Below are 57,671 nucleotides of genomic sequence, written 5' to 3'. Positions count from 1 at the left end.
TGTTGGAGGATTGCTAAAGCCAGTTAAGCTGGTATTAAAGGTACATTGAGTTACTAAGTCACGAGCTGAATTTCCCGAGCCATGAGTCAAGGCGTTGGCAAACTGATAGTTAATCGGCTCGCCATTCAGAGTTATCGTGCCTACACCAGGCTCAATGGCTAGATAAGCAATGGTTTCATTGGCTAATGTATTGAAATTACTAGGCTGACAGCGCCGGCTTGTGCCTTTTCCAGTGTAGACTTCTGACGTATCCATATTAAGCGAAATACCGTTAACGCTTGGCTGCGACACGCTAGTCAACCAACAATTATTATTGCGGGTTTGTAATTGGTTTAACCGTACGCTCAAACCTGAGTCGAGCGTTTGATTGACCCAGGCTGACGATGGCATGTTCAAAGCACTGTTAGTCACCACAGTACCCGCCGTCAACCGCTTACCATCGGATAGAGCATAACTGCCTGGCGTCACAGCTATCCAGTGTACTTCGGGCATAGTGATCGCCGCAGTGCTACTTGGAGGTTGCCGCTGAGTCCAGCTAAAACCAGTCGCTGATACGCTACTGATAAACGCCGACGAGGGACCATAGCCACTTGGGTTTGACGACAAAATCGTCGGCATTAAAAATACTAATGGAGTAACACCAGATGGAAACACATGATCGAAGGTAACCGAGGTTGACGTTGCTTTACCAAATTGGAGATTGAAAGCACTCGCACCACACATACCATTAAAATCAGCATTATTAATAGTATTTTGATCGAATGTCACATTACTATTGCCAGAAATACTCAGAGCACCTCCAGCACCAATCGCACCTGTGATTTCGCTATTACCGCTGATGGTAACGGAGCCCGCAACATAGATAATGGCATTGATTTTGTTTTGACCGGTAATACTCAACGAACCTGCAACATAAATAATTAAATTTTCAGCGGCGCCAGTGAGATTTATATTAACATTCGTCAGATTCAAGCTATTAAAATAGAGACGGGATGTAACGCCAGTTGTCTTGATAACTGTGCCATTCTTGAAATCACCAAAATTATAATCATAATCCCCCGGAGTAAACACATTTCCACCAGAGCGATCGCAAGTACCAGAGTCACAAGATAAGTTACTTAGTGGTGGCACCAAAATACCAGGAGGGGGTTCCAGCCCAAATGGCGCATGATTCCCAGAGGGAGGAGATGTAAAAATACTGTCACACTGAGGTACCGCTGCCACCTGCCAACAGAATACGCATAAAATGGCAAACAACGTGAAACGTAGATTATTAACCACGGGCTTCTACCTCAACTTGTCGGCTTGCACGGGTCTCGCCGCTTTCACATACCGCTTTACTGTTGATCCTATATTGAATAACTGTGTCTACTGTATATTCTTTACAACTTAGCTCAACATTACAGGCATGAAAACCAGTTACATCGGGCGGTGTCCAAACATCTGATGCTAAACACGTTACGGCGTTACCATTCAATGGAAACAACTTAGCCAACGCGGCATCGGCGCCACTATTCGCAGCAGCAAAAGCACGCGTGCCCCACACCTCTTGGGTTAATCCAGTATCCCCATCCTGCACAATATTGATCAGGGCTGACGCCAGTAGAAACATCACAGTGATCACAAACACGCCAATAATCAATGCACTGCCGCGTTGACGCGCAGGTAAAGCGGTTCGTTGCGACCTTGCTAGTGATGTTCTGGGTAAGATCCGCATGACCGAGTGATGACCTGTCGATTGACGATATAAATTAAGGGACATTGATCACCTGCACTTGATGTCGATATTGGAACGTCTCACCATTAACATTAAACCGCGGTTGTAAATGCACCATGGCATTATTCACTAGGCTAGATGGCGTTAAAATAAACGGCAAATCTGCACCATTATTTAAAGCATTTGCCACACTTTGTGCCATTAGCACGCCCGTGCCCATAGTGGCAGGCATAGCGGCAGGATTTGGCTGAACGGCATTAAAGCTATAACCAGCATAACGCAATAATTGTAATTCATTGCCGCTTGGCCCCTTTTCAAAACAATAGCTCACAGGGCTTGAAGCAAAATAGATCCTTTGTCGTGGTGATGCTTCGGCAAAACGTGTTGGCGCAGTAAAAGTCAGCGTCACTTGATGCTCCAAAGGGGAAGGCGCAGTAGCAATCGTTTTAACCTGTGCCCGTTTTTGTCTGGCGCTGTTATAGACATCGGCATCAATCAAGGGATAGATCCAAGCGAATTGATTCACACGAATCGCACTCGCGGTATTATCTAGAATAACTATCCCTGCGCTCGCGGCAGCAGTAGGCACAATTGGCATGGTTAGATAAGTCGTGCTGGCTTCGATAGGCACAAACTCAACACATTGATAGGTCAGCGAATCGGTATTAACTCGCAAGCTATTAGGTAAGGCACTGCGCAACTCACGGGTCACTCGCTCAACAGCAAAACGGCTCTGACTTAGCACTTGATCGACTGAACTCGACTCCACAAAAATCCGCGTACCAAAAATAATAAAGCTACTCACCCCGACCACAAGAATCCCCAGAATCAAGATCACTGTGACCATCTCGACTAAGGTAAATCCCCGTGTGGATGCTTGCATACGCTGTGCAGTTGAAGAGCCCATTAGTAATTGCTCCTCACCAGATTGTAAGTGATCACTTCGTTGTCCGGCGTAGTCACATTAATGGTGACTAGCTTAGTATTGGGCGCAGGCCCATAGGCGACAGTGACGTTTAAACGATAGTTAGGATAAGCATCTAAATAGGTTTGGCTCGAATTGAGCATAGTGGCGTTTTGACTTAAACCGTGATAATCGTCCACATCGTTAAAATCGTTACGGCCCTCGCCTTCATTAGGCCATTTCCACTCTGATGGCCCTAAACTGGTCACATTTGAGCAAGGTAATCCTAACGGACTACCACAGGCAGGCACACCGCCATTGGCATTAGTGTTTTGATCGTAACGCTTGCCCCAGATCTCATTCATCACCGAATGAGCAAGCTCGGCACTCTTCACTCTATGCAAAGTCTTAGCCGCACGATCCGCCTGTGGAAATAACATGCTGGTTAGCATCACTATCGCAATGGCAATCACCAGCATCCCAATCACTAATTCGATAAGGGTAAAACCCTGCTGTGGTTTGGCTTTTTTGGATGCTTTTATTGATTTTTTTATTAAAAACAGTAGAGGATTAATTCGCATAAATATAACCCTCGCTGGAGACGTTAATCATCACAGTGTCATTAGCAATCACATTAATGCATGACCCATTACAAGCCAACGAAGTGCTACCATCGATATCGAAATCAAGGCTGAAGTTGCTGCTGTTAGTGCTCACTAGCACTAATTGAGCACCGCCTTGAAAAGCTTCGGTATAAAGCGGGTTTGGTGATAATGCGGTACCAGAACAAACGGCCCCATTTCGGGTAGAGAATTGACTCACTTGATAGCCAGTGCCAGAGACGGTTACACGAAAACACCTGTCGGTATTATTGAGCGCTTTTTGCTGTACTTGACGCAGCTCGCTAATGAACTCGTTACGTAAACTATAGGCACTGTAGGAAGACTGAGTAAACAGGCGTGGCAGTACCACCACAGCAAGAATTGAAATCAAGATGATGGTGGTTACTAATTCTACTAAAGTAAATCCGGCCTGTTTTGACATAGAGAATTTAAGCATCACTCGCTTTGGTTGCTGATGGTGAGGTTCTAGAATCTAGCTTCTAGCTTCTAGCTTCTAGCTTCAGTTTCTGCCAACTATCTGATTAACGCAAATAAATGTCGGTAAATTCTTGGCGGACTCATTTATTTAACAGCATGCAAGAACCGCATTTTACCTAAAAAAAAGGCCTGCTAGGCAGGCCTTTTCCGTAATTCAAATTAACAACCATTATCTGTAACAGTAATCGTTGGCAATGCACCTGCACTTGCTGCTTGTTTATAAACAATCTTACAGCTTGCTTCAGAACCAGTTGTAGTTACATCAGCAGGAGCGCCACGTTGCCAAATAGTCGCAGAACCAGTAGTAGTATCATCAATGATCCAATCAGCAGCATCTTCACCAGAAGGTACTGCTGATGATGGGGAAGTTCCAGTATTAAACTTAACATCCATACCCTTTTCTAAAGCAGCCTTAGTTGCAGCCATATAACCATATACTACCGGAACATCGTCAGTAGCTGTCGCAGGAGTCCCTGCAACTGTATTACCGAGCACATCAACACTACCTGTATCTGCACCTTCAATACCGAGTAATGCCGCTTTTGAATAAACTAAGCTATTGGCACCTTGAATAGCCCCTTTCATTCCTTGAATTGTAGAAGCACGCGCATCACCTTGCAGGTTAATAAACTTAGGTGCCGCTGTGACAGCAAGAATACCTAAGATAATGATCACTACGACTAATTCAATTAAGGTAAAACCTTGTTGTCTTTTCATATCAAACTACCTTTCTTTATCAGTGAGTACTCGTGTGAGTACTAATTAAGTTAAGTCACTTTTAGACTCTATTACTTTTAAACTAAGCTACTTAAAACATGAACAAAATGAAACTATTAATTACTGCTTATGGTACAAATGGCGTCTGGGTGAAGCTTAACACTCTGCCTGTACCTGGGTTATACACGATCCCTTTCGCACCAGCTGTTGTTAAATCCGGTGCTGGCGTGGCAACACCATTCGTTTGATTTAGCACCAGTGAAGCGACTTGGTGATAAACACATAAATCTAAACCTGCGACGACTGCACCAGTAATTGAGTTAGCACTACCACCTGCGCCATCAATCACACGCACAGTATAACGTTGATTACGTGCATCTTGGTTAAATAATACGTTACGTGGAGCACTCTGCAGCACAGTATTAAATACTTGTTGGCAACTCGCATCCCTCATGTCCGTCGCATCCGTCTCAGTCGTCACGGAAGTCCCTGTAGGATAACCAAAACGTGGATCGAGCGAAACTAACGTACCATCCAAGATCACGCTGCTATTTTGGCGCCCATCGACTTCCCACTGCGAACGCACAAAACTAACGGCAGTCGATAAACCACCGGCCACGCCGTCAACACTGGCGTCTTCAGCATCATCGGTGACATTTAAGAATCGTGGGATCGCGGTTGCGGCGAGTAGCCCTAAAATCACAATCACAATCACTAGCTCTATTAATGAGAAACCTGTTTGCTTAGTTTTCATATATATGCCCCCAGACCTCAGAAATTTTATTCTAACAGCTAAATCAATTTTAAAAAGCCATTGAGTTAACAATATTTTACGGTGCAGTCAAAAAAATGACCCTGCCAGAGTTCAGTTGATAGCCTAAACTATCGCCATTGTGCGACCGATAGTGACAGCTGTTATCCTTAACTAAATAATCAGCAACCAGCCCTGCGTTATCCACTTCGGCACCCATAAGTTGCTGCCACAAATCTTGGCAACCTTGGGCATTTAACTGTTTAGGTTGTGGCCATCCTAAACTATTGATATCGACGACACTAAACTCAGTGTCTTTGGATATGTTGTCAAACGCCTCCCAATTCAACTGCATCTGCGGCGGCTTGCCCAAAGATAGCCATTGGGAGCGCACCATCACCAGCACATTTAAAAAACGCGCATGATCGACTTCTAATCCACGGGCAGCGATTTGCGGTAGGGTAAAAAAGTACTTAGCACCAATCACCGCCATGATAACCAACACTAACCCTATGGTTATCATACGCCCATAGAGGCGTAATAGATCGCTTTCTGCCTTTTGCTGAGTCTGCATTTAACCTCAGCCCCACACATAAGAGAGGAGATAAACATTTTCCATATCGATTATTTACCGCCCTTGACCACATTGAGCATATCCCACATGGGCAGGTATATCCCTAAGGCCAACACGAGAACAATCACGGCCACAAAACCGATCAAAATAGGCTCCAATTTAGCGGTGAGGTTCTTTAAATCATAGTCTACTTCGCCCTCGTAGAAGTCTGCCGCATCATTGAGTAATTGATCGATTTGCCCTGTTTCTTCACCCACGGCCACCATTTGCAGCACTAATGGCGTAAATAACTTGCTCTGATTCGATACCCTTAACATAGAGTCACCAGACTCAATCCCACGGCGCATACCGACTATTTTGTCGTGCATGTAGGCATTATCTACCGCATCAGCCACTAAACTTAGGGCCTGCGTCATCGGCACGCCAGCGCTGAGCATCATAGAGAAACTGCGACAATAACGAGCTAACGTCGAGCGCTCGATAATCGATCCCACGGCAGGAATGTGCAGTTTCCACTTATCCCACTGCTTCTCGCCTTTTTCCGTATGGTGCCAGTAACGAATGCCGATAATAGTGCCGATCAACACCACCAACATCAGCGCCCAATAATTCACAAACAGATTCGATGTACCTATCAGCACTTTTGTCGCCCACGGTAAGTCGGCGCCAAAGCGGGAAAACATCTCGGCAAACTTAGGGATCACCATGATATTGAGGATCACCATAGCGAGCGCAATCGCAATCAAGACAAACATGGGATAACGCATGGCCGATTTAATTCGCCGCCGTGTTTCCTGCTCACGCTCGATATAGCCAGAAAGCTGAATAAAGGCATCTTCTAACTTACCTGTGTTTTCGCCCACGTGCACCATAGAAACAAACAAGGAATCAAATACATCGGGATGTTGATTCATGGATGATGATAAGGGTCGGCCTGCGGTGAGCTGCTCAGAAATATCATTGAGCGCATCTTTCATCCGCTGGGAATGCGCCGTTTCAGACAAGCCCGCAATCGCCCGCAAAATCGGGATGCCAGAACGGGTCAAGGAGTACATTTGCCGAGTAAAAATCTGTAATTCTTCTAACGCGACTTTTCCACCAAATAACTTAGTCAGTGAGAATGACTTAACCACTTTGGCGACTTTGACCTCAAGGGGGATAATCCCCCGCGCCAATAGCATGTCAGCAGCGGCACTTTCCGATGCAGCATCCAATTGCCCCGTAACGGATTGACCTTGACCACTGCGTCCACGGTATTGATAAATCGGCATAATTACGCCTCAACGCCTTGTTGGCTAATAATATCCTTCGACAAAGGTATTTGTGATTCACTCACATCCTCTACCAGCTTAGCCACCTCTTCAATGGTCGTCATGCCTTCGCTCAAATATTGCAACGCTGACTCGGCGAGTGGGGTGAAGTTAGGGCTCTGCAACGCGGCTCTGGCAAAATCCTGCGGATTACCGGTACGCATCGCATCGATCATCTTCTCATCCAACTCGAGGATTTCAAAAATACCGATCCGCCCACGATAACCGCTGCCGTTACAACTCTGGCAGCCGGTACCAATTCTAAAGTTCGCATGGCTAAAATCTTTATGACTCACACTACTCAGCCAGGCTTTTTCCTGCGGTGTCGGCTGATACTCAACGCCACAGTTATGGCAAACGCGGCGCACTAAACGCTGGGCAATAATCACCCTCAAGGCACTAGCGACCAAATAACTGGCGGCGCCCATATCGAGCAAACGCAGTGCACTGGTAACCGCATCGTTAGTGTGCAAGGTTGATAATACAAAGTGACCCGTTAATGCGCCCCTTAAACCAATCTCAACGGTTTCTTGGTCACGCATTTCCCCGACCATGATAATATCGGGGTCTTGACGCAAGGTGGTGCGCAATACGTTGGAAAAGTCTAAGCCAATCTTATGGTTAACTTGAACTTGGTTGATCCGCGGCAATTGATATTCAACCGGATCTTCCACCGTAATGATCTTACGGTCGGCGGTATTGAGCTCGCTCAAAATACCGTACAAGGTGGTGGTTTTACCGCTACCCGTGGGACCTGTGACCAGTAGCATGCCGTGAGGGCGTTTAATCTGTTTACGAATACGCGCCAAAATAGCGGGTGGCATACCGGTTTCGTTTAGAGTCAATAAACCCGCCGATTGATCGAGTAACCGCATTACTACAGATTCGCCATGGTAAATCGGCATGGTCGACATACGCACATCGATATGATGACCTTTGATCTCCATGTGGAAACGACCGTCCTGCGGCAAACGTTTTTCAGAAATATCGAGTCCAGCCATTAACTTAAGTCGCAATACTAAAGCCGCGGCAATATTAACTTCATTCAGAATCGTTTCGTGTAGCTGGCCATCGATACGCTGGCGAATACGCAAGGCTTTATCACCGGGTTCGATATGAATATCCGAGGCGCGCATTTGCACCGCATCTTCAAAAATCGACTGCAGCAACTTAACCACTGTGGTTTCATTGTCACTGTCGCCCGACGTGAGGCTGGCTAAATCGAACATCTCATCGGCGGCGTATTCTTCTTCGAGCTTACCGGCGATCTGAGCAATTTGGTCTGTACGGCGATATAAATTATCAAACGCTTGCAGCAGTTGCTGCTCGGGCGCTACCGCTAACTTCAAACGCTTAGGTGCGATAAGCATTTCGAGATGATCAAGCGCCTGCAAATCTGCTGGGTCGCTCATTGCTACCAGTACGCTATCGCCCCTGTCTTCAACTGCTAAAGCACGGAAACGTCGGGCTTGCACCTCAGGAATAAGATGCACCACTTCCGCTGGGATTGGCATTTTACTGATATCCAGCAAAGGTACATTCAATTGTTGCGACAAGAACTGCAGTAACTGATGTTCTGTAATCGATTGCAGATCAATGAGGGTACGGCCCAGTTTTTTGCCCGTATTACGCTGCTCGCCTAACGCCTGTTGTAGCTGGGCTTCGGTAATAATGGCTTCTTGAACTAACAGATCGCCTAAACGCATTTTTAATCTGGGTTTCATTGGCTATCTCCTAGCTGAGTCAAGCGTTGTTCGATAAAGGCACTCGCCTGCGCCGATAAGCCTCTGTGGCCTAATGCAGTCCGATAGGCTTGGCGTGCTTGGGGGAATTGCTGCTGCGAATCAAGCGCATAGGCCAACCCCATCCACCATTTAGCCTGTTGAGGTTCTTGTTGTAATAATTGTCTATAGGCTTGTTCTGACAATGAAAACTGCCCTAGCTTTTGCGCCAAATCCGATTGTGCCATCCACTTTTGCCTCGCCAGCGGATGCGTGTCAGGTATATTGGCTAAGGTCACTAATGCGAGATCAGCCTGACCAGAGGCTTGCTGAACCCGAGCAAGCAATAAAGCAAAGTCTAATTGCTGCGGGAATAACAGCATGCCTTGCTGTAACACTTCACTGGCTTTGGCTAATTGACCTTGCCCATAATGCAGCGCAGCTAATTGCTTGCGCGCTTCGTGCATACTGGGGTCGAGCACTAATGTTTGATCATAATAACTAATGGCTTCTTTGAGCTTGCCATCCCTTTCAGCCTCACTCGCAAGTGTAAACCGCTTCTTTGCTAGCTGCTTTGGGGTTAACTTCACCTCAGTAATCGCCATTTGCCCTTGTGCTTTGGGCGCAAGTCGATTAGCGCCAGCAGTGACCTCGGCGCTTCGCACACTCGATGTCGCACTATCTGGCTGTGAATGGCTTGGCTGCGAATGGTTTGGCTCGCTTACCGTGTCAACTTGGTTGTTTTCAAGTGCAAGGCTCACATCTGTTTTCGACTGCGCTTGTCGCTCAGGTTCTATATTCCTTTCAAATTCAGGTGACTGACTCGATGCGATTTCGGCGGCACTTGGTTCAAACTCTTCACTATTGGCTGTCATTGTTGTCGCAATCTTCTGCGTAGTCGCAAGCTTCAGCGGTTCTGCAGCGGCATCAAGGTTAGATGAAGCTTCGCTTGAGGCAATGCTCTCCGTTCGCACAGGCTCAGTTTGAGCGGTTAAAGTATTTTGTTCCTGAACTTGAGCCGAAATAGTCGCTTCTGCAGGCTTTGCCATGAAAAATTGCCAGCCATAAACCGCGCCGCCACCGAGTAGCAGTGACACTCCACAGAGCAGCAGCCAGTTAAACGGAGCGCGCCTGTGAGCTAAATACTGCACCTGCGGTTGAGTGACGTTACTGAGTTCGTGCCCCTGCTGACGTTTATCAAGATCCTGCAGCATCTTATTGATCACGCTCATACAACACTCCTCAAAACGTGTTGTAATCCCAAACCAAAAGCCACAGTTATCAGAGTGAAAAAAGGCAGCCATTTCCACGATAATAATCGGCGAACACTTGCATCTTCGGTATCTTGAATCGCCGCTTTAACGTGGGAGGTTTGCACACGCGTAGCGCCCTCGCCGAAACTCAGTAACAAGGCTTTATGGGCAAGAATATTGATCAATCTGGGGATCCCTCGGGACGCATAGGCAATCTGACGTGTTTCCCGTGATGTAAAGAGTGGTTCGCCCGCACGCCCTGCTATGGCTAATCGGTGGCGAATATAAGCGTCGGTTTCATCCCATGTTAGTGGACGAAGATTGTAGCTAAAAGTAATGCGTTGTCTTAATTGCCTAAATTCTTGGCGTTTAAGCCTGTCATCTAACTCAGGTTGCCCAAATAACACTACCTGTAATAATTTGCGTGTCTCGGTTTCCAGATTAGTGAATAACCGCAGCGCCTCTAAACTGTCGTCCGGCAATGCCTGTGCTTCATCGAGCACTAATACGATAGCGTGACCGTGGGCGCTCAAAGCTAAAAGCTGCTGCTGGATAAGTCCAGTGAGTTGCTGCTGATCGATATTACTGGCGTATTTAAGGCCTAACTCACTCGCTACCGCCCAACGTAACTCTGCAGGCGTAAGATAAGGGTTAGGCAGATAGGCACAGTGGAACTTAGTCGGCAATTCATTGATAAGCTTACGGCAAATCAACGTCTTACCTGTTCCCACCTCCCCTGTCACCTTGATAAAACCTTCACCCGTTTGCAGCGCGGTTTGCAACACTTGCAAGGCTTCCACGTGTGGCGACAGGCCGAAAAAAAATCCGGTATTGGGTGTCAATGAAAATGGCGTTTGGCTTAGGCCAAAATGCTTCTGATACATAGAAGCTTACTTTGTCTCCGGATACCAACGATCTAATAAGGTCTTAGAACGTTGTAGCTCAGTTTGCCAAGTATCGACGCCAACTACCGTAGGTTTTAACAGGATAATTAGCTCGGTTTTCTTATTCTGCTTGCTGCGGTTTTTAAACAATTCACCGAGGAAAGGAATATCACCTAACAAAGGTACTTGTGACACCACTTCAATATTTTCACTCTTCATCAAGCCACCGATGATCACCACATCACCAGAGGCGGCGCGGATAACAGTATCAGACTCACGAATTTCACTCTGCGCTAAAGGTAGCTCCAACGAAGCGTCACTCACTTTAATGTCTTTAGTCTGCTCTTTCACATCGATAACGGATGGATGCACGTGTAATAATACATTGCCGTCATTATCGATTTGCGGTGTCACATCTAAAGCTATGCCCGAGAAAAATGGTGTTAATTCAACTTGTGGTGTGGTCACTGGCGTTGTGCCCGCAACGGTAGTCGATGACACGTCGGTGACAAAGTACTCATCGGTACCCACTTTAATCACAGCTTTTTGGTTATTCGATGCAGTCACCCTTGGGCTAGACAATACATCCACATCGCCTTGGGTATCTAATAGATTGATCATAGTTGTAAAGTCGGAGCCTTTAATGCTCAACGAGGTCACACCACCAATCGCAGAGGTGATTTTATCGTTTAAACCAGGGCCTTTCGAAGTCCCAAAATTCACATTCGTATTGCCAACATGACCCAGCACATTGTCCCATTGGATACCCTGCTGATAGCCATCGGATAATGTGACTTCGAGGATCTTAGCCTCCAAGATCACTTGTCGCTGTAGGTGACTCTCGGCGGAATTCAAGAAAGTACGCACTTGGCGTAATTCACTTGGGAAAGCACGAATAGTGACTAACCCCGCCTGCGGCGTGACCACCACTTGCCGCCCATTACCAGTGTCACCAATAATCGCCGTCAGCGTTTCTTTCAGCTCGCCCCAAAAATCAGTCTTAGTGCGCGAGCGAATAAATGTTCCGTTACTGCTATCGCTGCTGCCATTACTGCTAGAGTTGTTGCCGTTACTGCTGTTGGAATTATTATTACTCGAACCATTGTTATTTGAGTTGTTATTGTTCGAATTACTATTGGAATTATTGTTATCGGAAATGCGTCCAGAACTCACTGAGGTCACAGATAAGCCGTCACGTTCCATATAGAGATAATTCAGCGGAAACGTCTCGGTACGCATTCCAGCGGGGAACACTCTTAGAATGCGCCCTTCGCGGCTCACTTCGTAACCGTAGATATCTTCAACCACTTGAATCGCTTCGCTTAAGGTTACACCTTTAAGGGATAGCGAAATCGTACCTTGCACATCAGGATGTACGGCAACACTCAGCGGCGTACCTTGGACTAAACTTGGAAAAAATACTTTAGCATCAACATCATGGGCAGAGACATCGAAACGGCGCTCAGTTTCCAGCGCAGGAATCAAACCTGATAGCAATGCGCCTGAATTCAATTCCCGCTGAACCGCATCCGGCATAGTCGCAGGTGGTGGCGTGGTTGATGCCGTCGCCGTCGCCATTGAGGCCGCTAATTCCGCCTTACTCGCCTCCGGCTGTGGCCTGTTTGTGGTCTGACACGCCACAAGGCAAAGTGAGAGCAGAGGTGTAAAGTATTTAATCGCTTTCATCTGAGGTGTATTCCCTATCTCTCTGTTATTGCTTGAAACAATGTCAATTTCCGTCCATCGGACAGCGACACATAAGTGGGGGTAATCTTGACGATACTCAGCCCCTGAATGCTGTCGCCAACAGACAATATCTTGTTATTTATCACAGCATAAGCCGTGTTGCCTGAACTCACTATGCTGTTAAGTACCATTGCCTGATCCTGCGATTGACTCGCATGACCGACCACAGCAAAACCTTTTCCGGGCAAGGTAGGGTCGCGCAGTGATTCAGCAGACGCTATAGGGCTGCTGACCAATAACAACACACTAATAATATAAGACTTATTTAGAGACACTGATAAAGTCCTTATTAATACTCAAGGTATAAAGTTCAATCTCTACTGTCGCTTTTGGATATTCCGCGACTTTATAGTCGAGACGCTTCCAATAAAGTTTATCTGGCATGGCCTCAACGGCTTCCACAAAGCGCAGCACTGAGAAGTAATCGCCCTCTAAACTTATACGAATACCATGGCTATACAGATTGAGTTTCTTCTCTTCACCCACAGCCAACAGAGGAATGGGTGCAATCGACATAAACTTAATTAATTTAATCCCTTGGACTTGTCCCAGTAAATTTCCCAGTAGCTCTGGCATATAGTCTGCAGGCACCATGTCCACCATCTGCTCATTGAGCTGGGCATCTAAGGCTTGATTCTGTTGCTCTAATAAGACTAAACGCTGTTGGTAATCTTGATTGGGATCTAACGCTAAACGTTGCTGATACAAGTCAACCTGCTGGGCCGAAATCGCGTTTTCTTGCTCTAAGGCTTTTAGCTGTTGTGACAACGCCACATGGGTTTTCCACAGGGACTCTAAGGGTAAATAACTCAGCATACCGACCACGGCCAGAATGGCGACTGAGATCAGCACTCGCTCGCGGCGACTTAACGCATCAAACTGTTGCCCTAGTTGGGCTAACTTTTGCTTCATTGCGCGGTCTCCTCCTTGTTATTGCTCTTCAAGGTAAAGGCCAAAGGTTTATCTTCACCGCGATCCATACTCATCGACGAGAAAGCTTGCCCCTTTAAAGTCTGCGTAGTTTTAAGTTTGCCAATCCACTGCGGAATGCTTTGAGGATGGTCGGCAAAACCTTCGAACATAAAATCTTGCTCATTAATGACGATATGACTAAGCCACACGCTCGCATCCGACACGACCGCTAAATCTTTAAGTACAGGCGCAAACCCTCGGCTGGTTAAAGAGGCCCTAAGACTCAATTCACCCATGAGTAACTGCTTCAGCTCTAACTGTTGTGCCGCTAAATCGACTCGCGCAACGAGTTCGGCATCGGGTTTACGCGCTGCAATTTGTGCTTCTAATGCCTGTTTTTGGGTATCGAATTGCAGCTTTTGCTGGGCAGCCAATTGCTGGGCCTGTTGCAACTCACTGACTTGCCAGTAGCTATAACCGCCTAATGCCGCAAATAGGACCAAAAATCCTGCTGCATAAGCCCCCAAACGGGCAAAGGTTAATCTTTGCTTTGGCGGAAGTAAGGAAGGAGTGTAGAGATTGACTCGGTATTTAATCACTCAGCACCTCTGGAAAATTCGGCAAAGGCTAATCCCGCTATTCGCGCGCCAACACAGCTTTTATCGATAACATTCACAGCTTGATTAAAGTTCGCCGACACTAGCTTAGCTAAAGTATCCACGGCGCCATCGGCGAGAAGTTCAATAGAAGATACCGGAGCTTGCCTTAACTGGCTTTCAAAGTAATCCATAGAGCGCTGAATCTCTAAGCTTAAATTATCTGCCATGCCATAAGTTAACTCATCGGCTTGAGTCTTATCCAACTGGGTAAATCCGCGCACACGCCGCTGCATGTACAGCTGCCCTTGCTTAACCACAGTCAATAACAATTCTTGCCCTGGATGATGGCTAACCACCAGACGAGCTTGGTGGTCATCACCAAATAAGTTGGTCATGGCTAACTCTTCGATACTGATACCAATGAGTTGTAAATCTTGTTCATGAATGGCCTGCACCATACCCACGAGTTTAGCTTTATCGACCACCACCACATTGATTTTATTACTGGGAATAGGTGACTCGAAATAATCCAAATGGATTTGCGGCACAGGTAGCGTCACCATGTCTTTAATTGACCACAGCAAGGCTTGGGATAATTCGACAGTATCGACATTGGGTTTATCAGTCAGCAGTAATTGATAAAGCCCTGAAGCTAAAACCAGTTGTAATTGGGCATTAGGGAAGGATTTAGCGACGGCAACAAACGCCGATGACCAGTGCTCATCTTTAAGCTCGAAGGGTAACCACAGTTCAGTACGATCACTTTGAGCAGGTGCATAAACCCATAATTTATCGGCACAAACATAGATGCCAAGGCTAGTCGGATCCGTTTTTTTCTGCCAAAAGGCGAGTCGACCTATAAGACTTTTTTCCATAAAGATGCCTGTAACCAACTGAATTTAAAAGCGTGAGTAGTCTCTTATGCTTAAACGTCCTGTCACTCCACTCTCCAGTGTTCCTTGCCCTCTGACTTGCTTTATCGCTAATTTAAACAGCAAACGTCATTATTTTGGCACAGGATAGTTTAGCTGCAAATACTCGTATTTTATAGATAAATACGTGAATAATAGGATCTATTTGCCTTATAAGACGACATTAACCCAAATACCACACTTGCCTTACTTGGCCTCTATGGGTTCACTGAAATACATTCCCTGCGCTGCGCCAACACCAAGGATTTGCAGTGTCTGCCATTCTTCGAAGACTTCGACCCCCTCGGCACAGACTTGCACTTCCGTTCGATACAAACCGCCAATCAAGCTACGGATGAATAATTGGTTTTCTGGGCGTAAATGAATATGCCGTACAATCGATCTATGTAGCTTAATTAAATCAAAATGACATTCACGGATATAGTAAGTGCCAACGACCTGCTGACCCACATGATCAACACATAATCTCGCGCCCATTTTACGGATCATATCTAATTTAGGCTGCAACTTTTCTTGATGTTGAATCACGATATCTTCCGACACTTCGAAAATCAGTCGCGTGGTCAGATGGCGATATTCTAACAGCGTCGTTTTTAGCCATTGGGTAAAAGCTCGACTCATTAGCGAATCCAAACTCAGATTAATACTGTATATCTGTGACGCTGGTTTTTTATTTGTTTGAGTATTCGATACGCCGCCCACTAATTCATTCGACAGTAACAACAATACCCGCTCAATAATTTGCCGTTCGACCTGCGGCATTAAACCACATTTATTCGCCATTGGAATAAACAGTGTGGCACGAATTAACGCTCCTTGATTATCCCGCGCCCGAGTAAATATTTCTTTATGATGCTCATTACCATCAGAATCGATTATAGGCTGGCTAAAGGGGAAGAATCGCCTTTGCACTAACGCATTTTCTAAAAAGCTGCGCCAACGTACTGAGCCTTTAGCAAACTCTTCATCAATTGCGCCTTTGTCGTACATAAACCAATTACTATTGCCCTGTAATTGTGCCGCCCTCAAAGCCATATCGGCTTCTTCAATTAACTGCGCCGCATTATCGCCTGCGGTAAAATAAGCGCATCCGAGGTGGAAAAAGTTATCGCTATTGTCGACTTCGGGTAAAGGCTGGCTCAAACATATCTTAAGCAACTTACTGGCGAATTGGTCCGCTTCGATTAACGAGATTTGCGGCACGACTATGGCAAATTGATTGTGAGAACGACGGGCAAAAATACTGTTAGCTTGGGTTTGCAGCAATTGGCTTATCGCGTTGACGGTCGAATTTAATAACTCTTTAGTTACCGCTTCACCTTGGGATTGCTGCAATAAATCCAGATCATCCATCTCTAATAAATAAATCACCCCATGGGCGAGCATCGCCTGATTATGACTAAGGGCGTCGAGACGGTTATTCAAAAAGAGCCGATTACCAATGCGCGTTTCCGCATCGAGAAAGGTATTAGAACGAATGAACTTGTCAAAACGACCGCGCTCTTTTTGTGCGTCTTGTAATTCTTCTAACAACTTAGTCAAAGCGCGGTTAATCAGCCTTGGCTTGCCATTTCCGGGGGTCGCGAGTGCTTGCTCGTGCTTACCTTGCAAAATCAATCGGCTGCGTAAGGCTAATTCTTCAATGCCATCCAACTGTTGGGAAAACCATAAATAGCCAAAACGCACCAAGGCAGCCACAGCTAACACACCGACCAACAGGATGAGGATTTCATACCAACTAAAAGTGTAATGCTCGAAGGGTTGGGTTAAGGTCAGCTGCATACGCAGGCCAGATTTAGGTTCTAACACATGGTCATACACCATGGCATTTTGCGTAGTCAGATTGCCTTCATAGGCAAAGATCACTTCATCTTTCAAGGTCAGCCGAAAATCAACAGCATTGTAGGCAAGTAGCATGGGCGGCAGCCAAGCTTCCAAATCCCAATCGGGTTGGTGTTGATATTGGTCCACTAACATAGTTTCGAGTTCGGCGACTTTCTGCTGCTGAAATTTATAGGTCAGCTGCACGAAACTCATCATAGCGCTCAGCAAAAAGACGAAGGCGATAGCGGCTAATGACATTAACCAAAAGCTGGTTAATTTTGTAGTTAACATTCGGGTGAATTTCATCTATCCGCTATCCTGCAGGATTATTATAATTATTTGTGCGATTTTAACAGTAGTACAACAAAGTTGTCCGTTGATTATTCAGTAGCATAACCTAAAAGGCAACCAAGACGCTGTGACTTTAATGTCCACTTAAAAACAAAAAAGAGGCTCATTAGCCTCTTTTCGATGTTTTTACCACTTTTAGCCTAGTCGGCGTATTGAGGTAAAGTAGGGATAGCAGCAACACCAGAGTCGATAGCCGCCTGAGCAACCGCACGGGCAACATTAGGCAATAAACGTGGGTCCATAGGTTTTGGCAGCACGTATTCAGGACCAAAACTCAGTGAACTCACATTAGGATAAGCCTTCAACACACTCGCAGGCACAGGCTCTTTTGCCAGTGCAGCAATGGCATGAACCGCGGCGATTTTCATCTCATCGTTAATGCATGACGCACGTACATCCAAGGCGCCACGGAAAATAAACGGGAAACACAATACGTTATTCACTTGGTTTGGATAATCGCTGCGACCGGTACCCATGATCAAATCGCTGCGCGTTGCGTGAGCCAGTGCCGGTTTGATTTCAGGATCGGGATTAGAACAGGCAAAAATTACTGGCTTATCGGCCATCAACGCAACTTCTTCTGCACCTATCACGTCAGGACCAGATAGACCTAAAAACACGTCTGCGCCTTTAATAACATCAAGAAGCGTGCGTTTGTCAGTATCATTCGCAAATAGCGCTTTATATTCATTAAGATCCGTACGGCCAGAATGAATCACACCTTTAGTGTCTAACATATAAATGTTAGCGCGATTCGCACCACACTTGACCAGCATAGTCATACAAGCAATGGCTGCCGCACCTGCGCCCATACACACAAAAGTCGCGTCGCTGATCAACTTGCCTTGAATTTCCAGCGCGTTAATCATACCCGCCGCGGTCACAATTGCGGTGCCGTGTTGATCGTCATGGAATACTGGTACTTTACAACGGGCAATCAATTCACGTTCGATAACAAAGCATTCTGGCGCTTTAATATCTTCAAGATTGATACCACCAAAAGTGTCAGCAATCGCAGCAACTGTATTGATAAATTCTTCAGGCGTATTGTGGGTGATCTCAATATCTGTCGAATCGATATTTGCAAAATGCTTGAATAATAATGCTTTGCCTTCCATCACAGGTTTAGAAGCCAAGGGGCCTAAATTGCCTAAACCTAAGATCGCCGTACCATTGGTAATCACGGCAACCGTATTACCTTTATTGGTATAACGATACGCATTGTCAGGATTAGCCGCGATTTCACGCACAGGCTCAGCCACACCAGGGCTATAAGCTAGAGCGAGATCGTGACTCGTTTCGGCAGGTTTGGTAAGGCAAACTGCGGTTTTGCCTGGTATTGGAAATTCATGATAATCGAGTGCTTGTTGACGAATATCTGACATTTTAAAATCCTGAAATGCGACATTTATAATTTATGAGAGTAAGGCCTACCAACACACATCTAGTCTCACCAAAGGGTGATGTTAATAGTCTGGCTGGTCGGGGTAAGATACGCCAATAAGGGGGATTTTTAAATAAGAGATTCAGAAATTTCACTTTAGCCTGCAAATATCACCTCTAAGCTTAGTTTTATAAACTTATCTCCTATAATAAAGCTGCATTTCTTAATATTTTTTGTAGGAAACAAACATATATTTTGTAGTTATAGCGCTAGTTGTAGCGAGTTAATCTCAAAAATGTTGGTTAAATTACAATATATGACGGCTAGCATATTTATCTTATAGATAATTGCTATAAATAAGTCGAATTACATACTTGAACTCGCAATACTCAGTAAGTTGACGATTAATTGAGTGAAGTCGTACCAGATGGGATTTAACATAAGTATTAAGATAGGCGTAAATAAAGCAGTCCAGCAAATGACAGAAAGCAAAAAGGCGCCATAGGCGCCTTTTCTAGAAACATTGCAATCGCAATTATTTCTTTGCAAGCACTGCGAAGCGCTTGTTGAATTTGTCGATACGACCGCCAGTATCAACAACTTTTTGTGTACCAGTGTAGAATGGGTGACAAGCACCACATACGTCTAAATGCAGATCTTTACCAGCAGTAGAGTTTACTTTGATAACGTTACCACAAGTACAGTTTGCAGTGATGATAGCGTATGTTGGGTGGATACCTGGTTTCATTGGGGTTACCTCAAAAGTGTAAGGCCATGTCGCTCTTCCAACCCGTAGTCGGACACCACATGCATGTTAATAACAATATGTTTAGGGCGCAGAATGGTACAGCATACCCACAAGGGATACAAGTAGATTATCTGAGCGTTTGGCGGTTAACCTGCGTCTATTTTGACTTTAGTTCGCCGCTTCATTTTCCCGCCTCTTTAGCTTCAAACATCGCCTGCGCCTCTTTGGCGTTAGCATACTGTGCCAAAATCATTTTCGAAGGACAGGACAGAGCCGCATTACTCTTGAGTGCGTTGATTTTATTTTTTGAGAACGCCGCAGGATTCGCCTCATAGATCGCCAGCATAGCGCCATAAACACTCACGTCCCAATCGTTGGCATAGCGATTGGCGATTCGCCACAAGGTCTCACCTGCAAGATAAGTTAACTGGCAATGTTCAGGTGTCTGCGAAGCGGTTGGGGACGTTTCAGCGGCATTCACTTTGAGTTCACTATTTGTTGTCTTAACTGCTTCAGTGACTACGACTTCAGACATAACAGGCTCAGGCATCACAGTTTCAGCAGACGTTGCTTTAACGGCAACAGGTTCAGAGTTTTTGGCGACAGCCTTTACCTCGGCAACCTGGGTATTTTGCTCATCCGCTGCTTCAGGAAATTTAAAGCCAGTCACAACTTCAGCCGCTGGCACTGTGGGCTTAGTATTTACATGAGTATTTACATGAGTATCGACATGAATATTTGCAGCCGTAATAACCGTCGCGGTCTTAGCACCCACCACTGATGTGGATTCTGCGGCCACTTTTACAGGTTGAACGTTCACTTTATCCGCACGCTTTTGCACCAGCGCTGTCGTCGTATTTTTACTGCCCGATGCCGCGCTCATAGATAGCGCAGCCGATGTTGGCTTAGCCTCGCCAAATAGATTGATACTTTTGACCTCGTACCATCGGTCGAGTCGATACTCCCTCACTAAGAGTTTAGCTTTGTCATCCTTTACATCTTCAACACCTGTGAGCAAAACTAAAAAGCGATTAAGCTCCTCAACCATTAACTTTTCTTCGCCGCCAGCTTGCTGCACCACAAACTCTAAGCGCGACATGTCTTGATTGTCCGCAATCACATTCACCCTGAGTTTGGGATAACCGCCTAATTCAAACATGCGGCTATTAACACTCACATGGGAGACTTGTGCCATGCTCGGTGCGCTACACACTAACGCGAGTAGACCTAATGATTTCACTCTATTAGCCATTTATTTACTCTCAACTATCCTTGGTAAACCATCATTAGGGCTAGCCCTAGCCAGCCGCGCTGAGTACACTAAACCACATTATTGCCTAAGACTTGCCTGCATATGTCATTGTTTGTCGAAGTTGCGTTACCTGTGCCTATGCGGCAAACCTTTAGTTACCGCGTACCCGAAACTTATCCTAGTACACCGCAGATAGGCGTGCGCGTTAAAGTCCCCTTCGGTCGTCAACAATTAATTGGATTAGTCACAGGTATCACTGAGTCTTGCAGCTTAGCGCCTAAACAGATTAAGTCTGTACTTGAGTTTATCGACGATGAACCTTTGCTGCCTGAATCACTTTATAAATTAACTCTTTGGGCCGCGAGATACTATTTTTGCAGCCAAGGGCAGATGCTAACCCAAGCCTTACCAGTCGCCCTTCGCAAAGGGCTCAATGCCGCGCCACAAAAGATTCAATTCTGGCAATTAACTGAAATAGGCCAAAATATTGCGCCAGAAGCAGTTAAACGCGCACCCGCACAGAAAAAACTACTCGAGTTACTCAAAACCGCCAGCTTAACCCAAGAAGAAGTGATCAGCTTAGACATCAGTAAAACGGCACTGAAAGCCCTAGAAGATAAAGGCTGGGTGGCACGTCATGAGAAAGTCGCCGAGCTTAACCTCGACTGGCGCACCTCACTCGAAATGGACGAAACGCCACATAAACTCAATAAAGAACAAGCCGTCGCCGTTGCCACTTTAAATCTGCAACAAGGATATCACTGTACTTTATTAGAAGGCATTACCGGTTCGGGTAAAACGGAAGTCTATTTGGCGGTGCTCGAAGAAGTCCTTAAGCAAGGCAAGCAAGCATTAATTTTAGTGCCTGAAATCGGTTTAACGCCCCAAACCATCAATCGCTTTAAGCGCCGTTTCAAAGTCAATGTCGCGATTTTACATTCAGGGTTAACCGACAATCAGAGACTCGAAGCTTGGCGCCAAGCCCGCTGTGGTCAGGCCGCCATCATTATCGGCACCCGCTCAGCCTTGTTCACGCCTATGGCCTATCCCGGCATTATCATACTCGATGAGGAGCACGACAGCAGCTTCAAACAACAGGAAGGCGTCGGTTATCACGCCCGCGACTTGGCAGTCATGCGTGGCCATCTGGAATCGATTCCGGTGATATTAGGCACGGCAACCCCCTCACTCGAAAGTCTACAAAATGCTTTAAGTGGCCGTTACCATCATTTGCAATTGGGTGAGCGCGCGGGCGTTGCTAAAAAAGTGCGTCAAGGCATTATCGACATTAAAAATATGCCGTTAAAAGCAGGCATGTCGGTGCCGCTGCTGAACGAAATCCGTCTGCATTTAGACGCAGGCAACCAAGTGTTACTGTTTCTCAATCGCCGCGGCTTTGCACCCGCCCTGCTTTGCCACGAGTGTGGGCACTTACACGAGTGCGACCGCTGCGATGCGTTTTTCACTGTGCATCAATCTCTTGGCGAAATTTGCTGCCATCATTGTGGCAATCAATACGCTATCCCTAAGCAATGCCATAAATGCGGTAGCACTATGCTGATGGGGCAAGGTATAGGCACTGAACAACTGGCCGAGGCGCTGCAACAGGAGTTTCCGAAACATCCAGTCGTGCGCATCGACCGCGATACCACTCGCTTGAAAGGCTCATTAGAAACCCACTTAAACGCTATTCATAAGGGCGAATATAAAATCCTCGTCGGCACGCAAATGCTAGCTAAAGGTCATCACTTTCCTGATGTGACGCTTGTTGGGCTACTCGATGTCGATGGCGCCTTATTTAGCGCCGATTTTCGCGCGCCCGAGCGTTTTGGGCAACTCTATACCCAAGTCGCCGGGCGTGCGGGCCGCGCCAGTAAACCCGGCACGGTATTATTGCAAACTCACCAGAGCGACAATCCCATTTTGCGGGATTTACTGCACCGTGGTTATGGCGAGTTTGCCCGCAGCCAATTAAAAGAGCGTCAACAAGCACTGCTGCCGCCAGCATGGCACATGGTGTTGGTACGCGCCGAAGCGCATTTAGCCAGTGATGCCGATAACTTTCTCAACGCCTTCGCCGCGCTCTTGCCGCAAGATAAAGAATTTGAGGTGATTGGCCCTATGCCTGCACCTTTAGATAAAAAAGCCGGCAAGTTCCGTCGCCAACTGCTATTCCAAGCTAAAAACCGCAACCGTTTGCAGCAAGAGTTTGAACGTATTCATCCGCTTGTAGAACAACTGCTCGAAGCTAAACGCTGCCGATGGAGCTTAGACAGAGATCCGCAGGATCTCCTCTGAGTCGAGTATTTGATAAGTATTTAAGCGCCATTTGATAAAAAATCATCGGGAAGATAGCAATTGTTAACCACAAGCGGCTAAAATATGCGGTTATTCCCTGTATTCACTCTTAAAGTTAGTGCCGATTAGAACCCATGAAATCACATATCCAATCATTACTTGAACAAACTCTAGAATCCTTTAAACAACAAGGTATTGTGCCTGCTGACTTTGAAGCGCGCATTCAGGTAGATCGAACCAAGGATAAGAGCCATGGCGACTTGGCAACCAACTTAGCCATGATGCTGACCAAGGTCGCGGGCAAGAATCCACGTGAATTAGCCCAACTGATCATCGATACCTTACCGACGTCGGCTTATGTGGCTAAGGTAGAAATTGCAGGTCCAGGCTTTATCAACTTTTTTATCAACGACAGCGCCTTAGCGGATCAACTACAAAATGCCGTCAACGATGAGCATTTAGGTATTAAATTACCGACACCGCAAACCGTTGTTGTCGATTACTCTTCGCCCAACCTCGCCAAAGAAATGCACGTAGGTCACCTACGTTCAACCATCATTGGCGACAGTGTGGTACGTGCGCTGGAGTTTTTGGGCCATAAGGTTATCCGTCAAAACCATGTGGGCGACTGGGGCACACAATTTGGTATGTTGCTGGCCTATATGGAAGAGCTACGCGCCAAAAATGGCGAAGAAGCTCAACTTGAACTGTCTGATTTAGAAAACTTTTACCGCGCTGCTAAACTGCGTTTCGACGAATCAGCAGAATTCGCCACCCGCGCTCGTCAATTAGTGGTTGAACTGCAATCTGGCGACGAATACTGCAACAAACTGTGGCGCGAATTTAACGACATTTCGTTGAGCCACTGCCATGAAGTCTACGCCCGTTTAGGTGTGAGCCTGACCCGCGCCGACGTGCACGGTGAAAGTGCCTATAACGCCGATCTCGAGCAAGTGGTTAAAGATTTAGATGCCCAAGGTTTATTAACCGAAAGCAACGGTGCCAAAGTCGTATTCCAAGAAGCCTTCCGCAACAAAGAAGGTGAGCCACTGCCTGTTATCATCCAAAAAGCCGATGGCGGCTACTTGTATGCCACCTCAGATCTGGCGGCAATGCGCTACCGCTCGAACGTGTTAAAAGCCGATCGCGTCCTGTATTTTGTTGACCTACGTCAGGCACTGCATTTCCAACAAGTCTTTAGCCTAGCCAAGCTGGCTAAATTTGTTCGTGAAGATATGTCATTGGAACACTTAGGTTTTGGCACGATGAACGGCGAAGATGGCCGTCCATTCAAAACCCGTAGCGGCGGCGTCGTTAAGTTAGTCGACCTGTTAGAAGAAGCAAACGTGCGCGCACTAGAACTCGTTCGCAGCAAAAATCCAGATATGGATGAGAACACGCTGGCTGAAATCGCCCGTGTCGTTGGGATCAGTGCCGTTAAATATGCTGATTTGTCGAAAAACCGTACCAGCGATTACATTTTCAGCTTTGAACAAATGCTCAGCTTCGAAGGCAATACCGCGCCTTACCTGCTGTACGCTTACACCCGTGTTGCGGGCATCTTCAAGCGTGTAACTGATCTGGATTTGAGCCAAGCAAGAATCGTGCTTGAGCATGAAAAAGAGAAAGATCTCGGTAACAAATTAGCACAGTTCGGTGAGATCCTCAGTCGCGTTGTCGATAAAGGTCAACCGCACGTATTGTGTGCTTACCTGTATGAATTAGCGGGTGCTTTCTCAAGCTTCTACGAAGCCTGCCCCGTACTTGCCGCCGATAACGACGCGCAAAAGAATAGCCGTTTATTACTCGCACAATTGACGGCCCGTACGTTACAAAAAGGCCTAAATCTACTCGGTATCGAAACCTTAGAGCGGATGTAAGCCATGAGTAATCGCGATTATGCCAATAGAAGGCCGCAGTCGGGCGCTAAACCGCGCCCAGTCCGCGCGACTCGTCCAACCCGAGCAAAGCCTTCACAATCTAAATCAGCGCCGCGTAAGAAGCTGCCGCTGACGCTGATAGGCTTTGTCATACTCGCTGTGGGTTGTTTCGTCTATTTTCTATGGAGCATTAAAGATAATGCGCCACAAGAAGAAAAGCCGCAGCCAACTCCGGCCAAGAAAACTGAAACTCGAGTGAAGCCGCAAGAAAATGTGGTGCTCACTCCTAAAGTGAAAGAACCCGAGCGTAAAGCCGTCGTTATTCCTGTGGAGAAAGAGGAAACAGCAGAGCCTGTTGCGCCGCCGAAGAAGGACCCTAACGCTCTGCCGCCTCAACCAAAGGAAGAATGGACCTATCTTAATGAGCTTGAAAACAAGCATGTTGAGGTCGATATTCCCGATGTGGTTGCAACACGAGCACCAATGCAATATCAATTGCAATGTGCTTCTTTCCGCCAAGAATCACAGGCGAATGAGATGAAAGCTGTCATCGCTTTCCAAGGTTTAGAAGCGCAAGTAAGACAAGTCGAAGGTACGACTGGCGTGTGGTACAAAGTCGCTTTAGGTCCTTATGAACGTAAGCGTGATGCCGAACGTAAGCGTCACACGCTGCAAAATGCCGGGATTAATGGTTGTCAGATTCTGGCTATCCCTAAATAAGGCTTCACCCTTTCTAGGCGTTTTTAAATACCTAATCACAAAAATAGCGGCCAGCGTTTATCGCTCGTCGCTATTTTTTTATCCGCTACGCTTTAGCTTGCCGCATAACCCAGCATTCGCTCAAAGTTCATCTAGACACGCCCAGTTTTAAACAACCCTATTTTTTAAAGTACTGTTTTGCTAAATCTATAACTGATTATTTATAAACAACAAAATCCTTTATTAATAAAGATTAATATGCAGTTTAATTGACCTAGATCAAACTTAGGCGTATCTCTTAAGTAACAGCAAGACTGTTGTATCTGTGTCAAATCCAACCTTAGGGTGAAGTATTATGAATGCATTAATCGAGATAGAAGCCACCGAATTCAGCCAACTTTTCAAAAGTGGTGACATGCTAGGAATTAGAATGTTTATGGAGCATGTTCGCATGCCGCTGGATGTTCAAGACAAGATTTATGACGAAATTTCTGCGCTTCAGCAATTAGAGCAAAACCAAATTGCCAAGCTCATTGAAACCCACGCCCATTCCCAAATTCATGAACGCCTAGCTTATTAGCCTTCCATTCAATGAAAAATTTATCTATGCCCAACTGCAGCTTCTCGCGGTCCACTCAACAGAAGCTGCATGCTCTCCCCGTAACTCACAACACATACCGTTAATATAAACCGCCACGACACACATCATCCAATTACAGCCAAAAAATAAGGCCAAATACCTGAGTATTTGACCTTAATAAACTAGCTAGTTTCAAATGTTGACCAGAGCCTTAGCTCGGCTTTTCTTCCGTTAAGCCTATGCTATTCATCCAGTAATCGAAATCCACCATATTACCCGGCAATACCACTCGGCTATCCTTCTGGCTTAAGCCATCGAGCTGTTTAAAGTACTGTTCACCGAGTTGCATCCGCAGAGCATTGTGACCACCCGGCGCGGCAATCACAGAGGCTAAACGTTCTATCGATTCCGCCGTCGCGCGGGAAATCGTTAAAATTTCCTCAGCCTTACCTTCGGCTTCGTTAATCCGGCGCTGCATCTCACCTTCAGAGCGGTTTACCGTCTCAGCTTTAACGCCTTCTGAACGATTAATCTTGCTCTGCTTGTCGCCTTCACTCTTAGCCAATAATGCGCGGCGCTCACGCTCAGCATTCACTTGCATTTCCATGGCATTTTTAACCGTTTCAGGCGGCGTGATATTTTTAATCTCATAACGATGCACACGTATGCCCCACATAGCACCCGCTTGATCTAATACCTGCACTACCTTGGCAGAAATCACATCGCGCTCTTCAAAAGTACGATCTAGGTCCAACGTTCCTATGACAGAGCGCGTGGTGGTTTGCGCCAACTGAATAGCCGCGTAGCGATAATCGGTAATACCGTAACTGGCTTTGACTGGGTCGGTCACAGAGATATAAATCACCCCATCCACTTCAACGTTAACTTCGTCGCTCGAAAAACATTCCTGCGGCGGTACGTCGATGGTCTCTTCTTTCAAATCATGAATGAAAGCGACTTTATCCACGAAGGGGATCAAGGTATGGAAACCCGCATCTAAGGTGCTGTGGTACTTACCTAAACGCTCCACAATATAAGCCGACTTAGTGGGAACGAGTCGAATCGATTGGAAAAGCTTAATCACGAAAATGGCAAAGATAAGTCCCCAAATTGCCATCACAATCAAATCTGTATCTAATGGAAGATTCATTATCGCGCTCCTTTGCCACTATTATTTTGGCCACTCACAGTCTGAGTGACTTGCTCCATGCCTTCGAAGAAACCTTCGAGTTTCGCCATTTCAGCGGGGACAACAGAGACCTGTGCATCATTGAGGATCTTGCCAACTTGAGCGATAAACTGTTCTTTCAATAACATATTCATCGCATCTGTGCCGCCATTGACCGCTAACGCCTGCGAGATCATTGCCATACCTTCGGATTTCGCTTTGGCTATGATAGCAATCTCTTGACCTGTACCTTTGGCTTCATTAATCCGTTTCTGTTTTTGACCTTCTGACAGGTTAATCGCCTCTTGGCGCTCACCTTCAGACATATTGATCATCGCCGCTTTTTCCGCATTGGCCAACGTGATTTCGGCGCGTTTGCGACGCTCGGCTTCCATCTGCTTCTCAAGGGTGTGGATCACATGGCGCGAAGGCGTAATATTGCGAATTTCATAGCGCAATACTTTGATCCCCCAAGGTTCTGACGCCTTATCGATTTCCCGCACTATGGATTCATTCAAGCTATCACGCTCGGAGAAGGTCTCACTCAAACTCAGCTTACCTATCTCAGAACGCATTGTGGTTTGGGCTAAATTCACCGCCGCTTTACGATAGTTTTCAATACCATAACTCGCTAATTTGCCATCCATCACTTTTAAGTAGACTAAACCGTCCACTTCCAGTTGAGTGTTATCTTTAGAGATACAACTCTGTGGCGGCACATCTAATACTTGCTCACGAGTATCGTGACGGTAGGAGACGCGGTCGAAGAAAGGGATCAAAAAATGAAATCCTGGGTTTAATACTGCACGGAATTTCCCAAGACGCTCAATAACATGCACTTCACGCATCGGCACGATAAGCATCAACTTATAGAGAATAAAAAAGATAAATAAAATGACTAAGGTAAATACAAACATAGATTCCATCCTTTAGTTTTTGGAAGCTTCTATTGAAATAGGCTCAACGACTAGAGCGATATTTTCACGACAAATAATTCTGACTTCGGTCCCCGCAGCGATAGTGGTGCCATCGCCCAGCGCTGGCCATTCACTCCCCTGAAATTCCACCCGCCCAGGTGTTTGTCCAGGACCTATGGTCTGCTTTACGCGAACAATTTGATTGTATAGATCGATTGCTTCATCCGTGTTATCCACATGGGAATCACCACCAACGAGCCTTTGAGTCACTTGTCTGAAGGTCAATAACAACACAATGGCCGAGATAAACCACAGGGTCATGCTCTGCACTACGCCTTCGACTAGTCCTATGCCTAACGCGCCAGCCACGACTAAACAAGCCGCGCCCAGCAACACTATGATGCCACCGGGAACCACTATTTCGGCGAGCATAAATACTAGCCCCACCACTGCCCACACTAAAATCGGATTTGAAAACTCCATATTTCCCCCTGAAATGAGAGTGTCCTTGCAGCAACTATAACAGCAGCTTTTCGGATAAGCGACATAATATGTCAAAATTTACGAAGCAAAATGCGCAATCAATCACTTCTGTGTTAGGCCTCATTCTCCCATATCCACACGGCAAAGCCCTTAGGTTGTTTTAAAATTAAGCATAATCAATTCAAAAAGATAGCCAACACCAAAGGAATAACTCATTCTGCTATAGCAAAATCCATTTAAAATCAATTGGCTAAAAACAGATTATCACCATAATGATTATGTGATTTTGACAACAACATTCGATAAAAACTTTGAATAAATGTAAATTTTTGCATATATTGCCCCCACTTTTGTGCCAGTCCTTTGACGTACACTCACGCTAGGTTTGAACTTACCCATCAAACCATGTCATAGGTCAGAGAGCGGATTGAGTAAGACGCGAATTAACTTCCACCTATACAACAGGAAATAACAATGAAAAAAACATGCCTATGCCTAGCACTTATGCTTTCTCCTCAAGCATTTGCGGGTGACTTAGTACAATGGTGGGATTTAAGTGCAACAGCCCTCTATGGCGAAGACTACGATTTAGCGCCATCAGACAAACAAGCCACTATTACCTTAGAAACGGCGGGCGGCTGGAAATACGGTGATTGGTTTGCCTTCCAAGACTTTATCTATTTCAAAGGTAACGACACTGGCATGGAAAGCACCACCTATGGTGAAATTTCGCCACGCTTCAGTGCCAGTAAAATCCTCGGCGAGAAAATCGCCTTTGGTCCAGTAACAGATTTGTCTCTGGCGCTGACCTATGAAGAAGGTGAAGGCCCAGTTCACAGCCTGCTTTACGGTTTAGGCGTTGATGTCGCCGTGCCTTATTTCACTTACCTGAACTTTAATACCTATCGCCGCAATGGTATGAGCACAGGTAACAACAGTGACGGCTGGCAGTTCACCCCTGTATTTCGCATCGACATTCCCGTTGGCTCAGCCAACATAGTGCTCGATGGCTTTATCGACTGGGTATTTGCCACCGACGATAACGGCTACGAGGAGAACTTCCACTTCAACCCACAGCTGAAATACGATCTTGGTAAGAGTCTGTTCGGGGATCATCAAGCAAATAAATTATTGGTGGGTATCGAATATGATTTGTGGACCAACAAATACGGTGTGAAAGGCGTCGATCAAGACACTTACTCTGTGATTGCCCAATACCATTTCTAATCGGTATCGACACTATTTTGAAGTAACAAAAAAGGTGCCATTGGCACCTTTTCTATTCTGAGCACTCACTTTGCAGGGGAGTGTCGCTTAGCGTAATAAAAATTAGGCTAACAGTTTTTTCGCTGCAGCAACCACGATAGAAACCGCACTGACTTCGGTTTTCTTCATTGTGGCTTCATCAGGAATTTCTTGTTGGGTGCGGTTTACAATCACACCAGCAACACAGGCAGCACGCCAGCCTTGAGTGGCACACATAGTGAATAAGGTGGAAGATTCCATCTCATAGTTCAGTACGCCCATATCTTGCCATTCTTTCATTGAACCCGCGAAACGACGCGTTACACGGCCAGTGACAGTGTCATAACGCTCTTGGCCTGGGTAGAAAGTATCGGAAGAAGCCGTTACGCCAATGTGTGGCTCTACGCCTGCATCGCGACACGCTGCAACCATAGCAGTGGTACATTCAAAGTTTGCAACCGCAGGGAACTCCATAGGTGCAAAGTGTAAGCTTGCGCCATCTAAACGCACTGAAGCTTGAGTCACAATCACATCACCCACATTCACATGGGGTTGAATTGCACCTGTAGTACCAACGCGCAGGAAGGTATTCACACCTAACTGTGCAAGTTCTTCTACTGCGATAGAAGTCGATGGGCCACCGATACCGGTTGAACACACGACTACTGGCTTACCATCGGCATACGCTAAATAGCTTGTATACTCGCGGTGGCTAGCAAGAAACGTCGCATTGTCCATTAGTTCGGCAATACGTTTTACGCGCTCTGGATCACCTGGAACGATTGCCAAAGTTGCACCATCGAGCATTGCTTTGGTCAAACCTAAATGAAATACATCAGCCATTGTGAAAACCCCTTTCATTTTTGATAATTAAATTCTTATAAAATCGACTTTAACCTAGTATCGAAGCGGTGAAGGTTAACTTGATCACAGAATTATCGGCAAGAAGTAATTGTTTAGTCGTAATCAAATTACCAATCACCCTCACATCTAATCACAAGATAGCAAATTTGCTCGCACTGCGAATGTCAGTCTGATTTATGCCTAACAAAGTGTGAACCAGATCCTAATCACATGCCATAGATAGCGGCAAAGATCGTTTAATAAGCTGATTTATAAGAAATTAAAATAAATCATCATTTAGTATTAATCTGAAGCGGGATGAAAGGTGATCTAAATCACGTTTCACTACAGAGTGAAAGGTTAGGGTTAAGACGAAACCAGAAGTGTAATAAATGACGACAAGGAGAATGCCGATGTTTCCAGAGTACAGAGAATTAATTTCCACCTTGAAAACCCAAGATGCTCATTTTCAACGTAAGTTTAACGAGCATAATCAGTTAGACGAGGAAATCAAACAACTGGAAAAACGTGTCGCCAGTGATTTCAACCCGACAGTGAAAGAACTCAAAAGCAGAAAGTTACACCTAAAAGAAGAGATTTATCAGATCCTCAAATCCCACGAGTAATTCCGAACTTCTTTAGCGAACAATAAGGGCGCCTAAGCGCCCTTATTCATGTCAACGTAATCGCTTACAGATAGTAATCTTTCAGTGGTGGGAAACCGTTAAAGCACACTGCTGAATACGTCGTCGTATAAGCGCCAGCGGTTAACCAATACATGCGGTCACCAATGGCTAAGTCATTCGGTAAACCATAGCTGTAGTGTTCGTACATGATATCGGCACTGTCGCAGGTTGGGCCGGCAATCACGCACTTATCCAACTCGCCTTGACGATCAGTATAAATCGGGAACTTAATTGCCTCGTCCATCGTTTCAATCAAGCCTGAGAATTTACCCACATCGGTAAACACCCAACGCTCTAACGCTGTGTAGGATTTTTTGCTGATCAGTACCACTTCCGACACTAAAATCCCCGCGTTAGAAATCAACGAACGGCCCGGCTCTAGGATGATTTGCGGTAAATCGTCACCGAAATCTTCCTTCAGGAAGTGAGTGATCTGCTCGGCATACACACCCAATTGATTGGTTTTATCAATATAGTTAGCAGGGAAACCGCCGCCCATATTGATCATCTTCAAGGTGATATTGTGCTCATCACGCAGACGGTCGAAAATGCTTTTCACTTTACCAATGGCAGAATCCCAAGCACCGATGTCACGTTGCTGAGAACCCACATGGAAAGAAATACCAAAAGGCTCTAAGCCTAACTCCTGTGCCAATACTAATAGCTCATAGGCCATTTCGTTTTGACAACCGAATTTACGCGATAACGGCCAATCAGCAGTATCAGTGCCTTCGGTCAGGATACGTACATAAATACGCGATCCAGGCGCTTCTTCAGCGATCATCCGCAGATCGGCCTCTGAGTCAGATGCGTACATACGCACACCGCGCTCGTAAAATGCACGTACATCTTGACGCTTTTTAATGGTATTGCCGTAGCTGACTCGGTCGGTTGTCACGCCGACATTCATGACCATATCTAGCTCATAAATTGAGGCAATATCAAAGTTTGACCCTTTATCTTTCAGTAAAGATAAGATCTCGGCCGCTGGGTTTGCCTTAACTGCATAATAAACGTTAGCGTAAGGAAAACTATTAACCATGTCATCGTATTGTTTCGCTATGATACTGGTATCAATTACTACGAACGGGGTTGCTTTGTCTTTGGCAAACGCTTCAATACGCTTGAATGTATCCACGTCATAATAGTCAGCAACATCAATAGATTGAAATTGGCTCATTGGGCCAGAGTCTCCTTTGGGTCAAGTAGAAAAAAGTGAGTGTAATGTCTTAAAAAACGTGCGCAGTAAACGATATTTTTTTGCTTTACGCAACGAATTTTTATGCTGATTTTATAACTTTTTATTCCGCAATGTTTTAAGGGACTAAATAATCAAAAAAAGCCTCTATAAAACAAATGATTATGCACACAAACCCTAAGGTAAATTTGTGTGCATTATCAGAATAAAAAGTGAATTTTTTACGACGTTATCGCAAAGGAGAGAGATAGACTGGCTCAAGCCAACATATCCATCCTAAAGTGATAAGCTTGAGGGGCAAGCGCGCCACGAAAAAAGGCTAATGTGACGCCTTAAATTAGGTCAATTAAATTGAATCGTTACTGCGGCTGATTGAGTTTTGCGAGTGCTTGGCCCAAGGCTTCACTGGAATCAAAATAGGCGATATCTAAAATATTACGCTGATTAAGCAATATCATAGTGGCCATATCTTTGGTATCTGGTAGTAAACGACTGATCTCACCTTCCCTATCTAACCCAATCGCAAAGGGTAAATCTTGCATTTGTGGCACAGCAACAAACTTAGCGATTAAAGAAGGCATACCACTTATATCGGCGACATAAACTAAACCCACAGGCATTTGAGTCGTACTTAGAGGCGTGAGTGCTTCTTTAATCACATCACCGCCTTTCATGCTGCGGCTAAAGAGCAACACTTGAGTTTCATCTGTCACACTTACCGTTTGATCATTTTGATCGAGAAGTGAAATAGGATTAATCGCATCGCCCGCAACATAACTCGCAGCATAGGCCCACATGGGGGTTAATAAACAAGACAGACATAACAACAGCGTTTTCATAAACACTCGACTCCATTATTGGATAGGCGGACAGCATACCTGACTCCCCCTATCGACTCATTAAATCAACCGCGATTACATGATACGCTTCACACATGCAGGTGAATAAGCATTTGATGGGATTTCTGCGCTATAATCGCACAGTTAATTTTATTACAAGGATATCATAATGATAACACCTGGACTCGATCAGGAATTGCAGCAACTACAAGGCGTTTATCAACTGATCACTGAGTTTTTAGTCACCTACAGCTTCCAATTGGTCGGCGCTTTACTGATCTTTTTACTGGGCTTGTGGGTCGCCAGTAAGACATCACGCTTAGTCGCAAAGCAGTTCGAAAAACACAATATCGATATTACCTTAAGTAATTTTGTCAGTAACCTTATCCGTATTCTGATCATCATAATGGTTGGGATCATCGCCCTCGGCAAAATCGGCATCAGCGTCACCCCTATGGTGGCAGCCATTGGTGCAGCCTCCTTAGGTGCAGGCTTAGCCTTGCAAGGCATGTTAGCCAACTATGCCGCCGGCGTGACCATTATCGTCACCCGTCCTTTCGTTGTAGGGAATACTATTGAAATTAAAGGGGAAAGCGGCGTCGTTAAACGTATCCACTTAGGCATGACCATACTCACCAATGAGGAAGGCGAGCAAATCAGCATTCCTAATAAGCATATCGTCGGTGAGATCCTGCATAATTCCTTTAGCAATAAACTGGTCGAAACCCAGTTCAATCTCAGTTACAACACAGATCCCGAACGAGCCATTAGTGTGATTACTGAGTTATTAAGCAATAATCCCTATGTTTATCAAGAGACTGCACCCAATATCGGCATCAATGGTTTTAATGCTATCGGGATTGAAATGGGAGTGCGCTATTGGGTGCCAACGCAAAGCTATTTTCAGCATAAATATAAGGTGAACTTAGACCTCTACAACGCCCTTAAGCAGGCGGGAATCGAGATTGCCTGCCCCATCAGAGAGATCCATCTGCAAGATAAATAACGCTAATGCTCATGGAGTTGACCGGCGTAGTCGGTCAGCCTAGCGCACATGGTAAACTTGCATTCTTGTAAAAATTTACGTTTACTATACTCCCAAATATCGATAGTGATGGACTACTATGTTGTTGATACTCATAATTATTGCTTTTATTGTACTGTTTATTTTTTTCGCTAAATATCAAAAAAACAAGTACAAGCTAAAGCACTTGCCGCAGGTGATCCTACTGCGCTACTCAATCATGGCTTAACACTGATTAACCAAGGTGAAGTCAACTCTGGCCTAGATTATATTCAGCAGGCAGTCGATAAAGGCTTAGCCGTTGCCGCCATTGCTATGGCAGAACTTTATTCCGGTCGATTCCCACAAGTCCCCGCCGATCCCAAGGCATCTAACGATTGGTATAAAAAAGCCGCCGAAATAGAGCCTCAATATTTACCCATGCTCACCCTACCTAATTTGCTCTCTTCTGAGTCGCAAACACCCGATGAGTTAATCGCACAGGTAGAGCAACTCAAACCTAATGCCGAAGCGGGACAAGCCGAGTTTCAATATGAGCTTGCTTACTTGTATCTAAGCCAGCCCTTTCTCGATCCCGATGCTAGCCAAGCAATTTACTGGTTCGAAAAAGCCGCCGCACAAGAAGACCAAAGAGCCTATTACCATTTAGCCACACTCTACTGGCATGATGAACGCGTCACTTCGGACTATATCAAAGCACGTGAATACTTTGAGAAATCCGCCGCCGCTGGTGATGAATTAGCAAAAGATGATCTAGGACATATGCTTGCTGCTGGCCAAGGTGGACCTAAAGATTTAGCGCGTGCAGAGGCATTACTTAGCGAGCGCGCCGCAGACGATGATTTCCGCCAGTATTATCTTGGTAAACGTTTCCTCTACGGTGAAGATTTTGCTGTCGACTATGACAAGGCGCGCCATTGGTTAAGCCAATCTGTCGCTAGAGGTAATGACTTCGCTAAGATTGAATTTGCTCATCTTTTACTGAAAGCGCCACAAAATGAAAGTGATTACCAACAGGCTAAAATTGACTTTGAAGAATTCGCACTTAAATGGAATGAAGACGCACTGCTAGGCTTAGGCAAGATTTATGAGCAAGGTTTAGGCGTGAGTCGCCAACCGATTAAAGCGTTAATGTATTACCAGCTCGCGGCCATGAGCAATAGAGCCGATCATCTAAAAGAATTAGCCAGATTCAGTCAGCAACTAGGCACCTTAGAGATAAGAGAGGCCGAGCGTCTGCGTGACAGTTTCTTGCATCAGCATCCAATCCCCGCTGAGCAACAACAATATTTTTATTTCTATAAGGCTGAATCATTTTTAAGTGGTGAAAAACCCACTCAAGAGGCTCTACAAGCGGCAGAAGCTTGGTACGGCAGAGCTAGGTCATGAAATTGCTATGCGGGAACTGGTCAATATTTACGGCGCAGAACAATTAAATAAACCTATACAAATGTTTATTTGGTCTAGTTTATTGCTACGTCATTTTGGTAAATACGGGATGAATAGCGCTCAACGACTCCATCAAAACACCGCAAAATCATGTTTAACAGAATCCGAACTTGCCTACGCCGAAACTCAAATTGAGGCCATTGAAACCCAATTAACGCCCTATCTTGAGTCGGATAGGTAAGTTTCCTAGCAGCGAATGAGCCCCAGAAAAGGTTTGGTCAGATTTAACAGGCCAAACCGTTTGGTTACAAAATAGAGTGAATTTATAATTACTTAAAAAGCACAGTGGATGTATAAGCACTACAATCAATTATTGACCAAACCTGCGCAGCTAAACGACTCAAAAATAAAAAATAGTCAGGTTAACTGCCCAGCCCTAAATTAAAACTGACCATTTTAATAGGCAAGATGTATGAGGCTGATACTGATCATTGTCATTTCATGCTTATTTCTGCCCCAAGCAAGGGCAGAAACCTCTGCCGTTGTCTGGCAAGCACACTGCCGCGATAGGCATCCTGTTATTTATGTCGAAAAGGAACTCAAACAGATGGCATACGTAGATATCAGCAAAAATGGCCGCTATTTCAGTATTCCGCTCATGTCGCCGCAGCATCAATATGCCAAGCAAGTTCACCAGATAGTCGACGACATGCGTACCTCAGGTGAAATTACTCAACTATTTAAATCCTACGGCGTCGAGCCTCCACTTAATCTCACTGAATCGCCCTTAGCAACTCACTAATCTGAATGCTGATAACCCAAAACTAACTTGGAATTAATTCGATCGAGCGGCTAAATGCCGTAACAAGGTCGCCAGTGTTGGCGCAACTGCCTGATGGGAGGGATAACACAAACCAATACGACGGAACATTCTCGGACCATCAAATTTCACTTGCTTGAGCCTAGGCTCATCTTCAATCAAACCATCGGGTAAAAAACTCACGCCAAATCCGGCTAACACTAGCGACATCACTAGAGATTTTGACTCAGCCTTAGCGACCAAATTAAGCGACATATTGCTGCACGCCAGTAAACCTATCGTCTGCTGATGAGCTTCACAGGGCGGACACTCGATAAAGTCAAAACCATTTAGCTGCTCGGGGCGTAGGCTATCTACTCGGGTGAGGGCATGCTCCTTGGGGACGCACAGCACATAATCTTCTTCCCACAGCGGGAAAAACACTTCATCTTCATGGCGTAAACTGTCGATAGTTAAACGACAATCTGCGGGGCTTTGGTAATCCACCAGCTCCAGATCTAGCTTCTCAATGGCTTGATTCACCTGCTGTAAAAATCCCGCCAAACGCCGCTGACTGAGATCTGGCATCACAGCCAAACGTAGCTTTTGTCGGCTCGACTTCGCCATAAACAGACCCGGCAATTTACTCGCCTCCTCGACTAATTTAACCGCCAAAGGATACAAATAATGAGCGCTATCTAAGGGTTTAACGCCTTTCTTACTACGTTCAAATAGCTGGCCGCCTAACTCTTCTTCCAACTGCTTTAAGCCAGCTGACAGTGAAGGCTGGCTCACAAAGCAACGGTTAGCCGCTGCGGTGATATTGTTCTCTTCAAAAATTGCGATAAAGAAACGCAGCAAACGTAAATCAACCATTTTATCTTCTCCGACAACGGCAAATTAAGTACAAAATTCGATAATAGTGTCATAGGCTGAGCCTATCATATCCAGCTGGAATAAGTATTTTTCGGCTAAAAATCCCCAGCCTATACTGATTGCCAACTTAAAGACGCCGAAAAACAGTTTGTTTACGGCTCAGATTGGCTTCAATTAATAGGAAATACTAATGAATCAAGTTACTAAATCACTGGTTGTCATCACGGGCGCTTCATCGGGTATTGGCGCCGCTATGGCCAAAAGTTTTAGCGCCGCAGGCCACCCACTGTTATTACTGGCACGCCGGGTTGAAGCAATGCAAGCGCTTGAATTACCTAACAGCCTCTCTATCAGCGTCGATGTCACCGACGCTGCAGCCATTAAAACCGCCATAACTCAAGCAGAAGCACAATTTGGCCCTGTTGGCTGTCTTATCAATAACGCGGGAATCATGCTACTGGGCCAAATCGATGTGCAAGATCCTAACGAATGGAGCCGCATGCTCAATATCAATGTGATGGGCGTGCTTAATGGCATTCATGCGGTATTAGCCGACATGAAAGCTCGCAAAACTGGCACTATCATTAATATCAGCTCAGTAGCGGGGCGTAAAACCTTTCCAAACCACGCTGCTTACTGCGCCACTAAATTTGCCGTGCACGCCTTAACAGAAAACATTCGTGAAGAAGTCGCCATGGATGACGTACGCCTTATCACTATCGCCCCAGGCGCAGTAGAAACTGAGTTGCTAAGTCATACCACCAGCGATGACATTAAAGCCGGTTACCATGACTGGAAAGAAGAAATGGGCGGCGTTATCGCCCCTGAAAATGTCGCCGCTGCTGCGCTGTTTGCATGGCAACAACCGCAAAATGTGTGCGTACGCGAAATCGTTCTAGCACCAACGCGCCAGCAACCTTAATCCGTTCTGAGTCTACTTTTATCTAAGTTATCTTGCTTCGAAAGACAACCAAACCTATCCCCAAAATCAATAATGCCAGAATCAACTCTGGCATTATTTACTTCCCAATAAAGCCTGCCAAACAGCTGCTAAGTTTCAACATCACTACTTTAGTGAGTGCATATTTTACAAAGTGTTAGCTTAATCACAGTCCATTTTTGTGCTTTAGGCGCAAAACTCAAGACTCAAAGTTATCAGAGCTAATTTAGCACGTAGACTAGTTCATTGTTTTTAAATAAGAAAAAAATAATCATACCACTCTACAACATCATCAATTAGATTTTTATCAATGAACTTTTTATCAATTAGATTTTTTTAATTAAAGTGATGTACCTCAAATTTACACACCGTAGGATTTGATAAATTAATTTACAAAGTGGAATCAATAAAAACACTTAACCAACAAATAAATGTAAATGATCACAAAAGTAAGGAATGAGATGATGAAAACGTCAACTAAGATAGCAATTGCCATGGCAGTGATCGGCAGCTTGAGTATTAATGCGTATGCCGCAGAGGGAGGTAATCCAAAGAAAGGTAAACATTTGTACAAAAAAGAATGCAAAGCCTGCCATAGCCAAGGCGGTGAAGGTGGTGAACTCACGCCAATGGCCAAAACGATGAGCCAGTGGGATCGCTTCTTTGATAAAGATAAGCACAAATTCAAACCAGAGGTATTCAATGGCCTCTCGGAGCAAGACCTCAAGGATATACAGCAATTTTTGTATGACCACGCCGCCGACTCGGACCAACCCCAAACCTGCGGTTGATCTCTGCCAACGTTATGGCCTAAGACAATGGTAGAGAGCTCCCCTGCAACTGCTCACTAACACATTGACTTAAAAATTTAAAACCCAATTCGAGAAAAATGGGGAAACACCTCAGGGACTCCTATTGGGTAAATTTGGCGAAATGCTTCTTAGCGAGATAGCGCCAACAGAAAAACTCAGGGAGAAACCTTATGCGTACCCTTATTTCCATACTCGTTGCTAATGCCTTGTTTATGTCGGGCCAATCCCTTGCTGCACCGAACGATGTGCAAAATGAAACGCAAAAAATTACCGAACTTAAACAACAGCTTGCCGATATTACCGAGCAATTGGATGACCTTAATAATCGCGTAGATAAAACCGAGCGGCACACATCATTAGATCGTCTTGAAATTACAGGTGATTTCCGCACTAAAGCCCATTCATTGCATTACCAAGATGTGGTCTGGAGCCCAGCGATGAAGGTTAACTTCAACGACTTTGGCGCCAAAGCTATGTCGGGCGCCTTCGGCATGCCCAACGATCTAAATTCGCCACTTGGCAAAATGATGCAAGCCAATCCAGACCTTGCCGCCGCCTTCCAAAATGGCATGTTGCAGGGCGTGATGCCCTATGTGCTCGCCCCCAAAAGCGTACAAGACATAGATAACGACATCTACTACACCACTCGACTGCGCCTCAACCTTAAGGCAAAAGTATGGGATAACGTCAGCTTTGCTGGCCGTCTCAGTATGTTCAAAAACTGGGGCGACTCCACAGGAGCGCAAGTGTTTGACTCTTGGCGATCTTTCACTATGGATGGCACCAGCAGCGGCAATACCAGTGGCGACTGGTTGCGGGTCGAACGCGCCTATTTTGACTGGAAAAAAATCAACGGCTCCGAGTTTTATCTCTCCATTGGCCGTCGCCCTTCCACCTATGGCCCACCAAGCCACTACCGTGAAAACGAGCTACGTGGCGGCACGCCTTCAGGCCATTTAGTTAACTTCAACTTCGATGGCGCCACCTTAGGTTATAACCTAGGGGAAATCACCGGAGTTGAAGGGCAAGTTGTCCGTTTTTGTTACGGCCAAGGCTTTGAATCACAATGGGGCAATGGCGAAATGTTTGGTGACATAGTCACTAAAGATACCCACCTCGGTGGTTTTAATATCGATGCCATCAACGATGGCACCAACTTCCTCCAGTTCACCCTGTTTGGCGCTAAAGATGTGAATGACGGCTTTAAAGGCACTATGGCCTTCCCGACCCAGCTGGCGGGCATTTTCGCTCCGACCATGTACCAAGATATGCAAAAGTTCGACAATTTTAACTTTGTTACCCGAGTACAACCCAGCGGTGTGATTGGTGACATGTACCTAGGCGGGATTGGCTTTGCGCGTGAAGAAGCAAACGATATTAAATGGTTTGCCTCACTCGGCTGGACTCGCGCCGAGCCCAATGGCAACGCAGGTATGTTTGGTGGCATGTTATCCGATGCTATCTTCGAGGCTGAGTTAAATAGCACTGGTACAGAGATCATCATGGTGCCTAAAACCAGTGACGATAGTGATACCAAAGACGGTTACGGCATTTATGTCGGCGTACAAATTCCTGCACCCTACGGCAAGTTTGGTCTGGAATATAACTATGGTTCTAAATATTGGACACCCTTCACCCAAGCCCAAGACGACCCTATCGGTAGCAAACTTGCCACCCGTGGTCATGTGGCCGAAGCCTATTATATCTTTGATATCAATCCAAAAATGTTTATCAAACTTGCTGGCCTCTATTACGACTACGAGTACACAGGCAGCGGTACACCTGTGGGTGCTCCGCAAAAAATTGATGATGTGTTAGCAGGTTTGACTTACTCCATGTTGCCAGTGGTCGATACCGCCTTCGACATGAACGCCTCACTCACAATTAACTTCTAATCCGTCATAAATAACAGCTATCAGCCCTCGGTCAAGCCGAGGGTGGGAGTAAAAAATGAGAAGACTCTTACTTATTGCCTTGGCGGGTATGACATTAAATACCTATGCCGCTAATCCCCATAAAGAGGTGCTCGAGGGCCCCTTTGCGACGGGTACGCAAGTCACGGCACAATGTTTAGTGTGCCATGAAGACCAAGCCACAGACGTTATGAAAACCTCCCACTGGACTTGGGAGTTAGAACAAAAGCTGCCCGACAGAACCGTACTTAGGGGCAAAAAGAACAGTATCAATAACTTCTGCACCTCAATTTCAGGCAACGAACCTCGCTGTACCAGCTGCCATGCGGGCTACGGCTGGAAAGATAACGACTTTGATTTTAAAGATAAAACTAAAGTCGATTGCCTTGTCTGCCACGATACGACTGGAACTTATGTAAAAGATCCTGCAGGCGCGGGCGAGCCAATGGCAAAACTCGACTTAGCTAAAATCGCCCAAAATGTCGGTAAGCCCGTTCGCGACAACTGCGGCAGTTGCCACTTCTATGGCGGAGGTGGCGATGCGGTGAAACATGGCGATCTTGACTCTTCCATGTCTTACCCAGACAAAGCGACCGATGTACACATGGATAGCGACGGTAATGACTTTCAATGTCAGAACTGCCACACCACTGAAAAACATCAGATATCGGGCAATGCGATGGGCGTATCTCCCGGTGGTATAGACCATATTGGTTGTGAAAACTGCCACGACAGCGCGCCGCACAGCAATAAGAAGCTCAACACTCATACGGCAACGGTTGCCTGTCAAACCTGCCATATCCCTTACTTTGCTAAGAATGAACCCACCAAAATGCGTTGGGATTGGTCAACCGCAGGCGAGGATAAACCAGAAGCCGTTGACCAATACGGCAAACACACCTACCAGAAGAAAAAAGGCAATTTTGTCTGGGAGAAAATGGTTAAACCCCAATACGCTTGGTATAACGGTACAGCCAATGCGTACATGACTGGCGACAAAATGGACCCGAATGCCATCACAAAACTCACCTACCCCATAGGCGATATCAATGATGCAAAAGCGAAAATTTATCCTTTTAAAGTTCACACAGGTAAGCAAATTTACGACAAAAAACTCAATATCTTTGTGACCGCTAAAGTCTATGGCAAAGGCGGTTACTGGAGCGATTTCGATTGGAGCTTAGCTGCCAAGCTCGGAATGGAAGCCAACCCGACTATGGTAGAAAAAGGCCTGAAATACAGTGGCGAATATGGCTTTGCTGAAACAGAAATGTGGTGGCGTATCAACCATATGGTGTCACCTAAAGCACAGGCCTTAAATTGCAACGACTGCCATAACAAAGGCTCAAGACTCGATTGGCAAGCCCTAGGTTATCAAGGTGACCCAATGAAGAATAAACAAGGACCAAAACATAAACAGCCTTAATTAAGCCATTCCCTGCAATACCCATTGAGATCTTAGTGCTTCACTAAGATCTCTTTTTTATGATGTTGCCACTCTGGCACAAACGCAGACATTTAGACTCATCCATTTCTCAGCCTTGCCCCAGTTTGTCTCACTGGGTGACGCTTCACGGTAGTTTGACTCTGTCTATCCGCCAAATCATCTGATTTTTATGGCATTTATTTTGCGTAGTCATAGCGTGTTCAATTACGGCAATCAGTATGACCTCGGGCAAAATATCCCAAACAGTATCCCATCTTTCATTCAACCGTTTACTCGGTGAAACCAGTGGTGCCTTTGCCGACTTAGGCACTTTTTTGCCTTTGGTGTTGGGGCTAATTGCCCTCAATCAATTTTCACCCCAAGGAATTTTCCTAGGCTTTGGGCTATTCGCTATCTTAAGCGCGCTGTTTTACCGTCGCCCTATTCCCGTACAACCGATGAAAGTCATCGCCGCACTGATAATCGCCCAAGGCTTGACGCCAGGTATGTTGCAGGCAAGCGCCATGTTGATGGGCATTATCCTGTTAATTCTGGCCTTTAGCGGCGCCATCACTTGGCTGGCCAAACAGTTATCCCAAGCTGTAAGTGTGGGCATTCAACTCGCTATCGGTCTGCAACTGATGTGGATGGGCACTAAGATGATGAGTGAGTTTTGGTTAATTGGCGTCGGGGCTTTTGTATTGCTTTTTATCAGTAAATTTTTGCCGCTGCGCTACCTTGCCATGCCCTTAGTCATAGCGGCTGGGATGATTTGGCAGGCAAGTACTCAAACGGATTTAGCCACTAATCTTGATATCCAAACCATGACAGCGCCGTTTCAATTGACTTGGCCGACATCTGTTGAGTGGACCTCTGCCGCCCTTTTGTTGGTTTTGCCACAACTGGCATTAACCTTAACCAATGCGGTCATTGCCACTTCTGTAATGGCGCAGGAGAAATTCCCTGAAGATGCCGCCAAACTCACACCCAAAAACTTCGCTATTAGCTCAGGTCTTGCCAACTTACTGCTCGCGCCCTTTGGCGCCTCGGCCATGTGCCACGGTGCGGGTGGGCTTGCGGTGCAATACCATTTTGGCGCCCGCACTTATCTGGCGCCGTTAATTTTTGGTAGTACCTGTTTAGTGATCGCGCTGTGCTGGGGCAGTCATATCGCTTGGCTACTAAGCCTTATTCCTATGGCAATCCTCGGCAGTTTACTGACCACTGCTGGGCTGCAACTGGCGTGGTCGAAACGCTTAATCGATGGCAAGCCCTTCTGTATCTTTGTGATTTTATCCACAGCCGTCACTTGCCTCGCTATCAACGCCGCTGCGGGACTTGCCGTGGGGATCATTCTGGAGCAAGGTCGCCGCACTTGGGCCATGTTCGCCACGCGTTAATCGCTTCCGACCCGCAGTAATAAGGTTCCCAAAATCAAACAGCGCGTTAAACAACGCGCTTTTTGTTAACCATTCAAACCTCTTCCAACTGCCATCAACGAGAGCAAGAGTTATAGCAGGCTAAAAGGTTCTTGCAGGATTGGTCGGTGTGTCCTTTTGCGCCAGCGCCCATTTAGCAATGGCATCTTTACGCATAAAGCCTACGTTAGTGTGACCTTTAGCGTACTGAATAAACTTATCTAAGGCGGAAACGGCCCTTCGGCATTTTTATCTTGGGCACCTGCTTCAAACTGCATTGAGATTGAAATCACTAACTGCTCACCACTTGGCCAAAATATTTTGTTCATACCACTGCCACCTGAACTTTTGGAGTCATTTTCTAAGGTATCGAATGAGGGTAAACCAATAGCAAGCGCCGTTTGGCTTAGGCCGAACCCAGCAGCGATGGCGCCACCTGCCATTAAAAATCGTCGACGTTGATTCATGATTGAGTCCCTGCAGCTAATTGAGAAAATAGCGTTTGATAATCTTCGAGGTGCCAGTTATCTGTGATGAAACCATCCCGTACTCTATACATGTCAACGGCACGAAAATCGATTTTCTGCCCCTGGCCTTGTTGCTCACCAAAGACACCAGTAAAACGGCCATTAAAACGCAGCCGCACCACTGCACGATCGCCAACGACTAGCAAATGCTCAACTGAAACAGAGAGATCGGGGACCGCCGCCCTAAATGCCTTTGAGGCTTCGAGTGGCCCCGTGATTCCCTGTGCGCGGCCAGCGGGCAGAGTACGGTCGATAAACCCAGTCGCCAATGCGCCGTGGGCAAAACTTGCATCGCCCGTGTGCCAAAAACTGGCATATAACAAAGCGGCGCGGGCGATAGCTTGTACCTGCGGTGATTCATCAGAAATTGTTTCCATTGCCGCCACTTTTGGCACTAACGCCGCTCGCACTTTAGCACTATCCTGTGTTGTTGCCCCTTGAGCGGCTAACGCATCCATGCTCAGACTTGCTAAGCTAAAACCCATAATTACGATACCAATAACGCCTGAAAACCATAAGCTTAGACTGAGCCATGCGGGATATCGCTGCACAGATAAACGGTTAACCCTATCCATTATGCCACCTCATCGTCATCCGAACGGATGACGGCTCTCAATGCTTCGTTGTGTGTAGGATAATCGGTATAACCCGCCGCACTGCCGCCAAACAAGGGCCCTTTGTCGAATGCAGATAAAGGCAATTGATGCATTAAACGGTAAGGCAAATCAGGATTCGCAATAAAAGGTCGACCGAAGGCAACTAAGTCCGCATAACCGTTATCAATCACTTCATTGGCACGCGCCACATCATAGCGACCCGCAACAATAATGCTGTCCTTAAAGACTCTGCGCAGCTCGACTCTAAAGGATTCTGGCACCTTGGGCGCATCATCCCAATCCGCCTCTGAAAGATGTAAATATGCCACGCCCAATGCCGATAAATGCTTAGCCGCTAACAGAATAGTGTCTACAATTTCAGGACACGCCATATCTTTAAACGTCACGTAAGGGGCGAGGCGAACCCCGACTTTATTGGCACCAATTTTCGCACTCACGGCTTGGACAATTTCGAGTAAAAAACGAATGCGATTTTCCTGAGAACCGCCGTAGGCATCGGTTCTGTGGTTTGAATTAGTGCGTAAAAACTGGTCAATCAGATAACCATTGCCGCCGTGAATTTCGATGCCATCAAAACCCGCCGCAACCGCATTCACTCCCGCCTGTGCAAAATCGGCCACAACACGGTCGATATCCGCTTGCACCATAGCCCTAGGTTCTGGGCAATCCACCATTTGTCCTTCAGGATGGGCTTCATCCACAATCCATACTTTTGTGCCAACGGGCGCAATGGCCGATGGCGCAATCGGGGCATTACCCTGCTGAAAAATCGGGTGCGATACCCGGCCAACATGCCAGATTTGATTGAAGATTTTACCGCCAGCCTGATGCACTGCCGCAGTGACTTTTTCCCAGCCCTCAATTTGCTCAGCGGTATACACGCCCGGCGTAAATGAATAGCCTTGACTGTCATCGGAGATTTGTGTCGCTTCTGTAATGATTAACCCCGCCGAGGCGCGCTGGGCATAATATTGCGCCATCAAGTCATTAGGAATATTGCCTGGCTGCATGGTACGCGCCCGAGTCATTGGGGCCATCACAATACGATTGTTTAGCGCCAGTGACGCTAATTTGTAAGACATGAATAAACTCATACACACTCCGAACCAGAAATTAAGATGAAACATCAGTGGTGCAATTGTGCATTAGTTAATCTATATTGATAATCAGGCTATTATTAAAATCATTTTCAAAAATAATTTGATATGTATCATTTAAACGATCTGCAATTAGCGCTGCGTATCGCTGCCTTAGAGAGTCTCTCGGCAGCCAGTAAAGAAATCGGCATGACTCCGGCAGCGGCAAGTGCCGCGCTGCAAAGATTAGAGAAAAAACTAGGATGTCAGCTATTTGCTCGCTCAACGCGGCGCTTACAGCTCACAGAAGAAGGGCGGATTTTTCTCGATTCGGCGAAACCTGCACTGGCGATTCTCGAAACCGCCAGCGCCAATTTAGCCGAACACAGGGGTGAACTTAAGGGCGAAGTGCGTCTCGCGTTACCTTCGGATATTGGTCGCAGCCAGATCCGTGCTTGGCTCGATGAATTGATGGACAGCGCCCCAGAACTGACAGTGCAGCTGTATTTTGGCGATCATATGACAGACTTAATCGACCAAAATATCCATTTGGCTTTGCGCTATGGTCAACTTGACGACTCAAACCTTAAAAGGCGTCAGCTCGCCATGACCCCAAGGGTACTGGTCGCCTCACCCGCTTATCTGGCACAACACGGCACACCAAGCACGCTAAATGAACTTAGCCAACACGCAGTACTGATCTTAAATCGCGGCGGTGAACCATGGCAGAAATGGAAGTTAAGTCATAACGGCGCGCCTATTGAAATCGAAGTCAGGGGCCAACGTTTCTGTAACGATGGCGCAGTGATCCGCGATTGGGCAATCGAAGGCCGTGGAATTGCCTATAAGAGTTGGCTCGATGTGGCGCAAGATGTCACCGAAGGCAGACTCCACTTAGTGCTAGCCGATAAAATAGCCCCACCGATCCCACTGCAATTGGTATACCTACAAACCGATTATCCCAGCCATAAGATACGTCGCACCATAGAGTTTTTAGTAGAAAAGCTCAGCCAGTTTTCCCAAAACTATCCACTGCCCTAATGGTAATTTATCCCTTGGGAAGTACGACTGTCACCACACAGCCCTGTTGCCACGGTAGTAAAGCTTGCGTGGATTGCTGGCAGTTTTCGATTTGAATGCTGCCATGGTGGCGACTGACTACATCCTTACAGATGGCTAAGCCAAGCCCTAATCCCGCATCTTTGGTTGAGGCGAATGATGCCATTAACTCACTAGCCTGCCCCTGTAACCCTTCGCCATTATCAATCACTAATACTTTGATTTCATGCGGTTGAAAATAGATATCGATCCATAATTGTCGCGCGCGGTTATCGCCGCAGGTCTCTAACGCATCTAAGCTATTTTTCACGAGATTGACCCACATTTGACTTAAGCCAACGCTATCGCCCACCAGTTCAAAAGGCTCACCCTGCACTCGCACATTCACTTGCACATTAGCCCGATCTAACTCACGCCGCAGTAAAGCTAGCGCCTCCTTCACCACCAGTACGATATCTAACGGCTCTGTCTTGGCCTGACGCCGTTTGAGTAAACCGCGAATACGGTGCACAACCGCACCCGCGCGAATCGACTGCGCATTAATTTTACCCAGTACATCATAGAGTTCGGGATTATCTTGCCCAAGCCTTTCCAGTTGCAGCATGGCGCCTTCGCTGTATTGGGTAATCGCCGCTATGGGTTGATTGAGTTCGTGCGCAAGACCTGCGCCAATTTCCCCCAGAATTGCCGCACTTTGCAGCCGCTCAAGCTGCAATGCCTTGTCCTTTAATTGGCGCTCAGTGCTGACTAAAAACTCACTTTTCTGGCGAAACTTATATTCAAGCCACAGGTGATAAATGGTGGAAATAATGAAAATTAACAACAGTGCGCCGCCCCACTCTTTATTTTTTGCCATCCATTTATATACGGTTTGATAGAGTGGCGGCGATGCACCTTGCAGTTGCAACTCCTTAAATAACTCAATCACTTTCAACTGACTCACGGGTGCAGTCCAGCCCAAGGTATCGGCGGTAATGGCAGCGACATGGTCGGCGGGTAAATCAAATAAGGCGCGGGTGATCGCCATCGTCAGCTTAGGAGCAACCGTATCCGCAGCTGCGAATGACCAATTGGGGTATAACTGAGTGCTCACCTCACAATCATATCCTGCCGGTTTAGTCGGATGGATCACGCGATAATCGGCCTGATTAACTAGGCCAGTTGCGATCATTTCCTCTAAGGTGCAAAAAGGCGCGATGGCAGCATCGGCGCTGCCGTCACGGACTTGATAAACAAGCGGCTCCAATGGAAAACCAAGGAAGCGCACTTGCCCAAAAAACTGTTCGGGTAAAAAGCCCATTTTATGAAGCAACCCCATGGCCGCCTGATACCCGCCTAATGCCTGCGGATCACTGGCGACCACATTGCGCCCGCGCAAATCCTGCAGGGTGCGGATAGGGCTATCGGCGCGGACAATAATAGTCGCGCCTATGGTAAAAGTACTGCCCTGATGCTTGCGGCTTTTCATCGTCGCGAGCCAAGACAGCGGGAAGTTATTGCTTAGATGTAGATATTGCCCGGGGTTGGTGACGATAAACTGCAAATCATGGCCGAGTAACTGGCTACGCATGCCATTAAAGTCGACGGGCACCACTTCAAAATGGCTATTGGGCACTTGTTCAGTCAGATAATCCATCATAGGTTGCCAACGCTGCTTGGCTTGTAACACACCGTGATTTGCCAACACTCCTACTCTAAAGTGGTTCACCTGCGGCACGTCATCGGCATAGGACTGATTGAGCCCAATGACACTTAGGCATAATCCCATCACTACCGCTTTACACCAAGAGCCCGTCGTCATCACAGCTATTACCCTGTCTTGTATGCTATTAAACGACTTTAACTCGCAGATAAAAATCAAGCTGTGAAATGCCGCCAAACTCTGGTTTCTGCCCTAAGATAATCGGCTAATTTAGTGATGAACCTCCCAAGACCTAGGCTTAAAATTGAGCCTGACACAGACGCGGCTTAAGCTGATATAGCGATCCACACATGCCCACAAGGAAATCCATGTCTACAAAATTGCCACTATATTTAGTTGATGACGATGAAGCGATTCTGGATTCGCTGGGTTTTATGCTCGGACAATTTGGCTACCAAGTGCAAACCTTCAACAGCGGCCGCGACTTCCTTACGCACTGTGTATTATCGCAGGCAGGCTGCGTGATTTTAGATAGCCGAATGCCGGAGATCACCGGCCAAGAAGTGCAGCAAAAACTGCTCGAAACCCACAGTCCGCTTGGCGTCATCTTTCTCACTGGCCACGGCGACTTACCTATGGCGCTGAGCGCCTTTCGTAAGGGAGCCTGCGACTTTTTTCAAAAACCTGTGTCCGGCAAGGCATTAGTACAAGCGATTGAAAAGGCACAGCGTGAAAGTCAGGCGACCTTCGAGCAGCAAAGTCTGCAACATAAGTTTGACCAACTGACCGAGCGCGAACAGCAAGTGTTAGCCCATGTGATCCAAGGCATGACCAATAAGCAAATCTCGGAGGCGATGTTTTTATCCCTGCGCACGATTGAAGTACACCGCGCAAAAATCATGAAGAAACTCGAAGTGAATAATATGGCAGAGTTAGTGCAGCACTTAGGGAATCTACATTCAGTCTTATAAGTCAGCGACCCATAGTCGCTAAACAATCGCGACGCCTTCTCGCCACGCATAAGGATTTAACCGTTAAACCCTTTTTACCCAGACCATTCAAGATACCGTAACTACACAGTTTTCATCCTACCTGCGACAAGCTGTCGCAGTTTGTGCATTTGGCTTTGTTAAATATCGTATCAGCCCGCACAATCACGCCATAGGTTCCTTCCTTTGTGCCCCGCAGGCGCTCAAGAAATCCACTGCTTTTTGAACCTCCACCCGAGGGTAACTATGCCCTCGGGGATTTTTTTGCTTCCATCCGCGAATGCCTTACTCCGAGATAACAACCAAAGTGGAAATGGAACGATCCAGTTCTAGCTCCGTCTGCAAAGCAGTTATATACTTTCCAACCGTCTCAAATAATAAGAATCATGGAAGAGCGAATGTTCAAACCTTTAATATTACTCAGCTTTAGCACCTTAGCCTTAAGCTGCATGAGTGGCTGCGTTGGGCCGCTTAATTCAAAATGTGATACAAATTCCCCCTACAGCAAACAAGAATGCAATGCAGCCGACGCCGCTGTTTATGTTGCAGCCGCCATATTAGAAGGCCCAGATAAAGGCCAAACGTGTAACGATATGTCGGACAAAGCAAAACAAGACTGCTTCGCTCAGCAACAGGCACTAAAAGAATCATTAGAAAAACACGCTCGAAAATAGCATTAAGGAAGATGAATGAAAGCCTCCGTTTTTATTGCCGCGACCCTCGACGGCTATATCGCCACTCCCGATGGGGATATCGACTTTTTAAACCAGCATCCTAGTACTAATCCCGATGAAGACTTTGGTTACCATGCTTTTATCGACACTGTCGATGCGATAGTGATGGGACGTAAAAGCTTTGAAAAAGTCCTCTCCTTCGATTGTGATTGGCCTTATGTAAATATCCCAGTGTTTGTATTAAGCCGCAGCGGTGTAACTGTGCCGTCGGCGTTAAGTGAGCACGTACAAGTGCTTAATGGCGATGCAGCAAGCATTAGCGAACAACTCAAAACCCGTGGCTTTAAGCATCTCTATATCGATGGTGGACAAACGATCCAAGGTTTTTTAGCGGCGGGGCTAATTCAGGAGCTCACGCTCACTCGTATCCCCACTTTACTGGGTAAAGGCATTCCCCTCTTTAGTGACGTCCCCCAAGCCATACAATTAATGCCCATCCACACACAGCAATACGACAATGGCTATGTACAAACCCGCTACCGCGTCATAGACGAAACCGCTTTATAAGTCGTTTACATTCGGCAGATGGCATTGAAAGATGAAGTGATGGCTTGCCATTTTTCTGCATAACCATGTAACAGCAATGTTAAACAACTAAATATTATCAATGGCTTACTGATTGCAAATCAAAGTTCCGTTAGAATATTGTCCTCTAACAAATAGGTGAGCAATATGAGTCGTTTGCAGTCATCGAAGGGTTTTACATTAATTGAGCTGGTTGTGGTCATTATCATCCTTGGGATCTTGGCCGTCGTCGCAGCACCACGGTTTTTAAACCTAGGCCAAGATGCTCACGATGCCAGAGCCAAAACCGCATTTGCGGCCTTTGCCTCTGGTGTTAAGCTTTATCACAGTTGCTGGCTTGCGGGCGGTCACTCTGGTTATACCCAAGATCTCGCCTGTTATGGTGACGGAAAACTCGACTCGACCACCACAGGATTTCCACTGGGAATAGAGACTGCAACCGCTGATGCCAGTGCTAAATTGCAGGGCGATTATTGTGGTCAGTTATGGCAAGGTCTTTTGGCTAATAATGAATTTGTCATTGCCGATCAATACTCTTGGCGCACAGTTCCCAATGTCGACATTGTTTACTGGTATGGTGCCGTCGACATTACCGATCCCAATGCTTACTGCATTTTCAATTATGTCTCGGACGATCGCAGCTTCGGCAGTGAAAACTGGGATCTTAAATACTATCCCTTCGATGGCCGCACTATTGTAGGTCGATCCACACTTTCCCAATAAGCGCTTATTTTTATTGCTAAAGGAGCGCGAAAGTTCGCAAACTCCTTTGGCTTTTCTCGCTATAACTTGAATTATTGTCATCTATCCCCATATCTAGTCCATCATCCACCGCATGATTTGTCATTGCGGGCCAGAGAAGAGGATTCATTGTGACCACTATCGTATCAGTACGCCGTAATAATCAAGTTGTCATCGCCGGCGATGGCCAAGTCTCCCTAGGTAATACCGTGATGAAAGGTAACGCCAAAAAAGTGCGTCGCTTATATCACAACAAGGTACTGGCAGGTTTTGCAGGCGGCACCGCCGATGCTTTCACCCTATTCGAGCGTTTTGAGGCCAAACTCGAAATGCACCAAGGCCATTTATTGCGCTCGGCCGTTGAACTCGCCAAAGATTGGCGTACCGACCGTATGCTGCGCAAACTCGAAGCCCTACTCGTCGTGGCCGATGCCGAAACCTCGCTGATCATCACAGGTAACGGTGATGTCGTTCAGCCAGAACACGACTTAGTCGCCATAGGTTCTGGCGGCAACTATGCCCAAGCGGCAGCCCTTGCGCTATTGCAAAATACCGAGCTGTCGGCCCTAGACATCGCTGAAAAATCCCTGACCATTGCCGCAGATATCTGCGTATTCACCAATCAATTCAAGACGATTGAAGAACTCAATTACTAAACAGCCCGTGAGGAATATTATGTCTGAAATGACCCCCCGTGAGATTGTCCACGAGCTGGATGCACACATTATTGGCCAACAAAAGGCCAAACGTTCTGTTGCTGTCGCCCTGCGTAATCGCTGGCGTCGGATGCAACTGGATGTGGATTTCCGTCAAGAAGTCACCCCAAAAAACATCCTGATGATTGGCCCAACCGGCGTAGGTAAAACTGAAATTGCTCGCCGTTTAGCCAAGCTAGCCAACGCGCCTTTTATCAAGGTCGAAGCCACTAAATACACAGAAGTGGGTTATGTCGGTAAAGAAGTCGAGCAAATCATTCGCGATTTGACCGATATCGCCATCAAGCTGACCCGTGAACAGCAAATGGGTAAGTGCCGCCAACGCGCCGAAGAAAATGCCGAAGAGCGCATTCTCGATGCGCTGTTGCCTAAACCGAAAAACGACTGGGAAAGCACAGAAACCGATTCCAGCTCAAACACCCGCCAAGTGTTCCGCAAGAAGCTGCGCGAAGGCCAATTAGACGATAAAGAAATCGATATCGATGTGGCACAACCACAGGTCGGCGTCGAAATTATGTCGCCTCCTGGCATGGAAGAAATGACCAATCAGCTGCAAAGCCTGTTTAAAAACATGGGCCAAGCACCGGCAAAACGTCGCAAGATGAAGATCAAAGAAGCCTTTAAGCTGTTGATCGAAGAAGAAGCCGCCAAACTGGTCAATCAAGAAGATTTAAAAGAGCAAGCCATTGAAATGGTTGAGCAACACGGCATAGTGTTCCTCGACGAAATCGACAAAATCTGTAAGCGTGGCGAAACCTCAGGCCCAGACGTTTCCCGTGAAGGCGTGCAACGTGACTTACTGCCGCTGATCGAAGGCTGCACAGTCACCACAAAACACGGCATGGTTAAAACCGACCACATTCTGTTTATCGCTTCGGGCGCATTCCAGATGTCGAAACCATCGGATTTAATTCCTGAGCTACAGGGTCGTTTGCCGATTCGTGTTGAGTTAGATGCGCTGTCAGCCAATGATTTTAAACGCATTCTGACCGAGCCACACGCCTCGCTTACCGAGCAATATATCGCGCTGATGAACACAGAAGGCGTGAAAGTTGAATTCAGCGAATCGGGTATCGACAGCATTGCAAAAGCCGCATGGCAAGTGAACGAGCGCACCGAAAACATCGGCGCCCGTCGTTTACACACTGTGATGGAAAAGCTGATGGAAGATATCTCCTACGAGGCATCGGAAAAATCGGGCTCCGCCTTTGTTATCGACGCCGACTATGTCAGCGCCCACTTAGATAACTTAGTCCAAGACGAAGATCTCAGCCGCTTTATCCTCTAGTGAAAACCCGTTCACCGCCAAGCCCAAACGACTTGGCGGTGAACGGCGACTCAAATGCAAAAATGTGACTCAACCGAAAAGTCGGCTCCAAACGCTAGGCGACCCTAGCTTACCCTTTGTATCCTTGGCCGCCAGCGGTTACATTAGTCAGGTGTTATTTTAATGAGTCGTTATCCTATCCTTAGCATTTTCTTGGTAGCCAACCTATGACCACAACAACGCCGAATGTCACCGACCTTAAACTGAAACGTAAATCACGCATTCTAGAAGTCAGTTTCGACAATGGTGAGCAATATCAGCTCAGCTGCGAGATGCTCAGAGTCTACTCGCCCTCAGCCGAAGTGCATGGTCACGGTAATCCAAAGCTGGTCACCCACAAGAAAAACGTCAACATCAGCGCCATTGAACCCGTCGGCAACTACGCAGTGAAAATCGTCTTCGATGACGGCCACGACACAGGCCTATTCTCGTGGAAAGTACTCTACGATCTCGCCACCCACCAAGTGGATCTATGGGAAAAATACCTCGCCCGCCTACGCGCCGAAAAAGCCTCCCGCGAACCGCTGATCGCGATGAATATAAAGTACAATTAGTGCCTTAAAACACATAAAAAAATGCCGCAAATAGCACAGCTAAATGCGGCATTTATCTACCTAAGTTAGACCTTACTGTTTAACAAGCAGTCCCATAGGGCCATTAATTTACGGCGTAACAATTTATGGCGTAACAATACCGAAATCCGTTTTGAAGGTATCAAACACACCCATAAACTCAGCAAATTTAGCCTGATCGGAAATTTTCAGCTTACCGGCTTTCACTAAATCGTCGATCGACTTATCTTTGATAACTAAGCTGGTGAACGTGGCTGGATCTAATTCCACTGTAATATCCGCTTTTTCAAAGTTTCTATCTTGATAGCTTTTAAGTACTGAGTTAGACAGCAACATGGCATATTTGCCACTCTTAGTACTCTTATCATTGCTAACTTGAATGTTAACTCTCGTCATCATGCCATTAGCTTTCTCAGGGTTAACATGCACAGCCAATGACTGAAGCGCAGAGTACACTGGCATGTTTTTAGCAATCGCTAAGGTGTCTGGCGCTGGTGACGACTTATAGCCATTACGCAGCTCAGTCGAGCCCACTAAGTAATAGTTGCGCCATGGACCAGATTCCGCTTGATAGCCAAGTTGCTCCATCGCATCGGCTTCTAAATAACGGGCTTTCATGTTTTCAGGATCAGAAAACACTACATTATTCAGTAGAGTCACCGCCCAACGATATTCACCGTTGTTAATCGCTTCTTGGGCAATCGCAATTACTTTATCAGCACCACCAATCGCTTTAACGTAGTTAGCCCCTTCTTCTGAAGGTGGTAATGGGTTCAGGTTAGCAGGATTACCATCCCACCAGGCGCCAAAGTAGAAATCATAAGTGGCACGCGAGTTATGCGATACCGAGCCGTAGTAACCTCGGTTATACCATTCTTTATCCAATGAATCTGGCAGCTTAATGGTCGCAGAGATTTCATTTGGCGTATAACCTTCATTCGCTAAACGCAGAGTTTGATCATGCACGTATTTATACATGTCACGAGTTTTGCTTAGCTGGTCGGTGATTTTATCTGCGCCCCATGTTGGCCAATGGTGCGACGCAACCATTACATCACTCTTAGCAGCAAATAACTCAAGTGATTCATCAACATAAGCAGCCCATTTACTTGCATCACGGGTTTGTGCGCCGCGTAGGGTCGAGATGTTATGTATGGTGTGAGTCATCACTTCTGACGCGAGCAAGGTCTTATATTTCGGAATATAAGCGATAAATTCGGCTGGAGCTTCCGAAGCTTGTGCCATTTGGAAGTCAAACTCGATACCATCTAAATCATGTTTCTCACCAGTTTTAGAGACTATCAATGTTGGTTCAACAATACCTAAAGAACCTGTGGAGGTAGTTTTACCTAAACCGCCATCCACTTTACCAGTTGGCGATGCGGCGGCCATGTTGCCATACATGAAGCCCGCGCGACGAGACATTAAGTTACCCGCGAGCACGTTTTCAGAAATGGAATGCTCAAAGAAGCCTTCTGGAGCGACAACAGCGACTTTACCATTGTCGTAATCAGCTTTACTGGTCACGCCCCAAATGCCGCCAAAATGGTCAACATGTGAGTGGGTAAAAATCACAGCAGTAACAGGCAACTTTTCAACATTATCGTTGACCAATTTTAAGCCTGCAGCAGCGGTTTCTTCAGATACTAAGGGATCGACGACAATCCAACCGCTTTTACCTCGGAAGAATGTCATCACCGACAGGTCGAAACCACGCACTTGGTAAACACCATCCACCACTTTAAAGAGACCGTCTTGGTTATTTAATTTGGCGGTGCGCTGCAACGAAGGGTTAATAGTGTCGATATTTTTGTCGGTATCAACAAAGGCGAATGCCTCAAAGTCCCACACCACATTGCCTTTAGCATCTTTAATGTTTTTATCTGGCCATTTGGCGATAAAGCCCTTAGTTGCGGCGTCAAAGTCTTCTTTGTTTTGGAAGTCTAGATAATTGAGTAAAGCACCATTTTTTTCCTTGGTGAACTTACTGGCGGGTTTTGCGTCTGGAGTAATCTCAGTTGTCGCTATCGCAGAAGCGCAAAATGATGCAACGATGAGACTCAAAGCAGTTTTTCTAAGTAACATATCAAATCCTTAATGATGGTTAAATTACGAACTAAAAAGAACTTTCTAATTCTCCTTTTTATAATTTACAGGCTTGGACGATTTCCTTTTCAGCTATAGCTTAGGCGGATAAATAGTTAACGACATGGCACGCCTTGAGCAAAGCCTAAATCACTGTATTAAAATGACTTAATTAAAGTCACTTGCTTAGATATCCATTGTGCGTTGAGCTGTTATTGGCGTAGAACCATAAATGAATTTAAATTCATTTAAACAGTCTTGTTGAGACAATCAAAATGACGAACGATATGAACACTAGTATCATAAGAGCAATTCCCGACACTTTGATTACAAAGTGTCTATGACGCTATTGCACATCTCGCATTCAGTTTCCAGTGTTCTGTTCCAAGGCGCCCGGCATTCAGGCGAGGACGCTCTGGCGAGTTAGTACGCTGACGACTAGCCCAAAAATCACGCCTCTGCGAGCAACAGAATCCTAGCACTATGATCCTGATTACAACTTACTCCGTAAACCTTACGCACTTGCTCGAGCGCTGGCAGTAATCAGCCGGGTTCATAGGGTGAATACGTGCCGCTTTCGATTAGTACTAGTATGGAATGCGTCATAGTGTCGCCCAGTATCTCTTGCTAATTGAGCGTACATAATTATAGGCAACATTTTTAGCGGTGCGTAATGATGGCTGACAGTGTTTAACTCACCGACAATCCCGTTAAAGGTAGACAGACATTGACAACTACAGGTAACTAACGAGGCAATTCAATGCAATTTAATACCGTGCGGCTTATTCTAGGCGATCAGCTTAACGCCCAACATACTTGGTACTGAAGGATCCCCTCATAAATCAGCCATAGCATAGCCATATTTGAGCAACTGATTGGCGAATAATACCCAGGCCGCCAGCAATTCTTTCTCCGTGATTTGATAATCAGGCCGCCTGAGTACCTCCAA

At 46.2% G+C, this 57,671-nt stretch carries 52 protein-coding genes and 3 pseudogenes (1 of these 55 running past the window's edge); 22 read left to right on the top strand and 33 right to left on the bottom strand.

The annotated features are described in order from the left end of the window. The 21 genes from K5Q99_RS05935 to K5Q99_RS05835 all read right to left on the bottom strand — a co-directional run. A protein-coding gene (locus K5Q99_RS05935; protein WP_487250763.1) for a DUF8470 domain-containing protein crosses the window boundary here: on the bottom strand, positions 1-1,224 show its start. 3,066 nt of this gene lie to the left of the window's left edge; only the first 1,224 of its 4,290 coding nucleotides appear in the window; it begins with the start codon at positions 1,222-1,224; its stop codon lies off the left edge, out of view. A 49-nt stretch (positions 1,225-1,273) separates the two neighbouring features. After that, positions 1,274-1,762, bottom strand: a complete 489-nt coding sequence (locus tag K5Q99_RS05930) for an MSHA biogenesis protein MshP (protein WP_220776324.1) — start codon at positions 1,760-1,762, stop codon at positions 1,274-1,276. Further along, complete coding sequence (locus K5Q99_RS05925) at positions 1,752-2,624, bottom strand: PilW family protein (RefSeq protein ID WP_220776323.1); 873 nt, start codon at positions 2,622-2,624, stop codon at positions 1,752-1,754. The genes K5Q99_RS05930 and K5Q99_RS05925 overlap by 11 nt, the downstream gene beginning before the upstream one ends. Beyond that, on the bottom strand, positions 2,624-3,202 hold the full coding sequence (locus K5Q99_RS05920; protein WP_220776322.1) for a prepilin-type N-terminal cleavage/methylation domain-containing protein: 579 nt from the start codon (positions 3,200-3,202) through the stop codon (positions 2,624-2,626). Before K5Q99_RS05920 ends, K5Q99_RS05925 begins: the two co-directional genes overlap by 1 nt. Next, the gene (locus K5Q99_RS05915) at positions 3,192-3,680 is read right to left on the bottom strand and encodes a type II secretion system protein (RefSeq protein ID WP_220776335.1); all 489 of its coding nucleotides are present in this window, start codon (positions 3,678-3,680) and stop codon (positions 3,192-3,194) included. The genes K5Q99_RS05920 and K5Q99_RS05915 overlap by 11 nt, the downstream gene beginning before the upstream one ends. Before the next feature lie 200 nt (positions 3,681-3,880). Continuing rightward, the gene (locus K5Q99_RS05910) at positions 3,881-4,438 is read right to left on the bottom strand and encodes a type II secretion system protein (RefSeq protein WP_220776321.1); all 558 of its coding nucleotides are present in this window, start codon (positions 4,436-4,438) and stop codon (positions 3,881-3,883) included. 127 nt (positions 4,439-4,565) lie between these two features. Beyond that, positions 4,566-5,192, bottom strand: a complete 627-nt coding sequence (locus tag K5Q99_RS05905) for a prepilin-type N-terminal cleavage/methylation domain-containing protein (protein ID WP_220776320.1) — start codon at positions 5,190-5,192, stop codon at positions 4,566-4,568. Positions 5,193-5,268: 76 nt separating this feature from the next. Continuing rightward, positions 5,269-5,763: an MSHA biogenesis protein MshF gene (locus K5Q99_RS05900; RefSeq protein WP_106649293.1), complete on the bottom strand. Its 495-nt coding sequence runs from the start codon at positions 5,761-5,763 to the stop codon at positions 5,269-5,271. Positions 5,764-5,813: 50 nt separating this feature from the next. Further along, positions 5,814-7,034, bottom strand: coding sequence for a type II secretion system F family protein (locus K5Q99_RS05895; protein WP_220776319.1), 1,221 nt, complete (start codon positions 7,032-7,034; stop codon positions 5,814-5,816). Positions 7,035-7,036: 2 nt separating this feature from the next. After that, positions 7,037-8,797: a GspE/PulE family protein gene (locus tag K5Q99_RS05890; RefSeq protein WP_220591875.1), complete on the bottom strand. Its 1,761-nt coding sequence runs from the start codon at positions 8,795-8,797 to the stop codon at positions 7,037-7,039. Next, entirely contained in the window at positions 8,794-10,026 is a 1,233-nt protein-coding gene (locus K5Q99_RS05885) for a tetratricopeptide repeat protein (protein WP_220776318.1), read from the bottom strand. Before K5Q99_RS05885 ends, K5Q99_RS05890 begins: the two co-directional genes overlap by 4 nt. Next, positions 10,023-10,931, bottom strand: a complete 909-nt coding sequence (locus K5Q99_RS05880; protein WP_106649289.1) for an ExeA family protein — start codon at positions 10,929-10,931, stop codon at positions 10,023-10,025. The genes K5Q99_RS05885 and K5Q99_RS05880 overlap by 4 nt, the downstream gene beginning before the upstream one ends. Before the next feature lie 6 nt (positions 10,932-10,937). Beyond that, entirely contained in the window at positions 10,938-12,617 is a 1,680-nt protein-coding gene (gene mshL / locus K5Q99_RS05875) for a pilus (MSHA type) biogenesis protein MshL (RefSeq protein ID WP_220776317.1), read from the bottom strand. 14 nt (positions 12,618-12,631) lie between these two features. After that, on the bottom strand, positions 12,632-12,952 hold the full coding sequence (locus K5Q99_RS05870) for an MSHA biogenesis protein MshK (protein ID WP_220776316.1): 321 nt from the start codon (positions 12,950-12,952) through the stop codon (positions 12,632-12,634). Next, positions 12,939-13,589 (bottom strand): MSHA biogenesis protein MshJ, encoded by a 651-nt coding sequence (locus K5Q99_RS05865; protein WP_220776315.1) that lies wholly within the window; start codon positions 13,587-13,589, stop codon positions 12,939-12,941. Before K5Q99_RS05865 ends, K5Q99_RS05870 begins: the two co-directional genes overlap by 14 nt. Continuing rightward, entirely contained in the window at positions 13,586-14,188 is a 603-nt protein-coding gene (locus K5Q99_RS05860; RefSeq protein WP_220776314.1) for a PilN family protein, read from the bottom strand. The genes K5Q99_RS05865 and K5Q99_RS05860 overlap by 4 nt, the downstream gene beginning before the upstream one ends. Then, positions 14,185-15,063, bottom strand: coding sequence for a type IV pilus biogenesis protein PilM (locus K5Q99_RS05855; protein ID WP_220776313.1), 879 nt, complete (start codon positions 15,061-15,063; stop codon positions 14,185-14,187). Before K5Q99_RS05855 ends, K5Q99_RS05860 begins: the two co-directional genes overlap by 4 nt. 243 nt (positions 15,064-15,306) lie before the next feature. Then, positions 15,307-17,250 (bottom strand): RNase E specificity factor CsrD, encoded by a 1,944-nt coding sequence (gene csrD / locus K5Q99_RS05850; protein WP_106649283.1) that lies wholly within the window; start codon positions 17,248-17,250, stop codon positions 15,307-15,309. Between the two features lie 185 nt (positions 17,251-17,435). Next, on the bottom strand, positions 17,436-18,680 hold the full coding sequence (locus tag K5Q99_RS05845) for a malic enzyme-like NAD(P)-binding protein (RefSeq protein WP_106649282.1): 1,245 nt from the start codon (positions 18,678-18,680) through the stop codon (positions 17,436-17,438). Positions 18,681-19,214: 534 nt separating this feature from the next. Further along, positions 19,215-19,427 (bottom strand): 50S ribosomal protein L31, encoded by a 213-nt coding sequence (rpmE, locus tag K5Q99_RS05840; protein ID WP_063883331.1) that lies wholly within the window; start codon positions 19,425-19,427, stop codon positions 19,215-19,217. A 181-nt stretch (positions 19,428-19,608) separates the two neighbouring features. Then, positions 19,609-20,679, bottom strand: coding sequence for a FimV/HubP family polar landmark protein (locus K5Q99_RS05835; protein WP_220776312.1), 1,071 nt, complete (start codon positions 20,677-20,679; stop codon positions 19,609-19,611). 102 nt (positions 20,680-20,781) lie between these two features. Here K5Q99_RS05835 and priA point away from each other — a divergent pair, with 102 nt between their 5' ends. The 4 genes from priA to K5Q99_RS05815 all read left to right on the top strand — a co-directional run bounded on the left by priA (position 20,782) and on the right by K5Q99_RS05815 (position 26,136). Continuing rightward, on the top strand, positions 20,782-22,977 hold the full coding sequence (priA, locus tag K5Q99_RS05830; protein ID WP_220776311.1) for a primosomal protein N': 2,196 nt from the start codon (positions 20,782-20,784) through the stop codon (positions 22,975-22,977). Positions 22,978-23,111: 134 nt separating this feature from the next. Further along, positions 23,112-24,857 carry an arginine--tRNA ligase gene (argS, locus tag K5Q99_RS05825; RefSeq protein ID WP_106649279.1) on the top strand — a complete coding sequence of 582 codons (1,746 nt, stop codon included), beginning with the start codon at positions 23,112-23,114 and terminating at the stop codon, positions 24,855-24,857. A 3-nt stretch (positions 24,858-24,860) separates the two neighbouring features. Further along, positions 24,861-25,577, top strand: a complete 717-nt coding sequence (locus tag K5Q99_RS05820) for an SPOR domain-containing protein (RefSeq protein WP_106649278.1) — start codon at positions 24,861-24,863, stop codon at positions 25,575-25,577. 334 nt (positions 25,578-25,911) lie between these two features. Then, positions 25,912-26,136, top strand: a complete 225-nt coding sequence (locus tag K5Q99_RS05815) for a hypothetical protein (RefSeq protein ID WP_006083282.1) — start codon at positions 25,912-25,914, stop codon at positions 26,134-26,136. Between the two features lie 211 nt (positions 26,137-26,347). Here K5Q99_RS05815 and K5Q99_RS05810 read toward each other — a convergent pair whose 3' ends face one another. The 3 genes from K5Q99_RS05810 to K5Q99_RS05800 are packed head-to-tail and all read right to left on the bottom strand — an operon-like array spanning position 26,348 to position 28,704. Next, entirely contained in the window at positions 26,348-27,286 is a 939-nt protein-coding gene (locus K5Q99_RS05810) for an SPFH domain-containing protein (RefSeq protein ID WP_220776310.1), read from the bottom strand. Next, the gene (locus K5Q99_RS05805) at positions 27,286-28,221 is read right to left on the bottom strand and encodes an SPFH domain-containing protein (RefSeq protein ID WP_012586651.1); all 936 of its coding nucleotides are present in this window, start codon (positions 28,219-28,221) and stop codon (positions 27,286-27,288) included. Before K5Q99_RS05805 ends, K5Q99_RS05810 begins: the two co-directional genes overlap by 1 nt. 12 nt (positions 28,222-28,233) lie before the next feature. Further along, positions 28,234-28,704, bottom strand: a complete 471-nt coding sequence (locus K5Q99_RS05800; protein WP_107946433.1) for an NfeD family protein — start codon at positions 28,702-28,704, stop codon at positions 28,234-28,236. Positions 28,705-29,178: 474 nt separating this feature from the next. Between K5Q99_RS05800 and K5Q99_RS05795 the strand changes: the two genes are divergently transcribed. Continuing rightward, entirely contained in the window at positions 29,179-29,931 is a 753-nt protein-coding gene (locus tag K5Q99_RS05795; protein ID WP_220776309.1) for an outer membrane protein OmpK, read from the top strand. 102 nt (positions 29,932-30,033) lie between these two features. Here the strand turns inward: K5Q99_RS05795 and udp are convergent, their stop codons facing one another. After that, positions 30,034-30,792, bottom strand: coding sequence for a uridine phosphorylase (udp, locus tag K5Q99_RS05790; protein ID WP_006083287.1), 759 nt, complete (start codon positions 30,790-30,792; stop codon positions 30,034-30,036). Between the two features lie 413 nt (positions 30,793-31,205). Between udp and K5Q99_RS05785 the strand changes: the two genes are divergently transcribed. Then, on the top strand, positions 31,206-31,418 hold the full coding sequence (locus K5Q99_RS05785; RefSeq protein WP_006083288.1) for an HP1242/YdcH family protein: 213 nt from the start codon (positions 31,206-31,208) through the stop codon (positions 31,416-31,418). 64 nt (positions 31,419-31,482) lie between these two features. Here K5Q99_RS05785 and K5Q99_RS05780 read toward each other — a convergent pair whose 3' ends face one another. Both K5Q99_RS05780 and K5Q99_RS05775 read right to left on the bottom strand, forming a co-directional pair. Continuing rightward, positions 31,483-32,658: a type III PLP-dependent enzyme gene (locus K5Q99_RS05780; RefSeq protein WP_006087063.1), complete on the bottom strand. Its 1,176-nt coding sequence runs from the start codon at positions 32,656-32,658 to the stop codon at positions 31,483-31,485. Positions 32,659-33,035: 377 nt separating this feature from the next. Further along, positions 33,036-33,515 (bottom strand): hypothetical protein, encoded by a 480-nt coding sequence (locus tag K5Q99_RS05775; protein WP_220776308.1) that lies wholly within the window; start codon positions 33,513-33,515, stop codon positions 33,036-33,038. A gap of 169 nt (positions 33,516-33,684) precedes the next feature. On the opposite strand from K5Q99_RS05775, the gene K5Q99_RS05770 reads away from it, so the two are divergent. The 3 genes and pseudogenes from K5Q99_RS05770 to K5Q99_RS23025 all read left to right on the top strand — a co-directional run. Further along, positions 33,685-34,521 carry a mechanosensitive ion channel family protein gene (locus K5Q99_RS05770; protein WP_220776307.1) on the top strand — a complete coding sequence of 279 codons (837 nt, stop codon included), beginning with the start codon at positions 33,685-33,687 and terminating at the stop codon, positions 34,519-34,521. A gap of 118 nt (positions 34,522-34,639) precedes the next feature. Continuing rightward, positions 34,640-36,169 (top strand): annotated as a pseudogene (locus K5Q99_RS05765) (SEL1-like repeat protein). 348 nt (positions 36,170-36,517) lie between these two features. After that, a pseudogene (locus tag K5Q99_RS23025) lies at positions 36,518-36,730 on the top strand (substrate-binding periplasmic protein); the annotation flags it as partial. Between the two features lie 33 nt (positions 36,731-36,763). Here the strand turns inward: K5Q99_RS23025 and K5Q99_RS05755 are convergent. Next, positions 36,764-37,603, bottom strand: a complete 840-nt coding sequence (locus K5Q99_RS05755; RefSeq protein ID WP_220776306.1) for a LysR family transcriptional regulator — start codon at positions 37,601-37,603, stop codon at positions 36,764-36,766. Positions 37,604-37,793: 190 nt separating this feature from the next. Between K5Q99_RS05755 and K5Q99_RS05750 the strand changes: the two genes are divergently transcribed. From K5Q99_RS05750 to K5Q99_RS05730, 5 genes are all read left to right on the top strand, one after another. Continuing rightward, on the top strand, positions 37,794-38,525 hold the full coding sequence (locus K5Q99_RS05750; RefSeq protein ID WP_220776305.1) for an SDR family oxidoreductase: 732 nt from the start codon (positions 37,794-37,796) through the stop codon (positions 38,523-38,525). Positions 38,526-39,004: 479 nt separating this feature from the next. Then, on the top strand, positions 39,005-39,334 hold the full coding sequence (locus tag K5Q99_RS05745; protein WP_105251249.1) for a c-type cytochrome: 330 nt from the start codon (positions 39,005-39,007) through the stop codon (positions 39,332-39,334). Positions 39,335-39,525: 191 nt separating this feature from the next. Next, positions 39,526-41,250: a DUF3373 domain-containing protein gene (locus K5Q99_RS05740; protein ID WP_220776304.1), complete on the top strand. Its 1,725-nt coding sequence runs from the start codon at positions 39,526-39,528 to the stop codon at positions 41,248-41,250. A 55-nt stretch (positions 41,251-41,305) separates the two neighbouring features. Further along, positions 41,306-42,694: a tetrathionate reductase family octaheme c-type cytochrome gene (locus tag K5Q99_RS05735; RefSeq protein ID WP_220776303.1), complete on the top strand. Its 1,389-nt coding sequence runs from the start codon at positions 41,306-41,308 to the stop codon at positions 42,692-42,694. Between the two features lie 239 nt (positions 42,695-42,933). Then, a complete protein-coding gene (locus K5Q99_RS05730; protein ID WP_107946425.1) occupies positions 42,934-44,094 on the top strand; it encodes a putative sulfate/molybdate transporter in 1,161 nt (386 codons plus the stop codon). A gap of 242 nt (positions 44,095-44,336) precedes the next feature. On the opposite strand, the pseudogene K5Q99_RS05725 reads toward K5Q99_RS05730, so the two are convergent. From K5Q99_RS05725 to K5Q99_RS05715, 3 genes and pseudogenes are all read right to left on the bottom strand, one after another. Next, a pseudogene (locus tag K5Q99_RS05725) lies at positions 44,337-44,579 on the bottom strand (polysaccharide deacetylase family protein); the annotation flags it as partial. After that, on the bottom strand, positions 44,576-45,214 hold the full coding sequence (locus K5Q99_RS05720) for an ester cyclase (RefSeq protein ID WP_220776302.1): 639 nt from the start codon (positions 45,212-45,214) through the stop codon (positions 44,576-44,578). The pseudogene K5Q99_RS05725 and the gene K5Q99_RS05720, both read right to left, overlap by 4 nt. Further along, complete coding sequence (locus K5Q99_RS05715; RefSeq protein ID WP_220776301.1) at positions 45,214-46,350, bottom strand: alkene reductase; 1,137 nt, start codon at positions 46,348-46,350, stop codon at positions 45,214-45,216. Before K5Q99_RS05715 ends, K5Q99_RS05720 begins: the two co-directional genes overlap by 1 nt. 111 nt (positions 46,351-46,461) lie before the next feature. On the opposite strand from K5Q99_RS05715, the gene K5Q99_RS05710 reads away from it, so the two are divergent. Further along, entirely contained in the window at positions 46,462-47,373 is a 912-nt protein-coding gene (locus K5Q99_RS05710) for a LysR family transcriptional regulator (RefSeq protein WP_107946421.1), read from the top strand. A gap of 7 nt (positions 47,374-47,380) precedes the next feature. Here K5Q99_RS05710 and K5Q99_RS05705 read toward each other — a convergent pair whose 3' ends face one another. Continuing rightward, positions 47,381-49,192 carry a sensor histidine kinase gene (locus tag K5Q99_RS05705; RefSeq protein ID WP_220776334.1) on the bottom strand — a complete coding sequence of 604 codons (1,812 nt, stop codon included), beginning with the start codon at positions 49,190-49,192 and terminating at the stop codon, positions 47,381-47,383. Positions 49,193-49,401: 209 nt separating this feature from the next. Here K5Q99_RS05705 and K5Q99_RS05700 point away from each other — a divergent pair, with 209 nt between their 5' ends. From K5Q99_RS05700 to K5Q99_RS05670, 7 genes are all read left to right on the top strand, one after another. Further along, on the top strand, positions 49,402-50,004 hold the full coding sequence (locus K5Q99_RS05700; RefSeq protein ID WP_220776300.1) for a response regulator transcription factor: 603 nt from the start codon (positions 49,402-49,404) through the stop codon (positions 50,002-50,004). Between the two features lie 416 nt (positions 50,005-50,420). Then, entirely contained in the window at positions 50,421-50,696 is a 276-nt protein-coding gene (locus K5Q99_RS05695; RefSeq protein ID WP_071938735.1) for a hypothetical protein, read from the top strand. A gap of 15 nt (positions 50,697-50,711) precedes the next feature. Beyond that, positions 50,712-51,263: a dihydrofolate reductase family protein gene (locus K5Q99_RS05690; RefSeq protein WP_107946418.1), complete on the top strand. Its 552-nt coding sequence runs from the start codon at positions 50,712-50,714 to the stop codon at positions 51,261-51,263. Between the two features lie 165 nt (positions 51,264-51,428). Beyond that, on the top strand, positions 51,429-52,004 hold the full coding sequence (locus K5Q99_RS05685; RefSeq protein ID WP_107946417.1) for a type II secretion system protein: 576 nt from the start codon (positions 51,429-51,431) through the stop codon (positions 52,002-52,004). 149 nt (positions 52,005-52,153) lie between these two features. Next, a complete protein-coding gene (gene hslV / locus K5Q99_RS05680; protein ID WP_107946416.1) occupies positions 52,154-52,678 on the top strand; it encodes an ATP-dependent protease subunit HslV in 525 nt (174 codons plus the stop codon). Between the two features lie 19 nt (positions 52,679-52,697). Continuing rightward, positions 52,698-54,026, top strand: coding sequence for an ATP-dependent protease ATPase subunit HslU (gene hslU / locus K5Q99_RS05675; RefSeq protein ID WP_006083301.1), 1,329 nt, complete (start codon positions 52,698-52,700; stop codon positions 54,024-54,026). A gap of 206 nt (positions 54,027-54,232) precedes the next feature. Continuing rightward, positions 54,233-54,619, top strand: coding sequence for a gamma-butyrobetaine hydroxylase family protein (locus K5Q99_RS05670; RefSeq protein ID WP_006087085.1), 387 nt, complete (start codon positions 54,233-54,235; stop codon positions 54,617-54,619). 123 nt (positions 54,620-54,742) lie between these two features. Here the strand turns inward: K5Q99_RS05670 and K5Q99_RS05665 are convergent, their stop codons facing one another. Then, on the bottom strand, positions 54,743-56,722 hold the full coding sequence (locus K5Q99_RS05665; protein ID WP_220776299.1) for an alkyl/aryl-sulfatase: 1,980 nt from the start codon (positions 56,720-56,722) through the stop codon (positions 54,743-54,745). Positions 56,723-57,671: the final 949 nt, after the last annotated feature.

The sequence above is a fragment of the Shewanella hafniensis genome, from assembly GCF_019655335.1.
In the GTDB taxonomy this organism is placed as follows: Bacteria; Pseudomonadota; Gammaproteobacteria; order Enterobacterales; family Shewanellaceae; genus Shewanella; species Shewanella hafniensis.
Note: the sequence above shows the minus strand (reverse complement) of the source record. Positions and strands in the feature narration are given on the sequence as shown.

Bases quoted from the DNA above. Each gene is read 5' to 3' on its own strand.
- K5Q99_RS05895 (WP_220776319.1), bottom strand. From the start codon at position 7,034: ATGCCGATTTATCAATACCGTGGACGCAGTGGTCAAGGTCAATCCGTT.
- K5Q99_RS05740 (WP_220776304.1), top strand. From the start codon at position 39,526: ATGCGTACCCTTATTTCCATACTCGTTGCTAATGCCTTGTTTATGTCG.
- K5Q99_RS05910 (WP_220776321.1), bottom strand. From the start codon at position 4,438: ATGAAAAGACAACAAGGTTTTACCTTAATTGAATTAGTCGTAGTGATC.
- K5Q99_RS05665 (WP_220776299.1), bottom strand. From the start codon at position 56,722: ATGTTACTTAGAAAAACTGCTTTGAGTCTCATCGTTGCATCATTTTGC.
- K5Q99_RS05670 (WP_006087085.1), top strand. From the start codon at position 54,233: ATGACCACAACAACGCCGAATGTCACCGACCTTAAACTGAAACGTAAA.
- K5Q99_RS05785 (WP_006083288.1), top strand. From the start codon at position 31,206: ATGTTTCCAGAGTACAGAGAATTAATTTCCACCTTGAAAACCCAAGAT.
- K5Q99_RS05915 (WP_220776335.1), bottom strand. From the start codon at position 3,680: ATGCTTAAATTCTCTATGTCAAAACAGGCCGGATTTACTTTAGTAGAA.
- K5Q99_RS05730 (WP_107946425.1), top strand. From the start codon at position 42,934: ATGACCTCGGGCAAAATATCCCAAACAGTATCCCATCTTTCATTCAAC.
- K5Q99_RS05780 (WP_006087063.1), bottom strand. From the start codon at position 32,658: ATGAGCCAATTTCAATCTATTGATGTTGCTGACTATTATGACGTGGAT.
- priA (WP_220776311.1), top strand. From the start codon at position 20,782: ATGTCATTGTTTGTCGAAGTTGCGTTACCTGTGCCTATGCGGCAAACC.
- csrD (WP_106649283.1), bottom strand. From the start codon at position 17,250: ATGAAATTCACCCGAATGTTAACTACAAAATTAACCAGCTTTTGGTTA.
- K5Q99_RS05880 (WP_106649289.1), bottom strand. From the start codon at position 10,931: ATGTATCAGAAGCATTTTGGCCTAAGCCAAACGCCATTTTCATTGACA.
- K5Q99_RS05845 (WP_106649282.1), bottom strand. From the start codon at position 18,680: ATGTCAGATATTCGTCAACAAGCACTCGATTATCATGAATTTCCAATA.
- K5Q99_RS05770 (WP_220776307.1), top strand. From the start codon at position 33,685: ATGATAACACCTGGACTCGATCAGGAATTGCAGCAACTACAAGGCGTT.
- K5Q99_RS05690 (WP_107946418.1), top strand. From the start codon at position 50,712: ATGAAAGCCTCCGTTTTTATTGCCGCGACCCTCGACGGCTATATCGCC.
- K5Q99_RS05835 (WP_220776312.1), bottom strand. From the start codon at position 20,679: ATGGCTAATAGAGTGAAATCATTAGGTCTACTCGCGTTAGTGTGTAGC.
- argS (WP_106649279.1), top strand. From the start codon at position 23,112: ATGAAATCACATATCCAATCATTACTTGAACAAACTCTAGAATCCTTT.
- K5Q99_RS05865 (WP_220776315.1), bottom strand. From the start codon at position 13,589: ATGAAGCAAAAGTTAGCCCAACTAGGGCAACAGTTTGATGCGTTAAGT.
- K5Q99_RS05685 (WP_107946417.1), top strand. From the start codon at position 51,429: ATGAGTCGTTTGCAGTCATCGAAGGGTTTTACATTAATTGAGCTGGTT.
- K5Q99_RS05745 (WP_105251249.1), top strand. From the start codon at position 39,005: ATGATGAAAACGTCAACTAAGATAGCAATTGCCATGGCAGTGATCGGC.
- K5Q99_RS05925 (WP_220776323.1), bottom strand. From the start codon at position 2,624: ATGGGCTCTTCAACTGCACAGCGTATGCAAGCATCCACACGGGGATTT.
- K5Q99_RS05715 (WP_220776301.1), bottom strand. From the start codon at position 46,350: ATGAGTTTATTCATGTCTTACAAATTAGCGTCACTGGCGCTAAACAAT.
- K5Q99_RS05775 (WP_220776308.1), bottom strand. From the start codon at position 33,515: ATGAAAACGCTGTTGTTATGTCTGTCTTGTTTATTAACCCCCATGTGG.
- K5Q99_RS05800 (WP_107946433.1), bottom strand. From the start codon at position 28,704: ATGGAGTTTTCAAATCCGATTTTAGTGTGGGCAGTGGTGGGGCTAGTA.
- K5Q99_RS05805 (WP_012586651.1), bottom strand. From the start codon at position 28,221: ATGTTTGTATTTACCTTAGTCATTTTATTTATCTTTTTTATTCTCTAT.
- K5Q99_RS05755 (WP_220776306.1), bottom strand. From the start codon at position 37,603: ATGGTTGATTTACGTTTGCTGCGTTTCTTTATCGCAATTTTTGAAGAG.
- udp (WP_006083287.1), bottom strand. From the start codon at position 30,792: ATGGCTGATGTATTTCATTTAGGTTTGACCAAAGCAATGCTCGATGGT.
- hslU (WP_006083301.1), top strand. From the start codon at position 52,698: ATGTCTGAAATGACCCCCCGTGAGATTGTCCACGAGCTGGATGCACAC.
- K5Q99_RS05890 (WP_220591875.1), bottom strand. From the start codon at position 8,797: ATGAAACCCAGATTAAAAATGCGTTTAGGCGATCTGTTAGTTCAAGAA.
- K5Q99_RS05750 (WP_220776305.1), top strand. From the start codon at position 37,794: ATGAATCAAGTTACTAAATCACTGGTTGTCATCACGGGCGCTTCATCG.
- K5Q99_RS05705 (WP_220776334.1), bottom strand. From the start codon at position 49,192: ATGACGACGGGCTCTTGGTGTAAAGCGGTAGTGATGGGATTATGCCTA.
- K5Q99_RS05735 (WP_220776303.1), top strand. From the start codon at position 41,306: ATGAGAAGACTCTTACTTATTGCCTTGGCGGGTATGACATTAAATACC.
- rpmE (WP_063883331.1), bottom strand. From the start codon at position 19,427: ATGAAACCAGGTATCCACCCAACATACGCTATCATCACTGCAAACTGT.
- K5Q99_RS05930 (WP_220776324.1), bottom strand. From the start codon at position 1,762: ATGTCCCTTAATTTATATCGTCAATCGACAGGTCATCACTCGGTCATG.
- K5Q99_RS05820 (WP_106649278.1), top strand. From the start codon at position 24,861: ATGAGTAATCGCGATTATGCCAATAGAAGGCCGCAGTCGGGCGCTAAA.
- K5Q99_RS05855 (WP_220776313.1), bottom strand. From the start codon at position 15,063: ATGGAAAAAAGTCTTATAGGTCGACTCGCCTTTTGGCAGAAAAAAACG.
- K5Q99_RS05695 (WP_071938735.1), top strand. From the start codon at position 50,421: ATGTTCAAACCTTTAATATTACTCAGCTTTAGCACCTTAGCCTTAAGC.
- K5Q99_RS05710 (WP_107946421.1), top strand. From the start codon at position 46,462: ATGTATCATTTAAACGATCTGCAATTAGCGCTGCGTATCGCTGCCTTA.
- K5Q99_RS05920 (WP_220776322.1), bottom strand. From the start codon at position 3,202: ATGCGAATTAATCCTCTACTGTTTTTAATAAAAAAATCAATAAAAGCA.
- K5Q99_RS05700 (WP_220776300.1), top strand. From the start codon at position 49,402: ATGTCTACAAAATTGCCACTATATTTAGTTGATGACGATGAAGCGATT.
- K5Q99_RS05900 (WP_106649293.1), bottom strand. From the start codon at position 5,763: ATGCAGACTCAGCAAAAGGCAGAAAGCGATCTATTACGCCTCTATGGG.
- K5Q99_RS05885 (WP_220776318.1), bottom strand. From the start codon at position 10,026: ATGAGCGTGATCAATAAGATGCTGCAGGATCTTGATAAACGTCAGCAG.
- K5Q99_RS05720 (WP_220776302.1), bottom strand. From the start codon at position 45,214: ATGGATAGGGTTAACCGTTTATCTGTGCAGCGATATCCCGCATGGCTC.
- K5Q99_RS05810 (WP_220776310.1), bottom strand. From the start codon at position 27,286: ATGAATCTTCCATTAGATACAGATTTGATTGTGATGGCAATTTGGGGA.
- K5Q99_RS05815 (WP_006083282.1), top strand. From the start codon at position 25,912: ATGAATGCATTAATCGAGATAGAAGCCACCGAATTCAGCCAACTTTTC.
- K5Q99_RS05905 (WP_220776320.1), bottom strand. From the start codon at position 5,192: ATGAAAACTAAGCAAACAGGTTTCTCATTAATAGAGCTAGTGATTGTG.
- mshL (WP_220776317.1), bottom strand. From the start codon at position 12,617: ATGAAAGCGATTAAATACTTTACACCTCTGCTCTCACTTTGCCTTGTG.
- K5Q99_RS05795 (WP_220776309.1), top strand. From the start codon at position 29,179: ATGAAAAAAACATGCCTATGCCTAGCACTTATGCTTTCTCCTCAAGCA.